This is a genomic window from Haliea salexigens DSM 19537 (assembly GCF_000423125.1).
GTDB classification, from domain to species: domain Bacteria; phylum Pseudomonadota; class Gammaproteobacteria; order Pseudomonadales; family Halieaceae; genus Haliea; species Haliea salexigens.
The window spans coordinates 113,354-169,525 of record NZ_AUHJ01000007.1; the positions used below are offsets into that span (position 1 = coordinate 113,354).

54 protein-coding genes and 1 tRNA gene (2 of these 55 only partly in view) are annotated in these 56,172 nt (G+C 62.9%); 32 read left to right on the forward strand and 23 right to left on the reverse strand.

Annotated elements, in window-relative coordinates; all coding sequences use genetic code 11:
• The 6 genes from fadA to G533_RS23485 all read right to left on the reverse strand — a co-directional run.
• Positions 1–853: the 5' portion of an acetyl-CoA C-acyltransferase FadA gene (gene fadA, locus G533_RS0109725; protein WP_027949789.1), read on the reverse strand. Its footprint begins 323 nt before the window's first position; the window shows 853 of its 1,176 coding nt (coding positions 1–853); it begins with the start codon at positions 851–853; the stop codon falls past the left edge of the window.
• 27 nt (positions 854–880) lie between these two features.
• Complete coding sequence (fadB, locus tag G533_RS0109730; protein ID WP_027949790.1) at positions 881–3,028, reverse strand: fatty acid oxidation complex subunit alpha FadB; 2,148 nt, start codon at positions 3,026–3,028, stop codon at positions 881–883.
• A gap of 190 nt (positions 3,029–3,218) precedes the next feature.
• Positions 3,219–5,120, reverse strand: coding sequence for an SLC13 family permease (locus tag G533_RS0109735; RefSeq protein WP_027949791.1), 1,902 nt, complete (start codon positions 5,118–5,120; stop codon positions 3,219–3,221).
• Between the two features lie 17 nt (positions 5,121–5,137).
• A complete protein-coding gene (locus G533_RS0109740; RefSeq protein WP_027949792.1) occupies positions 5,138–6,085 on the reverse strand; it encodes a haloalkane dehalogenase in 948 nt (315 codons plus the stop codon).
• Positions 6,082–7,059 carry a PA2778 family cysteine peptidase gene (locus G533_RS21420; protein ID WP_051230169.1) on the reverse strand — a complete coding sequence of 326 codons (978 nt, stop codon included), beginning with the start codon at positions 7,057–7,059 and terminating at the stop codon, positions 6,082–6,084. The genes G533_RS0109740 and G533_RS21420 overlap by 4 nt, the downstream gene beginning before the upstream one ends.
• Entirely contained in the window at positions 7,056–7,430 is a 375-nt protein-coding gene (locus G533_RS23485; RefSeq protein ID WP_051230170.1) for a PA2779 family protein, read from the reverse strand. Before G533_RS23485 ends, G533_RS21420 begins: the two co-directional genes overlap by 4 nt.
• A gap of 170 nt (positions 7,431–7,600) precedes the next feature.
• On the opposite strand from G533_RS23485, the gene G533_RS0109755 reads away from it, so the two are divergent.
• Positions 7,601–8,311 (forward strand): NUDIX hydrolase, encoded by a 711-nt coding sequence (locus G533_RS0109755; protein WP_051230171.1) that lies wholly within the window; start codon positions 7,601–7,603, stop codon positions 8,309–8,311.
• Positions 8,312–8,345: 34 nt separating this feature from the next.
• Here G533_RS0109755 and G533_RS0109760 read toward each other — a convergent pair whose 3' ends face one another.
• The 5 genes from G533_RS0109760 to G533_RS0109780 all read right to left on the reverse strand — a co-directional run bounded on the left by G533_RS0109760 (position 8,346) and on the right by G533_RS0109780 (position 15,153).
• Positions 8,346–8,531 carry a hypothetical protein gene (locus G533_RS0109760; RefSeq protein WP_027949794.1) on the reverse strand — a complete coding sequence of 62 codons (186 nt, stop codon included), beginning with the start codon at positions 8,529–8,531 and terminating at the stop codon, positions 8,346–8,348.
• Positions 8,532–8,583: 52 nt separating this feature from the next.
• Positions 8,584–9,831: a ribonucleotide-diphosphate reductase subunit beta gene (locus tag G533_RS0109765; protein ID WP_027949795.1), complete on the reverse strand. Its 1,248-nt coding sequence runs from the start codon at positions 9,829–9,831 to the stop codon at positions 8,584–8,586.
• Between the two features lie 52 nt (positions 9,832–9,883).
• Complete coding sequence (locus G533_RS0109770) at positions 9,884–12,766, reverse strand: ribonucleoside-diphosphate reductase subunit alpha (RefSeq protein WP_027949796.1); 2,883 nt, start codon at positions 12,764–12,766, stop codon at positions 9,884–9,886.
• A gap of 290 nt (positions 12,767–13,056) precedes the next feature.
• Positions 13,057–13,968 carry an ornithine carbamoyltransferase gene (gene argF, locus G533_RS0109775; protein WP_027949797.1) on the reverse strand — a complete coding sequence of 304 codons (912 nt, stop codon included), beginning with the start codon at positions 13,966–13,968 and terminating at the stop codon, positions 13,057–13,059.
• Positions 13,969–13,998: 30 nt separating this feature from the next.
• Positions 13,999–15,153 (reverse strand): aspartate aminotransferase family protein, encoded by a 1,155-nt coding sequence (locus tag G533_RS0109780; protein ID WP_035527529.1) that lies wholly within the window; start codon positions 15,151–15,153, stop codon positions 13,999–14,001.
• Positions 15,154–15,448: 295 nt separating this feature from the next.
• On the opposite strand from G533_RS0109780, the gene grxD reads away from it, so the two are divergent.
• The 13 genes from grxD to G533_RS0109845 all read left to right on the forward strand — a co-directional run bounded on the left by grxD (position 15,449) and on the right by G533_RS0109845 (position 26,568).
• Entirely contained in the window at positions 15,449–15,778 is a 330-nt protein-coding gene (gene grxD, locus G533_RS0109785; RefSeq protein ID WP_027949799.1) for a Grx4 family monothiol glutaredoxin, read from the forward strand.
• Positions 15,779–15,888: 110 nt separating this feature from the next.
• Positions 15,889–17,145: a glutamate-5-semialdehyde dehydrogenase gene (locus G533_RS0109790; RefSeq protein ID WP_027949800.1), complete on the forward strand. Its 1,257-nt coding sequence runs from the start codon at positions 15,889–15,891 to the stop codon at positions 17,143–17,145.
• Positions 17,142–17,819, forward strand: a complete 678-nt coding sequence (nadD, locus tag G533_RS0109795) for a nicotinate-nucleotide adenylyltransferase (protein ID WP_027949801.1) — start codon at positions 17,142–17,144, stop codon at positions 17,817–17,819. Before G533_RS0109790 ends, nadD begins: the two co-directional genes overlap by 4 nt.
• Before the next feature lie 20 nt (positions 17,820–17,839).
• On the forward strand, positions 17,840–18,175 hold the full coding sequence (gene rsfS, locus G533_RS0109800) for a ribosome silencing factor (RefSeq protein ID WP_027949802.1): 336 nt from the start codon (positions 17,840–17,842) through the stop codon (positions 18,173–18,175).
• Positions 18,175–18,645: a 23S rRNA (pseudouridine(1915)-N(3))-methyltransferase RlmH gene (gene rlmH, locus G533_RS0109805; protein ID WP_027949803.1), complete on the forward strand. Its 471-nt coding sequence runs from the start codon at positions 18,175–18,177 to the stop codon at positions 18,643–18,645. Before rsfS ends, rlmH begins: the two co-directional genes overlap by 1 nt.
• A 35-nt stretch (positions 18,646–18,680) precedes the next feature.
• On the forward strand, positions 18,681–20,561 hold the full coding sequence (mrdA, locus tag G533_RS0109810; protein ID WP_027949804.1) for a penicillin-binding protein 2: 1,881 nt from the start codon (positions 18,681–18,683) through the stop codon (positions 20,559–20,561).
• Positions 20,554–21,699: a rod shape-determining protein RodA gene (gene rodA / locus G533_RS0109815; RefSeq protein ID WP_027949805.1), complete on the forward strand. Its 1,146-nt coding sequence runs from the start codon at positions 20,554–20,556 to the stop codon at positions 21,697–21,699. The genes mrdA and rodA overlap by 8 nt, the downstream gene beginning before the upstream one ends.
• Before the next feature lie 26 nt (positions 21,700–21,725).
• Entirely contained in the window at positions 21,726–22,718 is a 993-nt protein-coding gene (gene mltB / locus G533_RS0109820; protein ID WP_027949806.1) for a lytic murein transglycosylase B, read from the forward strand.
• A complete protein-coding gene (locus G533_RS0109825) occupies positions 22,715–23,539 on the forward strand; it encodes a septal ring lytic transglycosylase RlpA family protein (protein WP_027949807.1) in 825 nt (274 codons plus the stop codon). Before mltB ends, G533_RS0109825 begins: the two co-directional genes overlap by 4 nt.
• 72 nt (positions 23,540–23,611) lie before the next feature.
• Complete coding sequence (locus G533_RS0109830; protein ID WP_027949808.1) at positions 23,612–24,775, forward strand: D-alanyl-D-alanine carboxypeptidase family protein; 1,164 nt, start codon at positions 23,612–23,614, stop codon at positions 24,773–24,775.
• Between the two features lie 8 nt (positions 24,776–24,783).
• A complete protein-coding gene (locus G533_RS0109835; protein WP_027949809.1) occupies positions 24,784–25,053 on the forward strand; it encodes a YbeD family protein in 270 nt (89 codons plus the stop codon).
• A 2-nt stretch (positions 25,054–25,055) separates the two neighbouring features.
• Positions 25,056–25,706, forward strand: coding sequence for a lipoyl(octanoyl) transferase LipB (gene lipB, locus G533_RS21430; RefSeq protein WP_051230172.1), 651 nt, complete (start codon positions 25,056–25,058; stop codon positions 25,704–25,706).
• A gap of 61 nt (positions 25,707–25,767) precedes the next feature.
• Positions 25,768–26,568, forward strand: coding sequence for an enoyl-CoA hydratase/isomerase family protein (locus tag G533_RS0109845; RefSeq protein ID WP_027949810.1), 801 nt, complete (start codon positions 25,768–25,770; stop codon positions 26,566–26,568).
• Positions 26,569–26,575: 7 nt separating this feature from the next.
• Here G533_RS0109845 and G533_RS0109850 read toward each other — a convergent pair whose 3' ends face one another.
• The 4 genes from G533_RS0109850 to G533_RS0109865 all read right to left on the reverse strand — a co-directional run bounded on the left by G533_RS0109850 (position 26,576) and on the right by G533_RS0109865 (position 32,658).
• Positions 26,576–27,106: a response regulator transcription factor gene (locus tag G533_RS0109850; RefSeq protein ID WP_035527443.1), complete on the reverse strand. Its 531-nt coding sequence runs from the start codon at positions 27,104–27,106 to the stop codon at positions 26,576–26,578.
• Positions 27,099–28,421, reverse strand: a complete 1,323-nt coding sequence (locus G533_RS21435) for an ATP-binding protein (protein ID WP_051230173.1) — start codon at positions 28,419–28,421, stop codon at positions 27,099–27,101. The genes G533_RS0109850 and G533_RS21435 overlap by 8 nt, the downstream gene beginning before the upstream one ends.
• 92 nt (positions 28,422–28,513) lie before the next feature.
• A complete protein-coding gene (locus G533_RS21440) occupies positions 28,514–31,603 on the reverse strand; it encodes an efflux RND transporter permease subunit (protein WP_084638918.1) in 3,090 nt (1,029 codons plus the stop codon).
• On the reverse strand, positions 31,603–32,658 hold the full coding sequence (locus G533_RS0109865) for an efflux RND transporter periplasmic adaptor subunit (protein ID WP_027949812.1): 1,056 nt from the start codon (positions 32,656–32,658) through the stop codon (positions 31,603–31,605). The genes G533_RS21440 and G533_RS0109865 overlap by 1 nt, the downstream gene beginning before the upstream one ends.
• Before the next feature lie 163 nt (positions 32,659–32,821).
• Between G533_RS0109865 and G533_RS0109870 the strand changes: the two genes are divergently transcribed.
• The gene (locus G533_RS0109870; RefSeq protein ID WP_027949813.1) at positions 32,822–34,399 is read left to right on the forward strand and encodes a peptide chain release factor 3; all 1,578 of its coding nucleotides are present in this window, start codon (positions 32,822–32,824) and stop codon (positions 34,397–34,399) included.
• Between the two features lie 3 nt (positions 34,400–34,402).
• On the opposite strand, the gene G533_RS0109875 is transcribed toward G533_RS0109870, so the two are convergent.
• The 5 genes from G533_RS0109875 to G533_RS0109895 all read right to left on the reverse strand — a co-directional run bounded on the left by G533_RS0109875 (position 34,403) and on the right by G533_RS0109895 (position 39,446).
• Positions 34,403–34,888 carry a glutathione peroxidase gene (locus G533_RS0109875; protein ID WP_027949814.1) on the reverse strand — a complete coding sequence of 162 codons (486 nt, stop codon included), beginning with the start codon at positions 34,886–34,888 and terminating at the stop codon, positions 34,403–34,405.
• Between the two features lie 86 nt (positions 34,889–34,974).
• Positions 34,975–36,156 (reverse strand): acyl-CoA desaturase, encoded by a 1,182-nt coding sequence (locus tag G533_RS0109880; protein WP_027949815.1) that lies wholly within the window; start codon positions 36,154–36,156, stop codon positions 34,975–34,977.
• A gap of 69 nt (positions 36,157–36,225) precedes the next feature.
• The gene (locus G533_RS23490; protein ID WP_051230175.1) at positions 36,226–37,053 is read right to left on the reverse strand and encodes an endonuclease/exonuclease/phosphatase family protein; all 828 of its coding nucleotides are present in this window, start codon (positions 37,051–37,053) and stop codon (positions 36,226–36,228) included.
• Positions 37,054–37,152: 99 nt separating this feature from the next.
• Complete coding sequence (locus G533_RS0109890; protein WP_027949816.1) at positions 37,153–38,496, reverse strand: glutamine synthetase family protein; 1,344 nt, start codon at positions 38,494–38,496, stop codon at positions 37,153–37,155.
• A gap of 101 nt (positions 38,497–38,597) precedes the next feature.
• Positions 38,598–39,446 carry a helix-turn-helix transcriptional regulator gene (locus G533_RS0109895; RefSeq protein WP_027949817.1) on the reverse strand — a complete coding sequence of 283 codons (849 nt, stop codon included), beginning with the start codon at positions 39,444–39,446 and terminating at the stop codon, positions 38,598–38,600.
• A 141-nt stretch (positions 39,447–39,587) separates the two neighbouring features.
• On the opposite strand from G533_RS0109895, the gene G533_RS0109900 reads away from it, so the two are divergent.
• Complete coding sequence (locus G533_RS0109900) at positions 39,588–40,643, forward strand: AraC family transcriptional regulator (RefSeq protein WP_144079843.1); 1,056 nt, start codon at positions 39,588–39,590, stop codon at positions 40,641–40,643.
• A gap of 4 nt (positions 40,644–40,647) precedes the next feature.
• Here the strand turns inward: G533_RS0109900 and G533_RS0109905 are convergent, their stop codons facing one another.
• Positions 40,648–41,265 carry a transglycosylase SLT domain-containing protein gene (locus G533_RS0109905; protein ID WP_051230176.1) on the reverse strand — a complete coding sequence of 206 codons (618 nt, stop codon included), beginning with the start codon at positions 41,263–41,265 and terminating at the stop codon, positions 40,648–40,650.
• Positions 41,265–42,977, reverse strand: coding sequence for a proline--tRNA ligase (locus G533_RS0109910; RefSeq protein ID WP_027949820.1), 1,713 nt, complete (start codon positions 42,975–42,977; stop codon positions 41,265–41,267). The genes G533_RS0109905 and G533_RS0109910 overlap by 1 nt, the downstream gene beginning before the upstream one ends.
• A 308-nt stretch (positions 42,978–43,285) precedes the next feature.
• On the opposite strand from G533_RS0109910, the gene G533_RS0109915 reads away from it, so the two are divergent.
• The 16 genes from G533_RS0109915 (at position 43,286) to G533_RS0109990 (ending at position 55,092) form a co-directional block, all read left to right on the forward strand.
• The gene (locus G533_RS0109915) at positions 43,286–43,720 is read left to right on the forward strand and encodes an HU family DNA-binding protein (protein WP_027949821.1); all 435 of its coding nucleotides are present in this window, start codon (positions 43,286–43,288) and stop codon (positions 43,718–43,720) included.
• A 192-nt stretch (positions 43,721–43,912) separates the two neighbouring features.
• On the forward strand, positions 43,913–44,215 hold the full coding sequence (locus G533_RS0109920; protein ID WP_027949822.1) for an FmdB family zinc ribbon protein: 303 nt from the start codon (positions 43,913–43,915) through the stop codon (positions 44,213–44,215).
• 45 nt (positions 44,216–44,260) lie between these two features.
• Entirely contained in the window at positions 44,261–46,039 is a 1,779-nt protein-coding gene (gene aspS / locus G533_RS0109925; protein WP_027949823.1) for an aspartate--tRNA ligase, read from the forward strand.
• Positions 46,040–46,132: 93 nt separating this feature from the next.
• Positions 46,133–46,651, forward strand: a complete 519-nt coding sequence (ruvC, locus tag G533_RS0109930) for a crossover junction endodeoxyribonuclease RuvC (RefSeq protein WP_027949824.1) — start codon at positions 46,133–46,135, stop codon at positions 46,649–46,651.
• Positions 46,652–46,666: 15 nt separating this feature from the next.
• Positions 46,667–47,281 (forward strand): Holliday junction branch migration protein RuvA, encoded by a 615-nt coding sequence (gene ruvA, locus G533_RS0109935; protein ID WP_027949825.1) that lies wholly within the window; start codon positions 46,667–46,669, stop codon positions 47,279–47,281.
• Positions 47,281–48,339, forward strand: a complete 1,059-nt coding sequence (ruvB, locus tag G533_RS0109940; RefSeq protein WP_027949826.1) for a Holliday junction branch migration DNA helicase RuvB — start codon at positions 47,281–47,283, stop codon at positions 48,337–48,339. The genes ruvA and ruvB overlap by 1 nt, the downstream gene beginning before the upstream one ends.
• A complete protein-coding gene (gene ybgC, locus G533_RS0109945; RefSeq protein WP_027949827.1) occupies positions 48,336–48,749 on the forward strand; it encodes a tol-pal system-associated acyl-CoA thioesterase in 414 nt (137 codons plus the stop codon). Before ruvB ends, ybgC begins: the two co-directional genes overlap by 4 nt.
• Positions 48,750–48,764: 15 nt before the next feature.
• Positions 48,765–49,475 carry a protein TolQ gene (gene tolQ / locus G533_RS0109950; RefSeq protein WP_027949828.1) on the forward strand — a complete coding sequence of 237 codons (711 nt, stop codon included), beginning with the start codon at positions 48,765–48,767 and terminating at the stop codon, positions 49,473–49,475.
• Between the two features lie 38 nt (positions 49,476–49,513).
• A complete protein-coding gene (tolR, locus tag G533_RS0109955) occupies positions 49,514–49,906 on the forward strand; it encodes a protein TolR (RefSeq protein WP_035527546.1) in 393 nt (130 codons plus the stop codon).
• Positions 49,903–50,700 (forward strand): cell envelope integrity protein TolA, encoded by a 798-nt coding sequence (gene tolA, locus G533_RS0109960; protein WP_240472413.1) that lies wholly within the window; start codon positions 49,903–49,905, stop codon positions 50,698–50,700. Before tolR ends, tolA begins: the two co-directional genes overlap by 4 nt.
• Positions 50,700–52,001, forward strand: coding sequence for a Tol-Pal system beta propeller repeat protein TolB (gene tolB / locus G533_RS0109965; RefSeq protein WP_051230177.1), 1,302 nt, complete (start codon positions 50,700–50,702; stop codon positions 51,999–52,001). The genes tolA and tolB overlap by 1 nt, the downstream gene beginning before the upstream one ends.
• A 50-nt stretch (positions 52,002–52,051) precedes the next feature.
• Positions 52,052–52,576 carry a peptidoglycan-associated lipoprotein Pal gene (gene pal, locus G533_RS0109970; protein ID WP_027949832.1) on the forward strand — a complete coding sequence of 175 codons (525 nt, stop codon included), beginning with the start codon at positions 52,052–52,054 and terminating at the stop codon, positions 52,574–52,576.
• A gap of 14 nt (positions 52,577–52,590) precedes the next feature.
• Positions 52,591–53,547 (forward strand): tol-pal system protein YbgF, encoded by a 957-nt coding sequence (ybgF, locus tag G533_RS0109975; RefSeq protein WP_051230178.1) that lies wholly within the window; start codon positions 52,591–52,593, stop codon positions 53,545–53,547.
• A 13-nt stretch (positions 53,548–53,560) separates the two neighbouring features.
• On the forward strand, positions 53,561–54,256 hold the full coding sequence (gene queE, locus G533_RS0109980) for a 7-carboxy-7-deazaguanine synthase QueE (RefSeq protein WP_051230179.1): 696 nt from the start codon (positions 53,561–53,563) through the stop codon (positions 54,254–54,256).
• Positions 54,240–54,941 carry a 7-cyano-7-deazaguanine synthase QueC gene (gene queC / locus G533_RS0109985; protein WP_035527447.1) on the forward strand — a complete coding sequence of 234 codons (702 nt, stop codon included), beginning with the start codon at positions 54,240–54,242 and terminating at the stop codon, positions 54,939–54,941. The genes queE and queC overlap by 17 nt, the downstream gene beginning before the upstream one ends.
• Positions 54,942–55,016: 75 nt before the next feature.
• Positions 55,017–55,092: transfer RNA gene (locus G533_RS0109990), tRNA-Lys, on the forward strand.
• 91 nt (positions 55,093–55,183) lie between these two features.
• Here G533_RS0109990 and G533_RS0109995 read toward each other — a convergent pair.
• Positions 55,184–56,172, reverse strand: the 3' portion of a protein-coding gene (locus G533_RS0109995; RefSeq protein WP_035527450.1) for a tyrosine-type recombinase/integrase. It continues 31 nt past the right edge of the window; 989 of the gene's 1,020 nt are visible here — the last part of the coding sequence; the start codon falls outside the window, past its right edge — the gene reads right to left on this strand; its stop codon occupies positions 55,184–55,186.

Genomic DNA, 56,172 nt, shown 5'->3' on the forward strand with positions numbered 1-56,172 from the left:
CCATGATGGACGGGTCGACCCCGGCCAGCGTCATGGCGCGGATACGCGCCACCGGCTCCAGCCCCAGCGCCTGCGCGCGCTCGGCAGACATCACCAGCATGGCGGAGGCACCGTCGGAGATCTGTGACGAGGTGCCCGCGGTCACCGTGCCGCCCTGCGGGTTGAACGCCGGCGGCAGGCTGGCGAGGCCTTCCAGTGTGGTTTCCGGACGGATGGTTTCGTCTTGCTCAATCAGTGCCAGCGCACCGGCGGCATCGTGGCCCTCCACCGGAATGATTTCCCGGGCGAACTTGCCTTCCACCGTTGCCTTGTGGGCGAGCTGGTGCGAGCGCAGGCCCAGCTTGTCCTGCGCCTCACGGCCGATGCCGTGCATCATGGCGAGGTATTCGGCGGTCATGCCCATCATGCCGGCCGCCTTGGCTACGTTCAGCCCCAGCTTGGGGTTGATATCGACATCGTCCATCATTGGCAGGTGGCCGAGGTGCTCCACACCGCCCACCAGATACACGTCACCAATGCCGGCCATGATGTTGGCCGCCGCGGTGTGCAGGGCCGACATGGAGGAGCCGCAGAGGCGGTTGACGGTCTGCGCCGGGATGGTAAACGGCAGTTGCGCGCGCAGGACAATGTTGCGGGCCAGGTTCATGCCCTGTTCGCCGCGCTGCAGCACGCAGCCCCAGATCAGGTCGTCGATTTCGGCGACATCCAGTTTCGGGTTGCGGGCCAGCAGGCCACGGATCACGGCAACCGACAGGTCGTCCGCGCGCACGTTGCGAAAGCAGCCGTTCTTGGAGCGGCCCATGGCGCTGCGGGCGAAGTCGACGATAACGGCGTCTCTTGGATTCAGACTCACGATAATTCTCCTGTTTTCACCCGGTGCTCAGTAGTAGGTTTTGCCATCGGCGAGCATGGCCTGCATGCCGTCGGTGAGTTCGTAGGACTTGCCCAGGTGGGTAAACTGCTTCGACGCCTCGGCGATGAATGCGAGCCCTACCGTATCCATCCAGCGGAAGATGCCGCCGCGGAAGGGGGGGAAGCCGAGGCCGTAGAGCAGCGCCAGGTCGGCTTCCGCGGGGGTGCCGACGATACCCTCTTCCAGGCAGCGCGCCATTTCCGTAGCCATGGGCAGCATCATGCGTGCGATGATGTCCTCGCGAGAGAACTCTGTGCGTTCCCCTTCGACCGGGGCGATCAGGCGGTAGACCTCTTCGCTGGGGGTTTTCTTCGGCTTGCCGCGCTTGTCGGGCACATAGTCGTAGAAGCCCTTGCCGTTTTTCTGGCCGTAGCGTTTGTTCTCGAACATCACTTCAGTGGCGGTCTTGAAATCCAGTTGCATGCGGTCGGGGAAGCCCTCCGCCATGACTTCCGCGGCGTGTACACCGGTGTCGATTCCCACCACATCCATCAGGTAGGCGGGGCCCATGGGCCAGCCCCAGCGCTCCATGACCTTGTCCACAGCCTGGAAGTCGGCGCCGTCACGCACCAGCTTGGAGAAGCCGTCAAAGTAGGGGAACAGCACGCGGTTGACGAGGAAGCCAGGGCAGTCTTTCACCACGACGGCTTTCTTGCCCATCTTGTTGGCGTAGGCAACAGTGCGGGCGACCGCCCGGTCCGAGGTTTTCTCGCCGCGAATCACCTCGACCAGAGGCATGGCGTGAACCGGGTTGAAAAAGTGCATGCCGCAGAAGTTCTCGGGCCGCTGCAGCGCTTCTGCGAGGCGTGTGATGGAGATGGTCGAGGTGTTGGAGGCGAGGATGGTGTCCTCACCGATCTGCTGTTCGGTTTCCGCCAGCACTGCGTGCTTGACCTTGGCGTTTTCGACCACCGCTTCCACCACGATATCCACCGTATCGAAACCGGTGTAGGTCAGCGTCGGGTCGATGCTGTTGAGCACGTCGCCCATTTGCGTGGCGGTCATCTGACCCCGGTCCACACGCTTGGACAGCAGCTTGTTGGCCTCCGACAGGCCCAGGTCCAGCCCGTCCTGGTTGATGTCCTTCATCAGGATGGGGACGCCGCGGTAGGCCGACTGGTAGGCGATACCGCCGCCCATGATGCCGGCGCCCAGCACAGCTGCACGGCCAATCTTGCGATCAGCCTGCTTTTCCCAGTCACGTGCTTTCTTGCCCAGCAGCTGGTCGGAGAGGAAAACCCCCACCAGCGCGGAAGCGACAGGCGTGACCGCCAGTTCCGCAAAGCCTTCCGCCTCGACCTTGAGGGCATCTACCAGGCCCATGCCGCGGGCTTTTTCGATGACATCGACAGCTTTCACCGGCGCCGGGTAGTTCTTGCCGGCCTGCTGCCCCACCATTGATTTCATGGTGAAGAAGGCCATCATGGCCTCGGTGTCGTTGAGTGGCAGCGGGCTGCTCTTGGCCTTCCGGCGTCCGGCGTAGTCGAGCTTGCCGGCCATGGCGTGTTCCAGCGTGGCCAGGGCCACGGCGCGCAGTTCCTCGGGTGAGGCGACGGCGTCGACGGCGCCGGCTTTCAGGGCTTTGTCCGCGCGCTGTTCGGTGGCGCCGGCAATCCAGGTGGCCGCCTCGTCAACGCCAATGATGCGCGGCAGGCGTACCGTACCGCCCCAGCCGGGCAGAATACCCAGTTTGGTTTCTGGCAGGCCCACTTTGGCGGCCGTACTCATGACCCGGAAGTCGCAGGCCAGGCAGATCTCGAAACCGCCACCGAGGGCGAAGCCGTTGATCGCCACACAACTGGGGAAAGGCAGGTCCTGCAGGCGATTGAGATTGGCATTGTTGGCTGCAGTGAAGCCCTGTATTTCCTCGGGGCCGGCGCCGAAAATGCCGGTAAATTCGGTGATGTCGGCACCCACGATGAACACGGGCTTGCCACTGGTGACCAGCAGGCCGCGCAGCCCACTCTGTGCTTCCAGCGCATTGAGTGCCTCAGTGAGGCTGTTGACGGTGGCCTGGTCAAATTTGTTGACAGACTCGCCCTTCAGGTCGAAATGCAGCTCGGCGATATCGCCATCGAGGCGGGTCACGGTGAGCGCGTCACTCTGGTAGATCATGTCGCTGTCCTGTGTGGGATGAACGGGGCTGGCCTCGGCCGCTTTGGTGCCGGGCCAGAGTCGAAGCGAAGCGCCATTGTAGCGGTGAAAGCCGCGGGCGTGAACTGCAATGTTAGCACTGATAACACATGAATTGCCATGTTCGCCTCGCGGGGCCGCTGCCGGTCGTGATGACGCTGCTCGAGCGCGGTTACAGGGGCCAGATGATCAGCAGCAGGGGCAGGCTGACCGCCACGACCAGGGCCTCCAGCGGCAGGCCCAGGCGCCAGTAGTCGCCGAAATGAAAGCCGCCCGGGCCCAGAATCAGGGTGTTGTTCTGGTGCCCGATAGGGGTGAGGAAGGCGCAGGATGCGCCGATGGCGACAGCCATCAGGAAACTGTCCGGGTCGACGCCCAGCGCTGCCGCAGTGCCCAGGGCGATCGGACACATGACAGCCGCCGTGGCCGCGTTGTTCATCAGGTCGGAAAGGAACATGGTGGTCACTAGGATGATGCCCAGCACCAGCACCGCGTTACCCTGCGCCACCGTAGTGAGCAGGAAGCGTGCAATCAAATCTGCAGTGCCGGTGGTGGCCATGGCGCCCGCGACGGGTATCAGGGCCGCCAACAGGACGATCACCGGCCAGTCGATGGCGGTGTAGACGTTGCGCGGTGGCACCGTGCGCAATGCCATTGAGGCGAGCACCCCAAGAGCGAAGGATACCGCCGCGGGGAGCAGGCCAAAGGCGGCCCCGCCCACCGCGACTGCCATGATTATCGCGGCCATGACGGCCTTGCGCGGGCTGGGAATACGCAGGTCGCGCTCTGCTAGCGGCACGCAGCTGAAGTCACTGGCGAACTCCAGAGTGGCGTTGGTCGGGCCCTGAATCAGCAACAGGTCGCCGGCGCGCAGGGGGAGTGCGCGCAGGCGCGAGCGGGAACGGTGACCCTCGCGGGACACCGCGAGCAGGTTCAGGCCATAGCGTGTGCGCAGCTGTATGTCGCTGGCCGAGCGGCCGGCCAGCGCGGCGCCCGGCAGGACTGCCAGTTCCGTGAGCACAGCCTCTTCGCGTTTTTCCGTCTGCTCGTCCTCCTCTTCATCAGTGTCCCTGGCATCTGCGGCGGTGGTTTGCTCTGTTTCCGCCTCGGGCTGTGCCGCTTCGGCTGGCGGGGTGGTCTGCTCGCTGTCGTCCTCGTTCTTATCTTCGACTGTGGCTTCGGGTTTAACGGATTCCACGAGTTTCAGGTCGAACCGCGACAACACTTCGCCCAGGGTATCGGCACTGGTCTCCAGCACCAGAATGTCATGGCCGCGAATCTGACGTCCGCCATAAGGTGTGCGCAAGCGGACTTCGTTGCGCACCAGGCCCACCACCTGGGCGCCAGCATCGTCGAGCGCGGCCTCTAGTTCACGCAGGCTCATGCCGACGGCCTTGCTGCCCTCCGTTATCCGTGCCTCGGTGAGGTAGGCGCCGGTATCGAAATCTCCGGCGGCCTCCTGTTTGCGCGCAGGCACCAGTCGCCCGCCCAGCAGCACCACAAAGGCCAAGCCACAGAGGGCGACAGCCAGCCCCACCGGCGTGAAGTCAAACATCCCAAAGGCGCTGCCGCCCGCCTCCGCACGAAAGCCCGCAACGATGAGGTTGGGAGGGGTACCGATCATGGTGGTCATGCCACCCAGGATGGTGCCAAATGCCAGGGGCATGAGCGCACGCCCGGGTGGCAGGTTGTGGCGACGTGCGATCTGCAGCGCCACCGGCATCAGCAGCGCCATCGCGCCGACATTATTCATGAAGCCCGAGAGCAGCGCGCCCAGGCCGACCAGCGCCGCGAGGCTCCCCAGCGGTCCGGCGTTGGCGGGCAGAGCGCGCCGCGCCAGCACATCCACTGCGCCGGAGGCCTGCAGGCCGCGGCTCAACACCAGTACGCAGGCGACAGTAATAACCGCGGGATGGCCAAAACCGCTGAATGCCGCATCCGGCGCCACCAGCCCCGCCAGAACACAGGCCAGCAGGGTGCCCAGCGCCACCATGTCATGTCGCCAGCGCCCCCAGAGGAACATCGCCACGGAGGCGACCAGTATCAGCAGGATAAGCCCCTGATCGATGGTCATCGCGCGCGATCCATCATCTAACCGGGCGCGGCTGACGGCAGCGCGTTGACGGTATCGGCGACTACAGCGGCCAGCGCCGCGCCCTGCTCCTCCTGCAGGAAATGCCCAGCGCCGGGAATCACCGGGTGCTCACGGCCTTGTGCGCCGGGGATGCGACGCTGGAACACCGGCGCCCAGGCGACGGTCGCCGGGTCGCTGTCACTGAAGGCCGTAACAAACGGCTTTTGCCAGTGGCTGAGGAAGGCCCAGGTGCGACGATTCTCGGCGGCACCCGCCATTTCGGTGTGGGTGGGGATAAGGCTGGGGAACACCAGCGCACCGGCCTTGTAGCGTGCATCGGGGAAGGGGGCATCGTAGGCTGCCAGCACTGCGGAGCTCAGTGGGGTGCAGGAGACCGCGCCGATAACGCCGGCAACGTCCAGGTCCTCCGCGTCCCGCGTGGCGGCAACCCATTGCTCCACAATGTCCCCTGGCCAGGGATCGACCCCATTGGGCGGTGGCTCGCAACTGGGCAGCAGGGTGTTGGCGGCGACCACCGCGCTGAAGCGCTCGGGCATCTCGGCCAGCAGCGACAGGCCAATGGGACCGCCCCAATCCTGACAGACCAGCACTGCGCTGTTGATGTCCAGCGCGCGCAGCAGCTCACCGACCTGTGCCACATGGCCGGCGTAACTGTAGTCGCTGCGCGCCGTGGGTTTGTCGGAGCGGCCAAAGCCGATCAGGTCTGGCGCTATGCAGCGCATGCCGCGGGCGCTGAGCGCGTGGATCATGTGCCGGTAGAGAAAGCACCAGCTGGGCTCGCCGTGCAGCATGAGCACGATGCGCCCGTCGTGCGGGCCGACATCCAGATAGTGCATGCGCAGTTGCCCGTGCGTTTTGTCAGCGACCATCTGGTAGTTAGGTGTCCAGGGGAAATCCGGCAGGTTGGCGAAATGATGGTCGGGCGTGCGCAGTACGGCTGTCATGGGTAAGGTATGTCCTCTGTCAGTGTCCGGCAGTGAGCCGGATCGTTGGCAGCGAGTGCGCGCTGATGCGCAATGTCCGCTGCGGTACTTGTCACGGCCTCCCTGACGGGGGCGGAAAGCTCTGGTGCCGCGCTGCGAGCGGGCGCGATGATTGCTCCCGCGGCAATCGGACAATCCTCCTGTAGCAGGAGGTCGGCGAAATTGTTGCGTGCGGGCATGTGCGACGTTTTCTGCTGCAGCACCCGTACATAGAGCTGAGCAGCCCCTTCCACGTCTGCGACTGAGCGTCGCGCATTGGCTGTGGCAAAGAGCAGGTCCGGGTTATGCGGCCAGCGCTGCAGAGCAGCTTCCCAGGTAGTCACTGCCAGTGCGGCTGGCAACTTTGCTTCCTGTTGGGCCAGTTCAGGCCCTATGCTGCCAGCGGTGCTGCTCGCCGGTATTTCGCCGAGAGGCGGAATCACCACCCCCCAGAAATCGGCTCGCGCCCAACTGCCGAAAAATCGGCTCCAGCGTTCCTGTCGACGCTGCTCGGTGCCGGAGCGCAGCAAGACGCGCTCATTTTCCGGCTGGTAACCGACAACGACCGCGTAATGCCAGCGCGGCAGGGACGCAAGCCCCAGGTTTTGCAGCACGAGTACGGGGTTGCCCGCCTCAAGCTCACTGAAAAGTGCCTCGGGTCCGCCCTGTAGCGTGAAAGGAACACGACCTGAGCGGCGTGTGGCAGCCAGCAATTCGACCTGCAGGCTGCCCTCCCGGCCAGGCAGATAGGTCTGTGGCGCCAGCGCCTGTGGGCTGATGTCGACACCGCTGTGCACCAGCAACGTGGCAAGCGCCGCAGGCCCGCACTGGTATTCCTCCTGGGGGAAAAAGGGCACTGTGGAAAGTTCGCTGACTGTGGCGTTTTGCGGTGGCTGGTGGGTTGTGGCGCAGGCGCTGAGCAGAACAATCAGCGCCGGCGCCGCAATGCGCCTCAAAACTTGCTGAACACGTTGGTAACGCCTATCAGTTCAAGTACCAGCAGCACCAGAAACAGTGCACCGAGCACACCCAGCGCGCCGCTGCCTGCGGGCAGTGTGTCCAGTTGCTGCGCCAGCTGCTGCAATTCGGCGGTGGACAACGCATTCACTCGTGCGAGTGTGTCCTGGGGGCTTACGCCCATCGCCAGCAAGTGCTGCTGCACCGTCTCACTGGCAAGAGCCGTCGTGACCTGAGCCAGCGGCTCGCTTCGAGTTTGCTCGGCAAAATGGTTTGCGGTGCCGATGACCGCGGCCTGAGCGGTTCCCGCCGTGCTCACGAACAGAAGTGCCGTAATCTGCAGCAGTACAAGCAATCGGGATTTCAACATGACAGGTCCTCGTTGGCTGAATCGGTTCCCGGAGTATAGGCAAAAAGTGCCGGCCGGGTAAGGACGATGTGATGGCTAAGCCGACCGTAGATGCACCCTGGCAGGGCGCTGGTGCGGTTCCTCCCGGCGCGAAGGTTTATACTCTGATCTGGTAGTAGAAGGAATTCAAAGTGACGACAGCTTCCAGACGCGATTTCGCGCCAGACGTAGTGCCCATCAAGGATGCTGCAACCGTGATTCTCGTGCGTGACCGCCTGTCGCAACCACAGGTACTGATGGGCAAACGTGGGTCGCGCGCCGCCTTCATGCCCAGCAAATTTGTATTTCCCGGTGGTGCCGTAGACGCTGGCGACGCCCTCGTGCCTCTGGCGGGGCGGGTGGGGCCGGTATGCGCAAGTCGCCTGGCCGAGGCCGCAGCGCCGGACCGTGTGCACGCCCTGCAGGCCGCCGCGGTGCGCGAGGTGTGGGAGGAGTCGGGGCTGCTGCTGGGGGCACCCGGTGCCTGGCAGGGCGAGGTGCCAGGGGACTGGGCAGACTTCAGTGCTCGGGAGCACTTGCCCTGCACGCGCAATTTTCGCTACGTATTCCGCGCCATCACCCCGCTCGGCGCGCCGCGGCGTTTTGACGCGCGTTTCTTTCTGGTGGACGCCAGTGCGGTGGTGGGTGACCCGGATGACTTTTCCCTCGCCTCTGACGAGTTGTCGCAGTTGCAGTGGATCGATCTTGAGCAGGCCTGCGGGCTGGATTTGCCGTTGATTACCGAAGTGGTGCTGGGTGAGGTGGCGGACATTATCACGCTGGAAGGGCCGCCGGCGTGTGTGCCCTGTTTTCGCAATGATGACGAGCAGCTCGCCATTCTCCGCCGTCGCGCCAGGCCCTGAGGGCGCTCCGGGCGCCTGGCTTCACGCTCCGGGGTCAGTGCAAGACACGGTCTGAGCGCATTTCCGCCTTCAGATCTGCCTGTTTGCCCGTGTCCTGTTGTTCCACGTGGTTGCGTAGCCGCGCCACAATGCGGTTCATCACATCAATGGTCTGGCTGATTTGATCCAGGGCGATGAGGACGTGTTCACTGTCTTCGGTCGGGTCGTCTTGTTTGTCCATGGCAGGTCCTCAAAAACGGGGGCAGCGGCGCGAGCTGGCTGCCCCCCAATGGTCAATCCCAGTTCAGCGCGCCGCCGGTCTGGTATTCGATGACCCGGGTCTCAAAGAAGTTTTTCTCTTTGCGCAGGTCCATGATCTCGCTCATCCACGGGAACGGGTTCTGCACCCCGGGAAACTGCTCTGGCAGGCCGAGCTGCGACAGCCGGCGGTTGGCAATGAAGTGCAGGTACTCTTCCATCATGGCGGCATTCATGCCAAGTACGCCGCGCGGCATGGTGTCGCGTGCGTATTCGATTTCCAGCTGGGTGCCTTCGAGAATCATCTGGATCACTTCCTGCTGGAAGGCCTCGGTCCACAGGTGCGGATTTTCCAGCTTGATCTGGTTGATCACGTCGATACCGAAGTTCAGGTGCATGGACTCGTCGCGCAGGATGTACTGGAACTGCTCCGCAACGCCGGTCATCTTGTTGCGCCGCCCCATGGAAAGGATCTGGGTAAAGCCGCAGTAGAAGAAAATGCCTTCGGTAACGGCGTAGAAACCGATCAGGTTGCGCAGCAGGGTCTGGTCGTTTTCCGTGGTGCCCGTTTTGAAGCTGGGGTCCGACAGGTGGTGGGTATGGCCCAGGCTCCAGGTGGCTTTCTTGGCCACCGAAGGCACCTCGCGGTACATGTTGAAGACCTCGCCCTCGTCCATGCCCAGTGACTCGATGCAGTACTGGTAGGCGTGGGTGTGGATGGCTTCCTCAAACGCCTGGCGCAGCAGGTACTGGCGGCACTCAGGGTTGGTGATCAGGCGGTAGATGCCCAGCACCAGGTTGTTGGCGACCAGGGAGTCTGCGGTGGAGAAGTAGCCCAGGCTGCGCTTGATGATGCGTCGCTCATCCTCGGACAGGCCGTCGCTGCTCTTCCAGGTGGACACGTCGGCCGTCATGTTGATTTCCTGCGGCATCCAGTGGTTGGCGCAGCCGTCGATGTACTTCTGCCAGGCCCAGTCGTATTTGAAAGGCACCAGCTGGTTGAGGTCGGCGCGGCAGTTGATCATCGCTTTCTCGTCTACCGAGACCCGCGCTGCGCCCATTTCCAGTTCTTCCAGCCCGGGTGCTACATCAAGGGCTTCCACGGCACGCGCCGCGGCCGCCACGTTGGCCGCTGCGGTCGGTGCAACGGGCGCGGCGGCCGGTGGCGGAGGAGTCGCGGCGGCCACAGGTGCCTCTTCCTGCGGTGGCGGCGGTGGCGGCGCCTTGGCCGGTGCTGCAGCGGCGTGATTGTCGTCGGTGTGGTAGTCGTCCCAGCTCAACATGTGCTGTTGTCCTTTTGCCTAGTCTGTTGTGTCGGTGGTGATGTGGCCCGCCTTACTGGCAGGCCTCGCAGTCCGGGTCATCCAGCGAGCATGCGGTCGGTACGGCCGCCGGTGCCGCCTGCACGGTCTGGCCGCCTGAGGACACCTTGTTCAGATTGCCGGTGCTGATGGTGGATTTCTCCGTGCCGGTGGCCGCCAGCGAGCGCAGGTAGTACGTGGTTTTCAGGCCGCTGTACCACGCCATGCGATAGGTGACGTCCAGCTTCTTGCCACTGGCGTTGTTGATGTACAGGTTCAGCGACTGGGCCTGGTCGATCCATTTCTGGCGGCGGCTGGCAGCGTCCACCAGCCAGCGGGGCTCCACCTCGAATGCCGTGGCGTAAATGGCCTTGAGGTCAGCCGGCACGCGGTCGATGGACTGTACGCTGCCGTCGTAGTACTTGAGGTCGTTGACCATCACCCCATCCCACAGCCCGCGCGCTTTCAGGTCGTTCACCAGGTAGGGGTTGACCACGGTGAACTCGCCGGAGAGGTTCGATTTCACGTACAGGTTCTGGTACGTAGGCTCAATGGACTGGGATACCCCGGTGATGTTGGCAATGGTTGCCGTGGGCGCAATGGCCATCACGTTGGAGTTGCGCATGCCGCGCTCCCGCACCGCAGCCCGCAGGCTGTCCCAGTCGAGTGAGGTGCTGCGGTCGACCTGGATATAGTCGGCGCCGCGCTGCTCGATGAGAATACCCAGCGAGTCGATGGGGAAGATGCCCCGGCTCCACAGTGAGCCCTCGTAGCTGGAGTAAGCCCCGCGCTCGGCCGCCAGTTCACTGGAGGCCTCGATGGCGTAGTAGCTGATGGCCTCCATGGAGCTATCGGCGAAGGTGACCGCCTGCTCTGAGCCGTAGGCGATGTGCTGACGGTAGAGGGCATCCTGAAAGCCCATCAGGCCGAGGCCGACGGGGCGGTGGCGCAGGTTGGAGCGCTCCGCCTGCGGCACCGAGTAGTAATTGATGTCGATGACGTTATCCAGCATGCGCACAGCCGTGCGCACGGTCTTGCGCAGCTTGTCGAGATCGAGGCCATTCTCACCCACGTGCTGGGGCAGGTTGATGGAACCGAGGTTGCAGACGGCGATTTCGTCCTTGCTGGTGTTGAGGGTGATCTCGGTACACAGGTTGGATGAGTGCACAACGCCGACGTGCTGTTGCGGTGACCGCAGGTTGCAGGGGTCCTTGAACGTCATCCAGGGGTGGCCGGTTTCAAACAGCATCGCCAGCATCTTGCGCCACAGATTTTGTGCGCGCACGGTTTTGTGCAGCTTGAGTTTGCCGGCGCGCGCTTGCTCTTCGTACCAGGTGTAGCGTTCCTCGAAGGCGCGACCGTACAGGTCGTGCAGGTCGGGCACGTCGTTGGGGGAGAACAGGGTCCACTCAGCGTCGTCGAATACGCGCTTCATGAACAGGTCGGGAATCCAGTTGGCGGAGTTCATGTCGTGGGTGCGGCGGCGGTCATCGCCGGTGTTCTTGCGCAGCTCCACGAATTCCTCGATGTCCATGTGCCAGGTTTCCAGGTAGGCACACACCGCGCCCTTGCGCTTGCCGCCCTGGTTGACCGCCACGGCGGTGTCGTTCACAACCTTGAGGAAGGGCACCACACCCTGGCTCTTGCCGTTGGTGCCCTTGATGTAGGAGCCCAGTGCGCGTACCGGGGTCCAGTCGTTGCCGAGGCCACCAGCAAACTTGGACAGCATGGCGTTGTCCTGGATGGCGCCGAAAATGCCGTGCAGGTCATCGGGCACGGTGGTGAGGTAGCAGGACGACAGCTGCGGTCGCAGGGTGCCGGCATTGAACAGCGTGGGGGTGGAGCTCATGTAGTCGAAAGACGATAGCAACTGGTAGAACTCGATCGCCCGCGCCTCGCGGTCCGCTTCCTCGCTGGCCAGGCCCATGGCCACGCGCATGAAGAATACCTGGGGCAGCTCGATACGCACATCGTTGCTGTGAATGAAGTAGCGGTCGTAGAGGGTTTGCAGGCCCAGGTAGGTGAACTGCAGGTCGCGCTCGGGCAGCAGGGCTTGACCGAGCCGTTCGAGGTCGAACTGCGCGAGCTTCGGGTCCAGCAGCTCCAGTTCGACGCCGCGCTGGATGTAGGCGGGGAGCGCCGTGGCATAGAGCTGGCTCATTTCGCTCTGCGTGGCTGCCTGGGCCACGCCGAGGAAGCCCAGCGCTTCGGCGCGCAGGTTGTCGCAGAGCAGGCGGGCGGCCACATAGGTGTAGTTGGGTTCTTTCTCGATCATGGTGCGCGCGGTAATCACCAGCGAGGTGGCCAGCTCCGCGGCGGTCACGCCGTCGTACAGGTTGCGCAGGGCCTCGTCGATGATCTGCGTGCTGCTGACATCGGTGAGGTTGCTGCAGGCTTCCGTCACCACGGTGTGCAGGCGCTCCAGGTCCAGCGGTGCACGGCTGCCATCGGCCTGTATCACCGTGATGTTGCCGGCGGCTTCCTGCGCGGCGGGAGACAGGGCCTTGCGTGCGGCGCGCTTACGCGCCTGCTCCTCGCGATAGATGACATAGTCGCGTGCGATCTTGTGTTCGCCGGCGCGCATCAGGGCCAGTTCCACCTGATCCTGAATGTCCTCGATATGTACGGTGCCACCGGATGGCATGCGGCGGCGGAAGGTGGCGGCCACTTGGTCGGTCAGCTTGGCCACGGTTTCGTGAATGCGGCTCGATGCCGCAGCGGTGCCACCTTCAACGGCGAGAAAGGCCTTGGTTATAGCGACCGATATCTTGCTTTCTTCGAAGGTTACAACCATGCCGTTGCGCTTGATGACGCGCAGCTGCCCGGGAGCGGTCGCGGCGATGCTGCCGGGCACCGCGTTGGTGTCGCCACTGGACGGTGTGGCGGGGCTGCTGCTGGGGGTGGTTTCGGTGTGCATAGAGTCTCCGTGCGGCGCGAGGCTGGCGGCCTTTTTTGTTGTCGAGGCCCCACATCTTGGGGTTTTCGAGGGGGTGAAGCACAAGATAATGCGACCAGAGGGGCATTGCAAGGCCGCAAGGCTGGGTTTATCTTGTGGATAACGTGTGGGCGAAAGCGTAGGTCTGCGCCCACTTACCCCACAGGCCGCTATGAGCTTGAAGTTGGCCCGACACGGTGGGCTGAGGCGCGAAATCTGGCTGCCAATGAATAATTTTTTATAAGAATCCGGGGGGTTAGGCGCCCCGGTTATTAGCTTTCCTGCAGCAGAAATTCCAGCAGCGCTTTCTGGGCGTGTAGCCGGTTTTCAGCCTCGTCCCAGATCACCGTATCCGGCGCGTCCATAAGGCCGGCACTGATCTCCTCGCCCCGGTGCGCGGGCAGGCAGTGCAGGTAAAGCGCATCGCTGGCTGCGTGTGCCATCAGCGCCTCGTTGACCTGGAAGGGTGCAAACTGGCGGGCACGGGTCTGCTGTTCCTTTTCCTGCCCCATGGAGGCCCAGACATCGGTGACCACCAGGTCCGCATCGCGCACGGCAGTCACCGGGTCGTGGCTCAGTTCCACGCGGTCGCGATTGGTGTGCAGCAGGTCGGCGCGTGGCTCAAAGCCCGGCGGACAGGCGATGCGCAGCCTGAAGTCGAACTGCCGTGCCGCGTTGATGTAGGACTGGCACATGTTGTTGCCATCGCCCACCCAGGCCGCCGTCTTGCCGGCCATGGGTCCGCGGTGTTCCTTCCAGGTTTGCATGTCTGCGAGCAGCTGGCAGGGATGGAAGTCATCCGTCAATGCGTTGATTACCGGCACCGAGGAGTAGGCGGCAAAGCGCTCTACAATATCGTGGCCGAAGGTGCGGATCATCACCACATCGACCATGGAGGAAATGACCCGTGCACTGTCCTCGACCGGCTCGCCGCGCCCCAATTGGGTGTCCTGCGGCGACAGGAACATGGCGTGACCACCGAGCTGTGTCATGCCGGCCTCAAAGGAGACGCGCGTGCGCGTGGAGGACTTGGCAAAAATCATCCCCAGCACCTTGCCCGGAAACTGACGCTGATCTTCACCGGCGCGGTGCGCTTTTTTCATGGTGCTGGCGCGGTCTATCAGTGCCTGCAACTCGTCGGGGCTGAAGTCGAGCAGAGTGAGGAAGTGCCGGGGTGACGCCATGGGATTATCCTGCAAAAGCGGTGCCGGGCTTCACTCGAAGCCCCGGATCAGTTTGATGAGGCCTGTGGCCAGTTCGTCGAGGTGGTCGTCGCTACAGATGAGCGGGGGCAGCAGGCGGATGGTGTTGCCCGCGGTCACGTTGATCAGCAGCCCGGCGGCCAGCGCGCGGCCAACCAGCTCGCCGCAATCGCGGTTCAATTGCACGCCGATCATCAGGCCGCGCCCGCGCAGCTCGACCAGGCTTTCGCAGCCCTGCAGCCCGTCTGTCAGCTGCTGCCGCAGGCGCGCGCCGGCAGCGGTAGCGCGCTCGGCGAGCCCCTCGTTGACCACCGTGTTGACCACAGCCAGCCCGGCAGCGCAGGCCAGCGGGTTGCCGCCGTAGGTGGAGCCGTGGTGGCCGGCCTTGAATACCGTGGCCGCCGGCCCGTGCGCCAGACAGGCGCCGATCGGTACCCCGTTGCCCAGGCCTTTTGCAGTGGTGATCACATCCGGAACCACGCCCATGCCCTGGCAGGCAAAGTAGTGGCCGGCGCGGCCGTTCCCGCACTGCACTTCATCGAGCATCAGCAGCCAGCCGCGGTCGTCACACAGCGCCCGCAGGCCCTGCATGAAAGCGTCGTCGGCGACGCGAATGCCGCCCTCACCCTGAATGGGTTCCACCAGTACGGCCACCACATCCGGGTTGTTGGCGGCAATCTGCTGCACGGCGGCGAGGTTGTTGAGCGGCGCCCGGGTGAAACCTGAGACCAGGGGTTCAAAGCCGGCCTGGATTTTGCGGTTGCCGGTGGCGCTGAGGGTTGCCAGCGTGCGCCCGTGGAAGGCGTTTTCGAACACAATCACGGCAGGCTTGTCCACGCCGCGCTGGTGACCATACAGGCGGGCCAGCTTGATGGCAGCTTCGTTGGCCTCTGCGCCGGAGTTGCAGAAGAAGGCGGTTTCCATGCCGGATACCGCGGTCAAGGCATCCGCCAGCGCTTCCTGCCCGGCAATGTGGTACAGGTTCGAGGTGTGTAGCAGACGAGCGGCCTGTTGCTGAATAGCCTCGGTGACTGCTGGGTGGGCGTGGCCCAGGTTGGTGACACTGATGCCCGACAGTGCATCCAGATAGCGTCGGCCGTCGGTGTCCACCAGATAGACACCTTCTCCGTGACTGAACGTCACGGGCAGCCTTGCATAGGTTTGCATCAACGCGGACACCGGTTCTTCTCCCAATGGCAGGGCCCAGGCAGGGCCCCAGAAACGCAAAAAGGCAGCGCTAGCTGCCTGTCAGACAGGAGATATTAGCGGCATTTCGCGAGCTTGGCAATTTTCTTGCCGGGGCTTGCGCGCAGCTGCTGGCGCCCGCCCTGCAGCACAACCCGGTGGTTTAGCCGCAGGGGGTAACACGCCGCACGCTGCCTGCGTTTTTGTGCCAGATCGGGTAAACTTCCGCCTTCCGTTCCGGTCCAACGATCAACCTCAACAACAGGCTTCAAACACCATGGATATTCTCGACACTATCAAGGAACAGATTCAGAGCAACAGCATCCTGCTGTACATGAAAGGCTCCCCCAATCAGCCCCAATGCGGCTTTTCTGCGCAAACGGTGCAGGCCCTTATGGCCTGTGGTGAGCGTTTCGCCTATGTGGACGTGTTGTCCAACCCCGATGTGCGTGCCAACCTGCCCAAATACGCCAACTGGCCAACCTTCCCCCAGTTGTGGATCAGCGGTGAGCTGATTGGCGGTTGTGACATCGTGACCGAAATGCACGCCAGTGGTGAATTGCAGACGCTGGTCAAGGAAGCGGCGGCAGCCCAGAGCGCCAGCTGATTCTCTGGCCCGGGTGTTCCGGGTCCCAGCTCCTTTTCCCTTCGGCAGATTGGCGCACCCGCGGCGGGCTTCAGGTATAATCGGGCGCGATCGCGGGTACGGGAACAGGAATGAGCATCGAGCACTACATGCAGGAATTGGGCGCGGCCGCACGGGCCGCGTCGCGGCAGTTGGCTGCATCAAGTACCGCACAGCGCAATGCGGCGCTGCTGGCAACCTGCGATGCGCTGGACGGCGCGCGTGCCTCGCTGGCGCAAGCCAATGCGGAGGACCTTGCCCGCGGTCGTGAACGCGGCCTTGCTGCGGCGCTTCTCGATCGGCTGGAACTCACGCCAGCGCGCATTGACGGCATGTTGCAGGGGTTGCGGCAGGTCGCGGCGCTCGCCGACCCGGTCGGCAGCATCAGTGACGTCAACCGGATGCCCAGCGGCATCCAGGTGGGCCACATGCGGGTACCGCTGGGCGTTATCGGCATCATCTACGAGTCGCGCCCCAACGTCACTGTGGAGGCGGCCAGCCTGTGCCTCAAGTCCGGCAACGCGACCATTTTGCGCGGCGGCTCCGAGTCGCTGGCCTCCAACCGTGCCATTGCGGCCTGCATTGCCACGGGGCTTGAACAGGCAGGCCTGCCGGCCGCGGCGGTGCAGGTGGTGGACACCGCCGACCGCGCCGCGGTCGGTGCCCTGATCAGTATGCCCGAACACGTGGACGTGATTATTCCGCGTGGCGGTAAAAGCCTGATCGAGCGCATCAGCCGCGAGGCCCGTGTGCCCGTGATCAAGCATCTCGATGGTGTTTGCCACGTCTACGTTGATGCCGGTGCGGAGCATGCCATGGCGCTGGCGATCGCGGTGAACGCCAAGACTCACCGCTACGGCACCTGCAATACCATGGAAACCCTGCTCGTCGACGCCAGTGAGGCGGCCGCCTTGCTGCCGCAACTGGCCGCGGCATTTGCGGCCAAAGGGGTGGAATTGCGTGGCTGTGAACGCAGCTGTGCGCTGTTGCCGGGCACGCGGGAGGCCACCGAACAGGACTGGTATGAAGAGTATCTGGCCCCCGTGCTCGCCCTGCGCATTGTCGAGGGCCTGGACGAGGCCATTGCACATATCAATCACTACGGTTCACAGCACACCGACAGCATTGTCACACGCGATCACGGTCGCGCCATGCGGTTCCTGCGCGAGGTGGATTCCAGCTCGGTGATGATCAACGCCTCCACGCGTTTCGCGGACGGGTTTGAATACGGCCTGGGCGCGGAAATCGGCATTTCCACTGATAAACTGCATGCTCGCGGGCCGGTGGGGCTGGAGGGGCTGACCTCACGCAAGTACGTGGTATTCGGTGAGGGGCAGGTTCGCAGTTGACGCCGTGCGAGGCCAGTGGTGCCCCGGTTGCCGTCCTCGGCGGAACCTTCAACCCCATTCACAACGGCCATCTGCGCTCCGCGCTGGAGCTGGTTGAGCACCTGGGGCTCGCCCACCTGCATCTTATGCCCTGCGCCACACCGCCGCACCGCGCAGCACCGCAGTGCCCGGCAGCCCAGCGTGCCGACATGGTGGAGCTGGCGATTGGCGGCGAGCCGCGGTTGCGTTGTGACCGTCGCGAGCTCCAGCGCAACGGTACGTCGTGGACCATCGACAGCCTGCAGGAACTGCGCGCGGAGTACGGCCCGCAGCGCAGCCTGAGCCTGGTGATGGGGTGCGATGCGGTGCAGGGACTGGATCGCTGGCACCGTTGGCAGGCTCTGCTGGAGTTTGCGCATATCGTGGTGATCGCGCGCCCCGGTTGGCACTTGCCGGCGCAGGGGGAGGTGGCGAATTGGCTCGCCGCACACGGTGTTGCCGAGCCTTCAGCCCTGCAACAGCGGCCTGCAGGGGGTGTGCTGGTGCTGCAATTGCGGCCCCTGGCGATTTCCTCCACCGAGATTCGCGCCCTGTGTGCCAGCGGGCGCTCCCCCCGTTATCTGCTCCCCGAGCCGGTACTGGACTATATTGAAAGGCATCAGCTCTACGCTGCTGCCGCTGATATTCATTTTTGAACTGGAGAGACAAACCCCGGATGCAAGCCGAAAACCTGAAAGACCTCGTTACCAACGCCCTCGACGAGCTGAAAGGCGTCAATATCGCCACGCTTGACGTGCGCGAGCTGACCGACGTCATGGATTACCTGGTCATTGCCAGTGGCACCTCCAATCGGCATGTCAAATCGCTCGCCGATAACGTCTGCATGGAGGCCAAGAAAGAGGGAGTCCGGCCGCTGGGGGTAGAGGGAGAAAACCCGGGAGAGTGGGTGCTCGTGGACTTCGGTGATGTGGTGGTGCACGTCATGTTGCCGGCAACACGCGACTTCTACGATCTCGAGCGACTCTGGGTGGATACCCGGCCGAGTAGCTGATGCGACTGACGGTCATTACCGTGGGTGGGAAGATGCCTGCCTGGGTCAATGAAGGTGTGGCGGAGTACGGCCGCCGGCTGCCGCGCGAGATTCGACTGGAGTGGTGCGAATTGCCCCTGGCCCGTCGCGGTCGCGACACCAGCCCCGAGCAGCTGCGCCAGCGCGAAGGTGAACTGATTCTCAAGGCGCTGCCCGCGGGCGATACGGTCATCGCCCTCGATGTGCGCGGCACCGCCTGGAGCACCGAGCGTCTGGCGCGCGAGCTCACCGACTGGCAGATGGACGGCACGAATGTCAGCCTGCTGATCGGCGGCCCGGACGGCCTCTCCGAAGACTGCCTGCAACGTGCCCGACAGCGCTGGTCGCTGAGCGCGCTCACCCTGCCGCATCCACTGGTGCGGGTGCTGCTCGCAGAACAAGTGTACCGGGCTTGGACAATCACTGCCGGCCACCCGTATCATCGCGCCTGACGCGTTAGCCAGCCACCTCGCGGGCCCTGCATTCCATGCCACAACACATCCCACTTAAGGACCCCGGCGGCGAAGCCCGCATTTTCATCGCCCGCACGCTGTTTTCGGTGCTGCTGGTGCTGGCCCTGCTGGGTGTCATCCTGGCGCGCTACCACGACCTGCAAATCAACGACCACGAAATCTATCGCACCCAGTCCGACCGCAATCGTGTGCAGCTGCAACCGTTGCCACCCAAGCGCGGGCTGATTTACGACCGTAACGGCGTACTGCTGGCGGACAACCGGCCCAGCCACATCCTGTCTATCGTTCGCGAGCGGGTGGAGGACATGGACGCCACGCTGGCGGACTTGCAGCAGCTGCTGCCCATATCGGAATCCGACCTGGAAAACTTCCGGCAGAAATTGCAGCGTCGCCGTCCTTACGAGGCGGTACCCCTGCGTTTTCGCCTGACCGAGGAAGAGCGCGCGTTGCTGGCGGTGAACCGCCACCGCATGCCCGGCGTCACAGTGGATGCACAACTGGTGCGGCACTACCCCCATGGCGCGCTGTTTTCCCACGCGGTGGGCTATGTGGGCCGGATAAACGAGCGGGAGGCACAGAGCCTGGACGAGCGCGACTACCGCGGCACCTTCCATGTCGGCAAGGTGGGGGTGGAAAAATTCTACGAAGATCTGCTGCACGGGGAAGTGGGTTACCAGAACGTGGAGACCAACGCGCACGGGCGGGTACTGCGGGTGCTGGAGCGGTTTGACCCGGTGCCGGGCGCGGACATCACCCTGCATCTGGATTTTCAGCTGCAGCAGACTGCGCTGGCGGCGCTGGGCGAGCAGCGGGGCGCCGTAGTGGCCATTGATCCCCTGGATGGCGGCGTGCTGGCGCTGGTCTCCACCCCCGGTTTCGACACCAACCTGTTCGTCAATGGCATCAGCTCCGCGGACTACAAGGCGCTGCGTGACTCCCCCGATGTGCCGCTGTTCAACCGCGCCATACAGGGCCAGTATCCTCCGGGCTCCACCGTGAAGCCGATGATGGCCATGGCCGGACTGCAGGCCGGGCTGGTGACACCGGAGAGCACGGTTGCCGACCCGGGCTGGTACAGCCTGCCGGGCGACTCCCGCCGCTACCGGGACTGGATCCTGAAGATACGCGGTACCGGTCACGCGCCGCGGGTGGACATGCACATGGCGGTCGCGGAATCCTGCGACGTGTACTTCTACGACCTGGCCCGGCGCCTGACTATCGATCGCATGCACGACTACCTGTCCGGTTACGGGCTGGGCAAGCGCACCGGCGTGGATACCACCAACGAGCGGCCCGGTGTGCTGCCGTCCACGCGCTGGAAGCGCGACACCATGAACCAGCCCTGGTACCCGGGGGAGACTCTCAGTGCGGGGATTGGCCAGGGCTATATGCTGGCGACGCCCATGCAGCTGGCGGCGGCGACCACCGTGCTCGCCACCCGGGGCCAAGCGCGCACCCCGCGGCTGCTGCGCAGCGTGGCGGGGCAGACGCAGCCCATCGACGCGCGTGAGACGATCACTGCGCCCCCGGATTATTGGGACGCGGTGCATGAGTCGATGCGTGCGGTCGTACACAGCGCCCGGGGCACGGCGCGCAAGATCGGCGAGGACATTCGCTACCAGATGGCGAGCAAAACCGGTACGTCCCAGGTGATCGGCATCGCGCAGAACGCCATTTATGTCGAGGCGGAGGTGGCGGAACGACACCGCAATCACGGGCTGTTCATTGCCTTCGCACCCTATGAGTCGCCCACCATTGCCGTTGCCGTGATCGTGGAAAATGGGGGCGGGGCCTCGGCTGCATCACCCATCGCGCGGGCTGTGCTTGACGCCTGGCTGGTGGATGAGGCGGCGCTGGACAGTGAGGCAACTGCGGGAGCGCTCGCCGATGGGTGATTATGTTCGTCAGTTGCAATTTCCCGGCGACAGCTCGGACCTCTCGCGTCGCGCCCCCCTGGCGCTGCGCCTGCACCTCGATGTGCCGCTGTTGCTGCTGCTGGTAGTGTTGACGCTGTTTGGCCTGGTGGTGCTCTACAGCGCCTCGGGGCAGAAAATGGCGGCGGTAGTGCGCCAGGGGCAGTACTTCCTGCTCGCCTACGGCGTCATGTTCCTGGCGGCACAGATCGACCTGAAGCGCTACCAGCGCTGGTCGCCGTGGTTCTACCTGCTCGGCGTGTTGCTGCTGGTGGGCGTGATTTTCTTCGGCGTTGGCGCCAAAGGGGCCCAGCGCTGGCTCTCGCTGGGCGGTTTCCGCTTTCAACCTTCGGAAATTCTCAAGCTGGTGATGCCACTGACCGTCGCCTGGTATCTGTCTTCACGCACAGTGCCGCCGCGCTTCAAGTACGTGCTGGCCTGTCTACTGCTGGTGGCCATCCCCTCTGTGCTGATCCTGCTGCAGCCCGACCTCGGTACCGCGCTGTTGATTGCTGCCAGCGGCCTGTTCGTGCTGTTCATGGCCGGCATTGGCTGGAGCTACATTGTGGGGGCTTTCCTGCTCGCCTGCGCTTCCGCGTGGCCAGTATGGATGTACGTGCTCAAGGATTACCAGAAACAGCGCATCCTCACGCTGCTCAACCCGGAGAGCGACAAACTGGGTGCCGGCTGGAATATCATCCAGTCGAAAACCGCGATCGGCTCCGGCGGCTGGGAGGGCAAGGGTTGGCTGAACGGCACCCAATCACAGCTCGATTTCCTGCCGGAAAGCCACACCGATTTCATTATTGCCGTGCTGGCGGAAGAGTTCGGTTTGCGCGGGGTACTGTTCCTCATGGCGCTTTACCTGCTCATTGTACTGCGTGGCTTCTGGATCGCGGTGTATGCCAACAGCAATTTCGGTCGCATGGTCGCAGGCAGCATCACACTGACGTTTTTCGTTTACATCTTTGTTAACATGGGCATGGTTGCGGGCCTCCTGCCGGTGGTGGGGGTGCCGCTACCGCTGGTCAGTGCAGGCGGGACTTCCGTAGTGACGCTGATGGCCGGCTTCGGCCTGTTGATGGCTATCGCCACAGGCGATTCAGGCCGCCCCCGTTAAGGTAGTTGATTGGTGAGATTCTGCGCATGACGAAGACGATGGCCTGCCGCCTGGTGGCTCTGTGGTGTTGTTGGCCGGTGTTATCGGTTGGCGCCAGTACAGATTATGGCGATCTCGCTGCGGCGCGGGCACTGGTCGACGAGCTGGCGGAGGAGCGCGGGTTCAGCCGCGAACAGCTGCTGCAGGTCGTGGCGAGCGCCGAGCGCCAGGAGCGTATTCTCGAGGTCATGGCCCGTCCCGCGGAACGGGTCAAGCCCTGGTATGAGTATCGGCAGATTTTCCTCACCGAACAGCGGGTTAGCGAGGGGCTGGCGTTTTACCGTGCGCACGAAGACACGTTCCGCCGCGTGCAGGCGGAACTCGGGGTGCCGCCGGAGATTGTGCTGGCCATTCTCGGCGTGGAGACCTCCTACGGGCGCATCACCGGAAGCTATCGCGTGCTGGACGCGCTGGCCACACTGGCCTTCGATTATCCGCGTCGGTCCGCCTATTTCAGTCGGGAATTGAAGAATTATCTGATCCTCACGCAAGAACAGCAGATGGACCCGCTCGCCCTTCAAGGTTCCTATGCCGGCGCCATGGGGTATGGCCAGTTCATGCCGAGTAGCTACCGCAGTTACGCCGTCGATTTCGATGCGGACGGTCACATTGATATCTGGAACAATCCGGTGGATGGTATTGGCAGTGTGGCCAACTATCTGCGTCGCCATGGCTGGCGCAGTGGCGAAGGCGTGGTGGTGCCCGCGGCGGCGTCGGGCGAGGTGCCTGAGGCGTGGTTCGGCCTCGGCCTGGTACCCAAGCGCCGTGTGGATGAGCTGGATGCCGGGGGCCTGCACGCGCGGGCACCGCTGGACGCCGAAACACAGGTAACGCCTGTACGGCTGGAGTTGGAGGAAGGGTATGAATACTGGCTGGGCCTGCACAATTTTTACGTCATCACGCGCTACAACCACAGCGCCCTGTACGCAATGAGCGTCTACCAGCTTAGCCAGCGTCTGGCCGCGGGGCTGGCATTGTGAGCCGGTCGAACCTGCTGCTGGTCGGGCTGCTGGCGCTGATACTGGCCGGTTGTGCCTCGCGTGGGCCGGGTGTTGTGACGGTGCCCGGCGAGTCGCCTACTGCGCCGGGTGCCCAGATCAAGGACGGTGCGCCTCCGCGCACTATTCACCCCGACGATGTCCTGGACGCTGTGCCACGGCCAGACCCGATACTTATCGTCGGCAACTTCAGTCCGTATACCGTCAACGGCGAAACCTACGAAGTGCTCTCCAGCTTTACGAACTACAGCGAGCGTGGCATTGCATCCTGGTACGGCACCAAGTTCGATGGCCAGAAAACCTCAAACGGCGAGATTTTTGACCTGTATGCGGCGTCCGCTGCGCACAAGACCCTGCCGATACCCTGCTATGCCCGCGTCACCAACCTGGCCAACGGGCGCAGCATGATCGTGCGGGTGAATGATCGCGGCCCTTTCCACAGTGACAGGCTGATTGACCTTTCCTACGGCGCCGCGGTCAAACTCGGTTTTATGGAAGTGGGCACGGCGCCCGTTGAAGTGGAAGTGATCAATCTGGCCGGTATCGACGACCGTCGCAGCAACCCGGCAGGGCACTATCGGTTTGTGCAACTCGGTGCCTTTGGTTCCGAGTCTGCGGCGCAGCGGCTGCGTATCGAGTTGGCGGCATTGGTTACCTCGCCCATTGCGGTCAGCCCGGTGGAATCCGGCGCCGGTCGCCTGTACCGGGTGCGTATTGGCCCCGTTGCGGCAAACGAGGATATCCTGCAGCTGCAGCAACGTCTTGAAGCCAGTGGTTACAGTGGCACCCAGCTGCTGCCCTGACGCGGCGGGTTCGACCCGCTTCCCGGCGCTCGCTGCGCCATTCATGTCCCAACATTTCAGGCCCTGTTAGTTATGAAGCGTTTTCTGTTTTCCCTGCTGGTCGTTCTTGTCACCGGTTCCGCCTCCGCAGCTATTGTGCCAGCGCCGCCGCAAGTGGCTGCCGAGGCGTATCTGCTGATCGACGCCGATACCGGCACCGTGCTGGCGGAGGGGAATGCCGATGACCCGCGCCCACCTGCCAGCCTGGTCAAGATGATGACCGCGTACGTGCTTGCCGGTGAAATCGAATCCGGTCGGGTGTCCGCAGACGATATGGTGACGGTAAGCCGCAACGCCTGGTCGCAGAACCCGGTGTTCAACGGTTCCTCCCTGATGTGGATTGAACCCGGCAAGGACGTCTCAATCAGCGACCTCGAACACGGCATCATCATCTCCTCAGGCAACGACGCCACGGTCGCGGTGGCCGAGCACCTTGCCGGTAGCGAAGATGCCTTTGCCGATATGATGAACAGTTACGCCAAGGCCCTGGGCATGACCAGTTCTCATTTTGCCAACTCCCACGGCCTGCCCGCCGACGGCCAGGTGGTGACTGCCCGCGACCTCGCCAAACTGTCCGCGGCGATGATTAATGATTTCCCCGAGCACTACTCCCTCTACAAGAAGCGCGAGTTCACCTACAACAATATTCGCCAGTACAATCGCAATTCGCTACTGGGTGAGGATGCCTCCGTTGATGGTATAAAAACTGGTTATACCAAGGAGGCGGGGTACGGCCTGGTCGCCTCCGCTGAACGCGATGGTATGCGCCTGATTTCCGTTGTGCTGGGAACCCGTAGCCCCACAGCGCGCAAAAACGAAACGCGCGGACTCCTCAACTACGGCTTCAGGTTCTACGAGACGGTGGCGTTGTTCAGCGCTGAACAGGAACTGGAACAGCCGCGCGTCTGGAAAGGGCTGCAGGACAGCGTGGCCGTTGGTGTCATGGAAGAGGCGCTGGTAACGCTGCCGCGCGGCCAGCGTGAAGCGATGGAAACGCAGGTCGAACTCAACGCCACCCTCATGGCGCCCATTGCCCGCGGTGACCAGGTGGGCACGGTGCGCCTGACCCAGGCGGGTGAGACGGTGTTCGAGGCGCCGGTCGTCGCCCTGGCCTCCGTTGAGCAGGCCGGCTTCTTCGCCAGGATATGGGACAGCATCCGCCTCTGGTTCAGCCAGTTGTTCAGCGTGGAGGGGTAACAGCCGCCATGACAGAGCAAGAACCGCCGCGTATCGAGTTTCCCTGCGAGTACCCGATCAAGGTACTGGGACGCAGTTCCGACGGCTTTTTCAGCCTGATTGTGGAGGTGTTTGAGCGCCATGCTCCGGGTTTCGACCAGGAAACCATCACCGTAAAGGGCAGCGCCAAGGGAACCTTCACGTCGCTGACCATCACCATCACTGCCACCGGCCCGGATCAGCTGGAGGCACTGCACCAGGACCTGATGGCAACGGGCCAGGTGCAAATGGTGATCTGACCATGGACGTTGTCTGTCGCCGGCTGCCGGGGCGCGCCGATTACCTCGCCACCCTGCAGGCGATGAAAACCTTCACGGACAATCGGGATGCGGATACCCCCGACGAGCTGTGGTTGCTGCAACACCCTCGTGTGTTCACCCAGGGCCAGGCAGGCAAGGCTGAGCATGTGTTGGCCCCCGGCGACATACCGGTGATTCAGGTGGATCGGGGTGGCCAGGTGACCTATCACGGCCCGGGTCAGTGGGTACTCTATCTGCTGGTGGATTTGCGGCGCCGCGGCCTGGGTGTGCGGCAACTGGTCACCCTGATTGAGAACAGCATCGTGCAGGTCCTCGCAGATTACGGCATTCACGCCGCCCCCCGCGCCGATGCACCTGGCGTTTACGTAGACGGTGACAAAATTGCTTCGCTGGGCTTGCGTGTGCGCCGGGGCTGCAGTTACCACGGCCTGGCACTCAACGTGGACCTCGACCTGGAACCGTTTTTGCGTATCAATCCCTGTGGTCATGAGGGGCTGCGGGTTACTTCCATGGCGCAGTGTTTGCCCGACCAGTCTGCGCTGGATATGGGTAAGGTGGGCGATGCTTTGTTCGCCGCGCTGCGCGGACAGCTTGCAGCCGCTACCACTGTTCCCCAAGCCCGCGGCACATAAGCCCCATCGTACGCTTCCATCACGCGGTAGAATAACCGCAAGCATTCGAAGGAAGCCTGCCATGAATACAGTCAATCCCCTGTTGATCGAGCGTCACGGCCCTGTTGAGTGGCTGACCCTGAACCGGCCTGAGCGCAGTAATGCGCTCAACGCCGCACTGGTCGATGCGCTGCTGGATTATTTTACCCAACTGCGCGAGCGTGAAGAGGTTCGTGTGGTGGTACTGCGGGCCGCGGGGCGTAACTTTTGTGCCGGTCTTGACCTGACAGAGCCGGAGTTCAACCCGCAACCGCGTTCGCCGCAGGGTATCTGGAAGGTACAGCGCCGTATTGCAGCCATTTATCAGGCGATGCGCGCCTGTCCGCAACCGATTGTGGCTCTGATACAGGGTGCCGCCTGTGGTGGTGGCTTCAGCCTTGCGCTCGCCTCTGACGTGCGCATTGCCGCGGAATCGGCGCGCATGAATGCGGCCTACCTGTCCATTGGCCTGACGGGTTGCGATATGGGCAGCAGTTATTTTCTGCCGCGTCTGGTGGGTACTGCGTTGGCCTCAGAGCTGTTGCTGACAGCGCGCTTTATCCATGCACCGCGGGCACTGGCAACCGGCCTTGTATCGTCCGTGGTAGCCGCAGAGGAGCTGGCTGCGGAAGCCCAGGGCTTGGTCGACGACATGCTGGCGGCGACGCCGATGGGGCTGCGCCTGACCAAAGAGGCGTTGAACTATGCAATCGATGCCCCCAGCCTGCAGAGCGCCATGGCCATGGAGGATCGCCACCAGACCCTGCTCGGCCTGAGTGATGACGCGGCGGAGGCGGGGCTCGCCTTTGTCGAGAAGCGCCCCCCGGTGTTTCGCGACCGCTAGTTGCCCTTCAGCGCCGAACTGGGCGTTTCTGCAGTTTGCGCTGGAGTGTACGTCGGTGCATGCCCAGCGCGCGGGCGGTGGCGGAAATGTTGCCATCGTTGGCATTCAGTACGCGCTGCAGATGTTCCCATTCCAATCGGTCCAGGGAGGGAGGCTGTGCGGCGTGTTCCGGTGCAGGCTGTTCGCCACAAAAGGCCAGCAGGATCTCGTCCACGGTTGCCGGCTTGCATAGATACTGGGTTGCGCCCAGCTTGATGGCTTCGACGGCGGTGGCGATACTGGAGTAGCCGGTGAGCACCACCAGGCTCGCAGTGGGCGCCTTGCTGAGCAGGTCCGGCAGCGCGGCGAGGCCTGAACGGCCGGGCATGTTGAGATCGAGCAATATATGGCTGGGGTCAAATTCCCGGCAGCAGCGCAGGGCCTCCTCGGCGCTGGCGCAGGCTCGGCAGCTAAACCCCCGGCGTTCCAGACCGCGTGCCAGCACGGCGCTGAAGGTGGGGTCGTCATCTACCAGCAACATCCGCGCAGGGCTATTCATCAGCGGCCTCCGCCGGAATGGTGAGCGTTGCCAGGCAGCCACCGTCTGCGGGGTTTTCCAGCCGAATGTGCCCACCGTGGCGCTCCGCGGTGGCGCGCGCCAGAATCAGGCCAATGCCCAGGCCGCCGTGTGCTCTTGCGCCGGTGTCTTCCCGCGGCCCCATGGGCGATGCGGGTGTGGCTGTCGCATTCATGCGCGTCAGCACCTCCTCTGGTGCGCCCGGGCCATCGTCACGCACCGCGATACTCACGCTGTTGGTGTTCCACCTCACCGTTACCGCAACGTGCTCAGCGCCGGTATCGGCGGCATTGTTGAGCAGGTTCTCCAGTGCCTGTGGCAGTGTCTGGTCGTAGGAGACCTGCGCTGCGGGTGGTTCGCCCGATACGTGCAACTGACAGGATACGCGCGGGCGCCGGGCCGCCCAATGCTCCACGCAGCTTCGTACCAGCCGGTCGGCGGGGCGGCGCTGGCGGGTGCCGGCGGCAGAGAGTTCTGCCGTGTTGCTGAGCTCGGCAAGAATCTTGCGGCACTGCAGCAGCTGCTGCTGCAACAGCGCAACGTCGTCGCGTGCCTGATCGCCCAGGGACGTGTCCTGTTGCAGTTCTTCTGCGAGCAACGTCATGGTGCCAAGTGGTGTACCCAATTCGTGTGCGGTGCCGGCGGCGAGGCTGGCAACCGCCAGAATCTGGTCGTGACGCAGCCGGTCTTCGCGCCGTCGCATTTCCGTGGCTTCCTGTTCCCTGAGCACCGCCGCCATGCGCACCACAAAGTAGGTGATCAGGCCGGCGCTGAAAAGGAAGTTGAACCACATGCCCAGGCTGTGCACGCTGCCCTGCTGGTGGCCCATGGCGGCGTGGGGCGAAAACAGCGGGAACGACACCCGAAAGTACAGCAGCAGGCTGTAGGCGGCCACGGAAGCCGCAGCCACCAGCCAGGTATAGCGCCAGGGAAGTACCGCTGCAGCGACTACCAGCGGCACAATGTAGTAGGAGATGAACGGGTTGTCGGCACCGCCGCTGTAGTACATCAGCGCGCTCCAACCCACGACATCCACCATCAACTGGGCAAAGAAGGTGCGGTTGCCGATGTCACTGGCCGTCGTGCTCCACCAGAGGCTGGCGATGGTAATGACCGCGAGTAGCACAAGGCTGGCGGTCATCCCCCACAGGCTTTGCGTGGTTCGACTCGCCAGCAACACGTAGGCCAGAACGCCCGCCTGGCCGAGCAGCGCAATGGCGCGGATGGCGAGCAGGCTGCGCAGGTTGGCCAGCGAGGGGCTGTAGGCGGATTGGCGTGGATGACGGACTGTGCTCACAGGTGGAGTATACCGCCGTCACCTGGCCACAGGGAGCGGCAAAGCGTCGCAGACCCGGAGCAGGCAGACGCGTTGACCGTCATGCAAGTGGCTCAGGCGGACGGCTTGTGTTCCTCCGGCGGCAAGCCCGTGCTCGCCACCGAGCGTGCCGCCAGCAAGCGGTACGCGGCAGGCACGACGTAGAGCGACAGCAGTGAGCCCAGCAGCATGCCACCGATAACCGCGAGGCCCAGGGGCACCCGGCTTTGCGAGCCCGCGCCGAGTGCCAGGGCAATGGGCAGGGTGCCGAGTACCGTGGACAGCGTGGTCATCAGAATGGGACGGAAGCGGGCCGCAGCTGCCTCTTCCACGGCATCGCTGATGCTCAACCCCGCCGCGCGCCGCTGGTTGGCGAACTCCACAATGAGAATACCGTTCTTGGTCACGAGGCCAATGAGCATGATCAGCCCGATTTCCGAAAAGATATTCAGCGTCTGGTTGAAGTACCACAACGTGATGAGGCCGCCGGTGATTGCCATGGGTACGGTGAGCATGATGGCGAGCGGATCGCGGAAGCTTTCGAACTGGGCCGCCAGTACCAGGTAGATCAGCAGCAGGGCGAGTACAAATACGAAAATCAGGCTGCTGCCGGTTTCGGCGAATTCACGCGACTGGCCGGCGAGTTCCGTGGTGTAGCTTTCGTCCAGCACTTCGCTGGCCATCTCTCGCATGGCTCGAATGCCGTCCTCCAGCGCAACGCCCTCGGCGAGGTTGGCGGAAAAGGTGGCGGCGGTGAAACGGTTGAACCGGTACAGCACCGGGGCGGAGCTCTGTTCGCGGACCGTCACCAGGTTGGGCAAGGGTACCAGCGTGCCGTCGGCGGCGCGCACGGAAAGCCGGGACAGGTCCGCCGGCTCGTTGCGCCCCCCGCGCACCATCTGGCCGATAATTTCATACTGTTCGCCGTCCTTGAGGAAATAGCCGAAGCGCTGGCCGCTGAACGAGGCCTGGACGATGTCGGCGATCTCCCGGGTATTGACGCCGATGGCTTCAGCCCGGTCGCGGTCGATTTCAAGCACCAGTTCCGGTTGGTTGAACTTGAGGTTAACGTCCACGTAGCTGAATGCGGGGTGCTGCTGGGCGCGCTCCAGGAAGCGCGGTATGACCTCGCGCACCTTCTCGATATCGGTGTTCTGTACCACGAACTGCACGGGTAGGCCGCGCCCGCCTACATTGATGGTGTCGAACTGGCGTACGAATGCCTGCAGCTGGGGGAACTCTGCGAGTGCTGCCGTTAGGCTGGTCGCTACCTGCGCCTGGGTCTGCTCACGCTCTTCCGGGGCCTTTAGTACTACCCGGGAGAAGCCGGTGTTGACCGTAGTCGAGGAGCCAAAGCCAGGCGAGGTGACGGTCAGGCGTGCGCGCAGGGCATCGCCGCCGGCTTCGGCGATCAGTGCATCCAGCTCACGCATCGCATCCGACATGTAGTCAAAGCCCGCGCCTTCCGGGCCGCGGGCAGAGACGAAAAGCTGGCTTCTGTCTTCCAGTGGTGCCAGCTCCTGGGGCATGCTGCGAAACAGGATTACGATCAATGTCAGGCAGGTCAGCAGGATGAGTGCGGCCCAGCTGCGATGGCGCAGGAAGGCTCGCAGAGAAGCCCGGTAACCGTCGGCGAGGCGCTCGAAGAAGGGTTCCGTTGCGCGATACAGTGCCGGGTGCTGCGCCCGGTTCTTGAGAAAGCGCGCACAGAGCATGGGGGCCAGTGTCAGGGCAACGAACGAGGAGATGATCACTGCGGCGGCGAGGGTGACGCCGAATTCACGAAACAGTACGCCGGTGAGGCCGCCGAGGAAGATCAACGGCGCGAACACGGCCACCAGCGCCAGCGTGGTGGCGATCACAGCGAAAAAGATTTCCTTGACGCCCTCTGCCCCCGCGATAGCTGGCTTCTGGCCCTGTTCGATGCGCTTGTAGATGTTCTCTACCACCACAATTGCATCGTCCACCACCAGGCCAATTGCCAGCACCATACCCAACAACGTCAGCACGTTGATGGAAAAGCCTGCCAGATAGAGCACAAAGAAGGTGCCGATCAAGGCAATGGGAATGGTCAGCAGGGGGATGATGGTGGTGCGCCACTCCCGCAGGAAGGCGAAGATCGTGGCGCACACCAGCAACAATGCAATGCCCAGGGTCTGCATGACTTCGAGAATGCTGGCGCGAATGAACGTGGTGGTATCGAAGCCGACAGCGACATCGACGTCGTCCGGCAAATCGCGTTCGATGATCGCCAGTCGCCGGTAGAACTCATCGGCAATCGCGATTTCGTTGGCGCCGCTTTGTGGACGCAGCACCACCCCGACGTTGGTGATGCCATCGCGGCGCAGCACGGTGCGTTCATTCAAGGGACCGATTTCGGCTCGCCCGACGTCGCTCAATCGCACGAGGCGGTCGCCTTCCTTGCGAATAACCCGGTTGTTGAAATCTTCCGGGTCATCGCCGAGTCGACTGAGGGTACGAATGTTGATGTCTATCGTGTCCCCTTCGAGTGTGCCTGTCGGCAGCTCGACGTTCGCCGCCTGCAGCGCATTGCGCACGTCGATGGCGGTCAGCCCGTGGGCGACCAGGGCATCCGGGTCCAGCCACAGTCGCATGGCGTATTCCTTGTACCCCCAGATGTCCACCTGGCCCACGCCGGAGATGGTTTCGAAGCGGGACTTGAACAGGTTGTCCGCCAGTGCGCTGAGTTCCATCAGGTTGCGTTGCTGACTGCGTACACTGAGGAATATGATCGGGTCGCCGTCGGCATCGGCCTTGTAGATGGTGGGGGCCTCTGCCGCATTGGGCAGCCTGCGCATGGCGGAGCCAACCCGGTCGCGAATGTCATTGGCCGCTGTGTCCAGGTCGTCGCCCAGCGAGAATTCCGTGGTGACGGTGCTCAGGCCCTCACGGCTTATGGAGGTCATGGTGCGAATGCCGGCGACCGTGTTGAGCTCTTCTTCCAGCGCCTCGGTGATCTGGCTTTCCACCACGCTGGCGTTGGCGCCCGGGTAGGCGGTCTGCACAGAGATGATGGGCCGCTGGGCCATGGGGAATTCGCGCACGCCCAGTTCGCGCAGGCCAATCAGGCCGAAAACGATGATGACAATGGACATCACCACCGCCAGGACCGGACGGCGGATGCTGACTTCGTGCAGCGCCATCAGCTCAGGTCCAGCGCAGGCTGCACCGCCACCGGTTGCCCGTTGCGTATGGACTGGATGCCCGAGGTGATGATCTCCACGCCCGGCTCAAGGCCGCTCAGGATTTCAACGCGCCGTGCATCACGAAAACCGGTTTCCACTTCATGGCTGACGGCAATACCGTCCTCCACGGTGAATACGGTGACTGCTTCGAGGTTTTGCAGCACCGCAACGCTGGGTACGACCAGCGCAGCTTCGTTGCGCGTGACCAGCTCTACCCGCGCGTAGTTACCGGGCAAGAGTACACTGTCAGGGTTTTCGACATCGGCGCGCACGGTGAGTGTGCGCGTCTCCGGATCCACGCGCGGGTCGATGGCGCGCACTACGGCGGGAAAGGTATCGGCATGCCCGCTGACGGTGAGCGACAGTGTCGTTCCGGGCACCACCTGCTGTCGGTAGCGTTCGGGCACGCTGAAGTCCACATGCAGGTCGGAAACGGTTTGCAGGGTGGTGATCAGGGTGTCCGCTTCAATCAGATCGCCGGTGCTCACGTGCCGCAGCCCCAGGGTGCCCGCGAAGGGGGCCTCAATGCGGCTTTTTGCCAGTCGGGCCCGGAGGCGAGAGACCTCGGCCCGCAGCACTTCGCGGCGGCTGATGGCGTCATCCCGGTCGCTGGCCGTTACTGCACCTGTACCAAACAGGTTTTGCAGGCGGTCCGCCTGGGTGCTGGCGAGGGTGAGCTGTTCCTCCAGCGAACGCAGTTCTGCACCCAGCTCGGCGGATTCGATCAGGATGATGGGGTCACCCGCCTGCACGTTCTGACCATCCCGGAACAGAATTTTCTCGACCTTGCCGCGCAGCTCGCTGCGAAGATTGATGGCCTGCTCCGCGGCCAGAGTGCCGTTGAAGAAAAGGCGGCTCTCAAACGCCTGGGGCTCCAGGCGTTGTGTGCGCACTGCGGTCGCGGCGCGGTTTGGCGGCGCGCTGGCCGCCGGGCCCGAGGCCGGCTGCAGACGGGGCCAGAGCACGGCGCCAACGGCCCCAAGCGCCAGCACGACGATGATAAAACGTTTCATGAGAATTCCTGTCTGCCGGGCGCAAAAACCGCTGCATAAGCGGCGCCATTATAGCGTAAAAGTGACGCGGCTATTGACTCCATGCGCAGCGCAAGGTTCCCGCAGGCACTGCCTGTTGCCATCAAAGCGCGTATAATCCGCGCTTTTTCCAGCAGGTTCCAGCATGGCAGATTTGACAAAGGCAATTGCCAACCGACGCACTTTCGCCATCATCTCCCACCCGGATGCGGGCAAGACCACGATTACGGAGAAGCTGTTGCTGTTGGGCAACGCCATTCAGGTCGCCGGGAGCGTGAAAGGCAAGCGTGGCCCGCACGCCACCTCGGACTGGATGACACTGGAGCAGGAGCGCGGTATTTCCGTGACCTCGTCGGTGATGCAGTTCCCCTATCACGGGCGCACCGTGAATCTGCTGGATACGCCGGGCCACGAGGACTTCTCTGAGGATACCTACCGTACCCTCACCGCCGTGGATTCGGCGTTGATGGTGATCGATGGCGCGAAAGGTGTGGAGGACCGCACCATCAAGTTGATGAGTGTTTGCCGCCTGCGCGACACGCCAATCTTCAGCTTCGTGAACAAGATGGACCGCGATATCCGCGACCCGATCGAGTTGCTGGACGAGATCGAATCGGTGCTCGGTATTGCGGGAGCGCCGATCAACTGGCCGCTGGGTATGGGACGTGAATTCAAAGGGGTGTACAACCTCTACACGGATGTCATTCATGTGTTCACGCCGGGCCAGGGAAGCGTGCTGCCGGATGATCAGCGCATCGAGGGGCTGGACAGTGCGGAAGGGCGGGCGCTGCTGGGAGATGAGTGGGAGCAGGTCGTCGAGGAAATCGAGCTGGTGCGCGGTGCCAGCCATCCGTTCGAGCGGGAGGCCTTCCTTGCGGGCAAGTTGAGCCCGGTGTTCTTCGGCACGGCGCTGGGCAATTTTGGCGTGCGCGAAATGCTCGACGATTTTGTCGAGTGGGCGCCGGCGCCTCTGGGGCGCGAGGCTGCGCAGCGTGCGGTGAGCGCCGCGGAGCCGACCTTCTCCGGCTTCGTGTTCAAGATCCAGGCGAATATGGACCCCCGTCATCGCGACCGGATCGCTTTTTTGCGGGTCTGCTCGGGGCGCTATGAAAAAGGCATGAAGATGCGTCATTCCCGCATTGGCAAGGACGTGCGCGTGGTGGATGCGGTGACGTTCAAGGCCGGCGAGCGCGTGTTGGTGGAAGAGGCCTTCGCCGGTGACATTATCGGCCTGCACAACCACGGCACGATCCAGATCGGGGATACCTTTACCGAGGGTGAAGAGCTGCAGTTTTCCGGCATTCCGCACTTTGCGCCCGAATTGTTCCGCCGTATCCGCCTGCGTGACCCGATGAAGTCCAAACAGCTGCAGAAGGGTTTGCAGCAGCTCTCCGAAGAGGGGTCGACACAGGTGTTCGCGCCGTTGAATTCATCGGACCTGATAGTGGGGGCGGTTGGTCAACTGCAGTTTGATGTGGTGGTGTATCGTCTCGCCGATGAATACAAGGTAGAGGCGGGCTATGAGCCGGTCAATGTCTACACTGCGCGCTGGGTGCACAGCGATGACCCGCGCAAGCTGGAGGAATTCCGCAAGAAGGCCGCGGATCAGTTGTCCATCGATGGCGGCGGACACCTCACCTACCTGGCGCCGACGCGGGTCAACCTGTCGCTGATGGAAGAGCGTTGGCCGGATATCGAGTTCCTGGCAACGCGAGAGCACTGACCCTCAGGGCAGCAGGGTTTCGATGTCGCGGGCGATGTCCTCCGGGCGGGTGGTGGGTGCATAGCGCTTGACCACCTTGCCCTCGGTGTCGATGAGGAATTTGGTGAAGTTCCACTTGATGCCCTGGGAGCCGAGTGCGCCGGGTGCCTGTTTTTTCAGGTGCTGGAACAGCGGGTCGGCTGTGGCGCCATTGACATCGACCTTGGCGAACATGGGGAAGCTGACACCATAGTTGACCTGGCAGAATTCCATGATTTCGTCGTTGCTGCCCGGGTCCTGTTTGCCGAACTGGTTACAGGGAAAGCCGAGAACGGTGAAGCCGCGTTCGCGATAGGTTTCAAAAAGCTTCTCCAGCCCCGCGAACTGAGGCGTGAAACCGCACTTGGACGCGGTGTTGACCACCAGCACTACCTTGCCGCGGTAGTCTTCCAGGGTGGCAGCCTTGCCACTGGGCATTGCGCAGGTGAAGTCATAAAGTGATTCGGTCATCGGGCGTCTCCTTGTCAGGGCGGGATGCAGCAGTGTAGCGCAGTCCCGCCGGTAGGGGCTTGTTACGCACCGCAGGGCGAGGGAGATCAGACGCCCGCTGGAGAAGGCATCTGCAACTGCTGCAACAGCATGCCCAGCCGCTTGCGCTGGTTCTTCAGGGCATACTCCAGCTCTCGCAGCCGGGAGCGCAGCGTGGCGTGTTCCCACTTGTCCAGCATCTGCAGGCGGCGCGCCTCCAGTGCGTCGCCGATGCCGGCGACCTTGCGCTCATAGCGCTCGGATTGCAGCGCCCGCCATTGGTTCACCGATTCGGTAAACAGCTGATATTCGCGCTCCAGCAGTTCGCGCAGTGTTTCGTCGCCCGCTTTTGCTTCCAGTTCCCGGCGCGCACGAGCAAACTGGGTGTCAAGCAGGGCGCGCTGGATGCGGAAGTCCGGTACCTTCACCAGGTTGTTGGCCAGGCCGAGGGTGGCACATAGCCGAATCATCCATTTGGTCGGATCCCACTGCCACCAGCGAATGCCGTTGCGGTAGTCGTTCTGAAAAATATGGTGGTAGTTGTGGTAGCCCTCACCGTAGGTGAGGAAAGCGAGGAAGCCGTTGTCCCGTGCACTGTTGGACTCGGTGTAAGGGCGGCTGCCCCAGAAATGCGCCAGCGAGTTAATGAAGAATGTGACATGGTGGTTGACTACCAGGCGCAACAGCCCGACCAGCAGGAGCGTGCCGATAACATCGCCCAGCGCCAGCCCGAGCAGCAGGGGCAGGCCCAGGTTCATGAAGGTGGTCACGGCCACATAGTGGCGGTGCTGCCACATGACGATGGGGTCACGCTCGAGGTCCCGAGCGTTGCTGAAGTCGTTCTCGCCGCTGGGGTAGTTGCGCAGCATCCAGCCCATATGGCTGAACCACAGGCCACGTCCCGCGGAGTAGGGGTCCTGCTCGTTGTCATCCACATGCCGGTGGTGCCGACGGTGGTCGGACGCCCAGATCAGGATGCTGTTCTGCAGCGCGCCCGCACCCCACAGGGCAAAAAACCAGCGCAGCGCAGGATGGGCTTCATACGCTTTGTGCGCCCACAGGCGGTGGTAACCACCGGTGATTGACAGGCCGTTCAGGTACAGGAATACCAGCGCCCAGACCCACTGGGCTGCGGAAAACCCCTGGTAAAAGCCCCACAGGGGAACCAGGATCAAGGCCAGTAGCGGGAAGCCAACGAAGATCACCGTGTTGACGGGAATCAAGGCGGGTTTAACAGCTTTCTCGGGCATGGAGTGCAGTGCTCAGGCAGATGAAAACAGGGAAAGGCATACTAGCTTGTCACGGTGAAAAAGTCTTGCTCATGGAAGCCGCAGTCTTACCAATAGCGGGTTGTGGTCTGAGCTGTCCACCGGTATCGCCACGGCGGATGCGGTTTGCAGGCCACGGACCAGAATATGATCCAGCACGTTGCCGAACACGGTGGTGCGCAGGTCCGGCATGAACGTGACCGGGCTCAGGTCGTGCTCCGCCATGAAGTCATCGAGCGCCGCGAGTCGGTTGCTGTTCCAGGTGTTGAGATCGCCCGCGATCAGCACGGGGCCCTTATGTCGGTTGATCAGTATGGATAGCGCGTGTAGCTGTTCTCGGTAGCGCTGCAGGCCAAAGCTGAAATTCACCGAGTGAATATTAATGGCCAGCAGCCGCTCATCCCGGCCCACCAGCGGATACTCTGTTACCGAAGTTGCCTTCGGTGTTTGCAACAGGGGCTCCACTGAGGAAAAGTCGCATTCAAGGCTCGGCGGGTAGCGGCTCAGCGTGAGTACGCCGGTCACATCGCTGGCGTTGCGGTAGCCGGGCGCGAAAGCCAGGAACTTGGCTTCGGGCACTCTGCCTGGGATAGCCGCTGATACCGACGCCTCCTGCAGAAAGGCGAGTTCTGCACCGGTGGCAAACAGCTGCAAATCTTCCGCCCAGCCGGGGTTGCCGGCTTTCTGTATGTTCCAGCTCACGATTTGTATGTCCGGGCCAAGCGGTACAGCCGCCTGCCGCTGCTGCGCACCCATCCCGGCCAGACAATCCGCCATGCCAACGGGTTCCGCAACGACAAGGCCGGCGTGACACAGCAGCCCGGCGGCCAGCAAGCGGGTTGCGGCACGACACAGTTGGCGGGCAAAAACGGTAATCATGGCATCAGTATACTGCGTTGCGGGAGGTAACGACTGGCAGGTGACGTCAGTAGGCGTCATAACGCTTTGGACCGCGGGCACCAGTGGAGGTTCCCCGGCTCAGGTGCGCTCTAGATAGGACTGGTATTCCAGCAGCGAAACACGGCGGCGGAATTCGGCTACTTCCTGTTCCTTGGTGAGGGTGAAAATGCGTTGCATTTCGCCACCGAGCGACGAGCGGATGAAGTCGGAGTTGCGGAACTGGTCCAGTGCCTCGTGCATATAACCCGGCAGCGAGCCATTCTTCTGTGCGTAGCCATCACCGCGGGTGGGGCTGCCCGGCGAGGCCTGCGTTTCGATGCCCTCCAGCATGGAAGCCAGAATGACAGCGAGCAGCAGGTAAGGGTTGGCGTCGGCGCCCGGCACCCGGTGTTCAAGGCGTCTTGCCGCGTGGGAGCCCGCGGGTACCCGCACGGCAACCGTGCGATTCTCATAACCCCAGCTGGGGTAGGTGGGTGCGTGGGTGCCCGGCTGGAAGCGACGGTAGCCGTTGTAGCCGGGTGAGAAAATGATCATCGAGTCACTCATGTGCTGCAGGCAGCCGGCAATCGCCTGGTGCAGCAGCGTCGAGCCCCTTTCCGTGCCGTCGTCAAAGACGTTTCTGCCCTGCGCGTCGAGCATGCTCACGTGGACGTGCATGCCGTTGCCCGCTTCGTCCTCGAAGGGCTTGGGCATGAAGCTGGCGACCAGTCCATGCTGGTGCGCAACACCCTTGATCAGGCGCTTCATCATCAGGATCTGTTTGGCGGCGAGTACCGGGCTGGGCACATGTTGCATATTGATTTCATACTGGGATGGCGCGGACTCCTTGACCACGCCGTCAAAGGGCAGGTCCTGCAGTTCGCAGGCGACGCGCAGGTCTTCCATCATCTGCTGGTGCTGATTCAGTACATCCAGCCCGTACATGTTGCCACCGACGGGCGAGCCACCGGCGGGTGACGGGCAAGTGTGCAGAGGTACCACGTTGTCCCAGCGCACCAGGCTGAATTCCAGTTCGGCGGCCACTACGGGCGTCCAGCCGGCTTCCTGGAAGCGCGATACCACCTGTTTGAGCACATGGCGCGGGTCGCCGAGGTAGGGCATGCCGTCGGCATCGAACATGGACAGCATGATTTGCCCGTGCTGTCCGCCGGGTGACCAGGGTGTCGGCAGCAGCGACCCCTCAACGGGGCGGCAGATGCCGTCGGCATCGCCGGAGGCAAACACCAGTTCCTCGACATCACGGCCCCAGATGTCGAGGCTCAGCGCGGTTTTGGGGAGTTTGAGCTCGCCGTCGAAGATTTTGCCGAGTTTATGCCTTGGTAGCCACTTGCCGCGCATGATGCCGTTACAGTCGGGCAACAGCGCTTCGACGGTGGTAATCTCCGGGTGGGCCCGCAGGAACCAGTCGGCTTCAAGGGACATTCGGACACCGCGACTCAATCGTGTAAAGCGGCACTATCGGCAAAGTCGCTCCGGGCTTCAATGCCCCACCCGGGGCAGGTCACGTACTTGCGTCCGCCCAATCATTGCGAGGGCGCCATGTAGATGCGCAAGGGATCGTCACCCGCGGCCTGGCCGAGGCAAGTGAGTGAATTGATAAACAGCGAAAACAGGTCGGTTTGCGAACTGACATCCAGCTTGCGGTAGATGCTTTTGCGGTGCCGGCGCACCGTCTCCAGCGCAATGCCCAGGCGGTCTGCGGAGGTATCCGTGCCGTAGCCGCGCAGCATCAGTTCGAGTACATCCTTTTCCCGCGGTGACAGCAGTGAGGCGCCGAAGGTGCGGAAGGCGAGGTCCACCTGGTGGTCGATGCCTGGCTGGATAAGGTGGGTGACCGCGAAATCGTCGTGTTCACTGTGGGACTTGATCAGCTCCGAAATCGGCTCTGCCAGCAGGTAGAGGGTTTCGTAGTCCTGTTCAGTGAATGCGCCGTGACGCGGCAGGCGCATCATGCACACGTTGATCACGTTGCTGCCGCGCAGACGCGAGAGGTAAATAGCCTCGTCCACGGTGCCCGTGTCGGCGTAGTAGTCGCGATAATACTGTGTTTCCCGCAATTTGCCCGCCGTGATGCGCGACAAGCGGTAGAACTTTGAGCGCGGCTGATTCATGGAGGTCTGGTAGAAGGGGTCCTCCCGGTAGGGCCCGTCGAGATACGTGTCTACCTGCGAGGCCAGTGCGTTGTCGGGTATCTCGTGGTAGAGCACCTGCGGCGGCAGGTCCTTGTGATAGAGCCAGACTTGCGGGTAGTCGAAGCTAACCTGACCCTGGATGGCGGCGATGAGTGCGGGGAAAAATGCATCGGTACCGAGTGCGGAAATCGCCTGCGAAAGATCGCGGTTCCACTTGCTCAATTGTGCTATGTCGGTCATCGCAGTGGGTTTGCCTGAGGCTGCGTATAGGAGCGCATAGTGGGCAGGCACGCGAAGCTTGTCAAATACCGCGGCGGCGCGCTTGGGTTTCACGGCGACCGCACCCTATACTTCGGGTTCCAGAATTGTGCGGAGTGTCGTGTGAGCAATCGCCCTGCGTCGGTCACGCCGAAGTTCCCGTCCGAAGTGGTACCCGCCCCAATGGTCATGAGCCTGTTCAGGACCATGCAACAGGCGGGCGTAGCGCAGGGGCGCCTGCTCATTGAAGCCGGGGTTCCCGTGGACCCGCTGAGGGCCGCGTCTCCGGCCGGCTGTATGACACCGCGGCAGTACAGCAGGCTGTGCACGGTGGTTTCGCGACAACTGGCGGACGAAACCTTCGGCGCCATGCCGGACGCCGTGACGCCGCCCGGTACGCTGCGCATGCTGGCCCTGGGCATGCTTGGCGGTGGTGCGCTGGGCACGGCCATGCAACGGGCCATTGAATTCAATGCCAGCTGTCGTGCGCGGGGCCGGCTGCCGCAGGAGAACCGCCTGTGGGTGCAGGACAGCGGCCGCCATGCCACGCTAGCGTATCTGGGCACGGGTGTACCGGCGCGCCATCAGCACCGTGTGTTGGCGGGGCTGGCCATCTGGCTGCGATTCTGTGGCTGGATGATCGGGCAGGAGATTGATGTCGTCAGCGCCAGTTGTGCCGGTCCGGCGCCGGCGCGTGACGACGCGCTGCGTCATTTCTTTCCCGGTCCGGTGCGGTTCGATGCCTCGTCCAATACTGTGACATTCAGCGTCAGGCACCTGGAGGCTCCGATCGTTCGTGACGAGTGTCAGCTCGCAGAATTCATGGCGCTGGCACCCTACCTGCTGTTGTACGCGCCCGAGGCCTGCCACGACAGCGTAGCCCGCCGTATCCGGGTGCTCATAGACAACGCCCCGGACGCCGCGCTGCCCAGCTTCACGGCGTTGACAGTGCACCTGAACATGTCGGCCCGTACCTTGCGCCGGCGCCTGGAGAGCGAGGGCACCTCGTACCAGAGAATAAAAGATACAGCCCGGCGTGACCGCGCCATCCGCCTGTTGCGCCAGTCGCATCTTTCCATATTTGACGTGGCCGAAGCGCTGGGATTCAGCGACCCCAGCGCATTTCACCGCTCATTCAAGAAGTGGACCGGACGACCACCGGGTGAGTTTCGCTGTTAGCGGCTTACCAGGGCAGAGGGGCTGTGCGCCAGCGCCGGGACCAGGCTTCGTACACTTTGTTGCTGTAGCGACGGCTGCCCAGGCTGCCGTTGTAGGCCGCCAGTGCGCGGTGCAGGTCACCCTTTTCCCGTTTCAGATAAAATTGCAGGATACGGCTACCGTACTCGAAGTTGGTGCGGTTCAGGGTGAGGTTGTCCTCCGCGCGGCCGATCTCGTTTTTCCAGAACGGCATCACCTGCATCATCCCCTGGGCACCTACCCGCGAAATGGCGAAGCGATCGAAGTGGCTTTCCACTTCGATAACCGCAAGCACCAGTTCGGGGGGCAGTGAGGCCCGCGTTGCCGCCGAGTGCACTTGGCGCAGAATAAGAAGGCGCTCTTCGGGGTCATTGATAAAGCGGGCCAGCCGCGCCGACATGTCGACCAGCCAGACCTCGGCATCGTAACGATCCTGAAAGCTGTGGGTACTGTTGATGGTCTCGTTGAGGAAGATGCGCAGGGCCTCGCGCTCTGCCGGGTCTTCCGGTTGCCCCTGGGCGTTGTGGCCAAGGGCGAGCGCAAGGATGAGGGCGAAAACCGCCGTCGCCAGCCCGCGAGCCCCGCCGGCGCACCGGCTCCGCATCAGCTGCGCAGGCGCTCGAGCACGCGCGGCAGCGCGTCGGCCAGCGGCAGCAGGGTGGCTTCCTCGTCGCGGCGACCCTTGTACTCCAGCTGCCCCTCGGCGAGGGTCCGGTCACCGATGACCAGGCGATGGGGGATACCGATCAGTTCCATGTCGGCGAACTTGACCCCCGGCCGTTCGTTGCGATCATCGAGCAGGACATCGACGCCCGCTGCGCGAAACTGCGTGTAGAGCGCTTCTGCGCATTCGGCCACCGCGGCGGACTTTTGCATGTTGAGGGGCACCAGAACCAGCTGGAAAGGGGCCATGGCGGCGGGCCAGATGATGCCGCGTTCGTCGTGGTTCTGTTCGATGGCCGCGGCGACTATGCGGCTCACGCCAATGCCGTAGCAGCCCATGCTCATGGTGGCGCTCTTGCCCTGCTCGTCCAGCACGGTAGCGTGCATGGCTTCGCTGTATTTGCGCCCCAGCTGAAAGATGTGACCGACTTCAATGCCGCGACGTATCAGCAAATGGCCCTTGCCGTCGGGGCTGGGGTCGCCCTCCACCACTTCGCGCAAGTCCTCAACCCGGCCCAGCGGGCAGTCCCGTTCCCAGTTCACGCCAGTCAGGTGCACGTCGTCGCGATTTGCGCCACAGCTGAAATCAGCGAGCTGCGCAGCGCTTTGGTCAACGATGGTCGGCAGTGACAGGCCAACCGGGCCGAGGGAGCCGAAGCCGGCGCCACAGGCAGCGCGCACCGCCTCCTCACTTGCCAGGGTTAGCGGGTTGCCCACGTCTGCGAGTTTTTCCGCCTTCACGCTGTTCAATGTGTGGTCGCCGCGCAGCACCAGGGCGACCAGCGAGCCGGGCTCGGTGCCCTGCACCACGAGTGTCTTGACGGTCGCCGTCGCCGGCACCCCAAGCAGGGCAGTGAGGTCTTCAATACTGCGCACGCCGGGTGTGGGGACCTCGCTCAGGGTGGCGCCGGGCGGATTCCGTTCACCACTGGGTGGCAGCGCTGTGGCCATCTCGATATTCGCCGCGTAGTCACTGCCATCACTGAAAGCGATGGCATCTTCGCCGGCGTTGGCCAGCACATGAAACTCGTGGGAGCCGCTGCCGCCAATGCTGCCGTTGTCGGCAATTACCGGCCGGAACTCAAGCCCCAGGCGGCTGAAGATGTTGCTGTAGGCCTGGTACATGGTCTGGTAGGTGGTTTCCAGCGAGGCCTGGTCGATGTGGAACGAATAGGCGTCCTTCATCAGGAATTCGCGCCCGCGCATGATGCCAAACCGCGGGCGGATCTCATCGCGCACCTTGGTCTGAATCTGGTACAGGTTCAGTGGCAGCTGTTTATAGCTTTTGACTTCGTTGCGGATCAGGTCCGTGATCACTTCTTCATGCGTTGGCCCGAGGCAGAAGTCGCGCTGGTGGCGGTCCTGTATACGCAACAGCTCCGGCCCGTACTGCTCCCAGCGGCCGGACTCCTGCCACAGCTCTGCTGGCTGCACCACCGGCATGCTCACCTCCAGCGCTCCGCTGGCATCCATTTCCTCGCGTACCACCTGCTCTACCTTGCGCAATACGCGCAGTCCCAGCGGTAGCCAGGTGTACAGCCCGGCAGCGAGTTTCCGTACGAGGCCCGCGCGCAGCATCAACTGGTGGCTGATGACCTCCGCATCGGCGGGCGTCTCTTTCTGGGTGCTGATCAGGTATTGGCTGGTGCGCATGCAAGGGTTCCAGGGCAGGGTTTACGAGCGGCTCAGTTTACGTCTGAAGGGCGCTGCGGTACAGCGCTCCCGGGGAGGTGCTTGCCGCGTCCGGGCGCCACTTTGCGCCCCCGGTGCGCCAAAACGGAGCAAAACGCAGTTAAAACAGCGTTTTTTTCGCTCTCGTGTCGCGAAAACCCTTGTATTGCAGCGTTTCATGGTTAATATCTTGCAGTAAGCCTGTTGGCAGCGGTGTTGTCGCGCGAGTGGCAGCAGTCAGTGTGGCTTGTACGCGGGTCCCTACTTAACAAAACGAAGGTTTAAAGACTATGGCGACGAAAAAAGCAGCAGCGAAAAAAGCACCTGCCAAGAAAGCGGCGGCCAAGAAAGTAGCCAGCAAGGCGGCACCGGCGAAGAAAGCCGCTGCACCTGCGAAGAAGGCTGCACCGCTGATCAAGGAAAAACTCACCAAAACCCAGATTGTGGCCTCCATCGCTGAGAGCACCACCCTGAGCAAGAAACAGGTGGGCGACGTGCTGGGCGAGCTGGAATCACTGATGGAGCGTAGCCTCAAGAAGCGCGCGGTAGGTGAATTCACCCTGCCGGGCCTGATGAAAATCACCACCGTGAAGAAGCCCGCCAGAAAGGCGCGCAAAGGCATCAACCCCTTCACGGGCGAGGAAACCACCTTCGCAGCCAAGCCGGCCAGCGTTGCGGTTAAAGTGCGCCCCCTGAAGAAAATGAAGGACTTCGCTGACAGCTGAGTACGGCCTGACTGCCCCGCCCCTGCACCGGGGGCGGGTCTCCGCTACTTCCGCCTCTGCACGCTCCGGTGCAGGGGCTCGTTTCCCTCCTTGTTTTACTCCGGCTTTTGCGGTATTGGCCTGCGCCCTGCCTTGGGGTAAAATCCGCGCCTCCATTTTTTGCGCCCTCTTTCCTACTGGTGAGTACACAAAATGCCAATATATGAGTACCAGTGTCAGGCCTGCGGCCATCTGCACGAGGCCCTGCGAAAAATCAGTGATGCGCCGCTGGTGGATTGCCCCGCCTGTGGCAAGGCGGAACTGCGTAAAAAAGTCTCTGCAGCCGGATTCCGCCTGAAAGGCGGCGGTTGGTATGAAACTGACTTCAAGACCGGCGGCAAGAAGAATCTGGTTGCCGGCGGCGACGACAAGAGCTCGGCGCCTGCCTCAACTGCCGCATCAGCGGACAGCGGCAGTGCCAGCGCGAAGGCCAGCGAGGCCAAGCCGGCCAGTTAGCTTCTCGGCCCCCGGGCCTCATTTGACACACACGGAAACGGAATTATGCGCAGTCACTATTGCGGCGCCCTGGGCACGGCCGACATTGATCAAACAGTTACGCTCTGCGGTTGGGTGGACAGGCGCCGCGACCACGGTGGCGTGATTTTTCTCGATATGCGCGATCGCGGCGGTATTGTGCAGGTGGTGTTCGACCCCGACACCGAAGAGCATTTTCGTGCGGCAGACCGTGTGCGCAGCGAGTATGTACTCTGCGTGAAAGGGCGCGTGCGTGCCCGGGCCGAGGCCACCGTGAACCCGGCTATGGCTACGGGTGCGATTGAGGTGTTGGGCAAGGAGCTGGAAATCCTCAACGCCGCAGCCACGCCACCATTCCAGCTGGATGAGCACACCCAGGTGGGAGAGGACGTTCGCCTGCAGTATCGCTATATGGACCTGCGTCGGCCCGAAATGCAGAACCGCCTGATCCTGCGCGCCAAAATTACCACGGCGGTGCGCAACTTTCTGGACGGCGAAGGCTTTCTGGACATTGAAACCCCGATCCTTACGCGCGCAACGCCGGAGGGTGCCCGCGACTACCTGGTTCCCAGCCGCACGCACCCCGGCCAGTTCTTTGCGCTGCCGCAGTCACCGCAGCTGTTCAAGCAATTGCTGATGGTCTCGGGATTTGATCGCTACTATCAGGTGGCCAAGTGTTTCCGCGACGAAGACCTGCGCGCCGACCGCCAGCCGGAATTTACCCAGATCGACATCGAAACTTCGTTCATGGACGAGGACGGTATCATGGCGATCACCGAGCGCATGGTGCGGCAGTTGTTTACATCGGTGCTGGCAGTAGATCTGGGGGAATTTCCGCGCATGTCCTGGGCCGAGGCGATGGAGCGTTTCGGTTCCGACAAGCCGGACCTGCGTATCGACCTGGAACTGGTGAGCATTGATGACCTCATGCAACAGGTCGATTTCAAGGTGTTCCGTGGCCCCGCCGATGACCCGGCGGGGCGCGTCGCCGCGCTGCGGGTGCCGGGTGGTGCGAGTATCAGTCGTAAAGAGATCGACGACTACACGCGTTTCGTGGGCATTTACGGTGCGCGCGGTCTCGCCTGGATCAAGGTCAACGACCTCGCCGCCGGTGTGGAAGGTTTGCAGTCGCCGATCCTGAAGTTCATGCCAGAGGCGGTGGTGGCAGAGCTCATGCAGCGCCTGCAGGCGGAAAATGGCGACATCATCTTCTTTGGCGCCGACAAGGCCTCGGTGGTGAATGAGTCCATCGGTGCCCTGCGCCTGAAAGTGGCTCAGGATCAGGGCCTGGTGAGCGAAGGCTGGGCGCCACTCTGGGTGGTCGATTTCCCCATGTTCGAAGAGAATGGTGCCGGCGCGCTCACGCCGCTGCATCACCCGTTCACCGCGCCCTCCTGTTCGCCGGAAGCACTGGCGGCCGACCCGGCAGCAGCGCTTTCCCGCGCCTATGACATGGTGCTCAACGGCACCGAGCTTGGCGGTGGCAGTGTGCGTATTCACCAACGCGACATGCAGCAGGCCGTGTTCCGCATTCTCGGTATCAGTGACGAGGAAGCGGAAGAGAAGTTCGGCTTCCTGTTGCAGGCGCTGCAATACGGCGCCCCTCCGCATGGCGGGTTGGCGTTCGGCCTCGACCGGCTGGTTATGTTGATGACCGGCGCGCAGTCCATTCGCGATGTCATTGCGTTCCCGAAAACCCAGACCGCGCACTGCGCACTCACAGATGCCCCCGGCGATGTCAACGAGGCGCAACTGAAAGAGCTCAATATCCGCCTGCGGCAGGCGCGCGTGGCGGGCACTGACTGAGTGCCGGGGCACCTTGTGCGCTGGTTGGAACCGGGTTCATAATACTGTAAATTTATACAGACTCTGGTTTCAACGCAGCGCTCGGAGCACACTATGGCGGTCATCCTCGGGATTGACCCCGGGTCCCGCAAGACGGGCTTTGGTATCATCAATCACGTTTCCGGGCGCAGTGAATACATCACCAGCGGCGTGATTCGCCTGCCGGCGGGTGAGCTGGCCGAGCGCCTGCGCATTATCTACCACAGTGTTACTGAGCTGGTGCAGCTGCACTGTCCTGCACAGCTCGCCATCGAGCAGGTGTTCATGGCCAAAAGCGCCGGCTCGGCGCTGAAGCTCGGGCAGGCGCGCGGCGCGGCGATTGTCGCCTGTGTTGCCCATGATCTCGCGGTCGCCGAGTACTCAGCGCGACAGATCAAGCAGGCGGTGGTGGGCACCGGCGCGGCCGATAAAGCCCAGGTGCAGCACATGGTGAAAGTCTTGTTGAAGCTTCCCGCCAACCCCCAGGAAGATGCCGCCGATGCCCTGGCGGCCGCTCTGTGTCACGCGCACAGTCAACAAAGTATGATACACATTGCCGGCGCCACCGCGGTGCGCCGGCGCCGCATGCGCTAGGAGGCAACCGCAGGAATGATTGGCAGGATTCGTGGCACTCTGGTCTACAAGCAGCCCCCGGACATTCTGGTGGACGTAGGTGGTGTCGGCTACGACATCCAGGTGCCGATGAGCACCCTGTTCCAGTTACCCGAGGTCGGCGCTGACGTGACCCTGCTGACACATTTTGTGGTGCGGGAAGACGCACAGCTTCTGTATGGTTTTATCGATGAGCGCGACCGCGCGCTGTTCCGGCAACTGGTCAAAGTGAGCGGCGTCGGTCCCAAGCTGGCACTGACGATTCTCTCCGGTATGGATGCGGTCGCCTTTGCCCGCTGCGTCGAGCGCGATGATCTGTCGGCGCTGGTCGCGCTGCCCGGTGTAGGCAAGAAAACCGCCGAACGCCTGCTGGTTGAAATGCGCGACAAGCTCAAGCCCTGGCTGGGCCAATGGGCGGGAGCGGATGCCGGGCAGCCCGCGGCCGCCTGGTCGCCTGCCAGCAGCCGCGTGGCAGATGCCGAGGGCGCCTTGATTGCGCTTGGCTACAAGCCAGCTGAGGCCGCGCGCATGGTCGCCGCGGTGGATGACGACGAGGCGGCAGACAGTGAGGTGCTTATCCGTCGCGCCCTGAAAGCCGTGGTGCAGCGCTGATGATCGAGACCGACCGTTTGCTGGCTCCGCAGGTGACAGGGGACCGTGAGGAAGCTCTGGACCGCGCCATCCGCCCGAAAACGCTGGCGGAGTACGTTGGTCAGCCCGCCGTGCGCGACCAGATGGCTATTTTTCTGCAGGCGGCGCGCGGGCGCGGCGAGCCGCTGGATCACACACTGGTCTTCGGCCCGCCCGGGCTGGGTAAAACCACGTTGGCCAGTATCATCGCCAATGAAATGGGTGTGTCACTGAAGACGACCTCGGGGCCGGTGCTGGAAAAGGCAGGGGACATCGCGGCGTTGATGACCAACCTGGAGCCGGGCGATGTCTTGTTCATCGACGAGATTCACCGGCTCAGCCCCGTGGTCGAGGAAATCCTCTACCCCGCGATGGAGGACTACCAGCTCGACATCATGATCGGGGAGGGCCCCGCGGCGCGTTCCATCAAGCTCGACCTGCCGCCGTTCACGCTGGTGGGTGCCACCACGCGGGCGGGGTTGTTGACCTCACCCCTGCGGGATCGTTTCGGCATTGTGCAGCGCCTGGAGTTCTATCAGGTCGAGGACCTCGCACAGATTGTGGCGCGGTCTGCGGCCATCCTGGGTATCGGCATGGACAGTCACGGTGCGCTGGAGATTGCGCGCCGGGCGCGGGGTACGCCACGTATAGCCAACCGGCTGTTGCGCCGGGTGCGCGACTACGCCGAAGTGAAGGCCGACGGCCACATCACCGCCGAGGTGGCGGATCACGCCCTGGACATGTTGAGCGTCGATCACCGCGGTTTCGATCACCAGGATCGCCGCCTGTTGCTGGCCATGATTGAGAAATTCGACGGTGGTCCGGTGGGGGTCGACAGCCTGGCAGCCGCCATTTCCGAGGAGCGGGGCACCATCGAGGATGTACTTGAGCCCTACCTGATCCAGCAGGGCTACATGGTGCGCACGCCGCGTGGGCGCATGGTCACGCGCAGTGCCTACCTGCACTTTGGCCTGCCGGCCGCCAGCCACCCGGATTCGGCACAATTACCATTGGCGCCCGAACAGGACAACAGCGCGTGAGCACAGCGGAATTTTCGATTAAGCTGCGCGTCTACATAGAAGACACCGACGCCGGTGGCATTGTCTACTATGTCAATTACCTGAAATTCATGGAGCGCGCCCGGACAGAGTTCATGCGCAGTCTCGGCTTTGGCAAGGATTACATTTTCAATCACGACCTGATGTTCGTGGTGCACGAGGTGAGCGTTCGCTACCACCGGCCGGCACGCCTGGACGATGAACTGCAGGTCAAGGTGCAGCTGCAGGCGGTGCGTGGCGCCACCATGATCCTGCAGCAGGATGTGTGTCGCGACGGTGAACTGCTGGCGTCCGCCGGAGTCACGCTTGCCTGTGTCGGCCGCAGTTCACTGCAGCCGCAGCGTTTGCCACGCACCATGCTGGATACCCTGCGCCAGGCGCAGGTTCACTGAGGGGGAGCCCGACACTTGGAAGCGCAATTAAGTATTGTCCACCTGATTATGGAAGCCGGTGTCACCGTGAAACTGGTGATGCTGACGCTCCTGCTGGCGTCCATGGCCTCCTGGTACATGATCGTTCAGCGCTTTATCTATTTCCGCAATAGCCGCGAGGACATGTACGACTTCGAAGAGCGCTTCTGGTCGGGCATAGATCTCTCCCAGCTTTACCGGGAAGGCAACGAGCGCGCCGACAGCGGCACGCTCATTGTCGGCATGGAGAGCATCTTCCGCGCCGGGTTCAAGGAGTTCTCACGGCTGGCCAAGCAGTCCGAAATGGACTCAGAGGCGGTTATCGAGGGCTCCCGCCGCGCCATGCGCGTAGCCATGCTGCGTGAGGAAGAGCGGTTGGAGAAACACCTGTCGTTCCTGGCTTCCGTGGGCTCCACCAGTCCTTACATCGGTCTGTTCGGCACGGTGTGGGGGATCATGAATTCATTCCGCGGCCTGGCCAACGCCACCCAGGCAACCCTGGCCACGGTTGCCCCCGGGATCTCGGAGGCACTGATCGCAACGGCCATGGGTTTGTTTGCCGCCATCCCCGCCGTGCTGGCGTATAACCGGTTTTCCAACCGCATGGACAATTTCCTGAATCGCTACGACACGTTTGTGGATGAGTTTTCCAGCATCCTCTACCGGCAGGCCTATGCGCTGCGCTCGCGCGACCGGAAAGCCGGATAACCGCCGCCGTGTCCAGATCGCGCGACAAGCACCGTGCCATGGCCGACATCAATGTCGTGCCCTATATCGACGTCATGCTGGTGTTGCTCATCATATTCATGGTCACGGCGCCCATGCTGATGCAGGGGGTTCAGGTCGACTTGCCCACTGCCGACGCCGACCCGGTGGAAAACCAGGATAGTGAGCCGTTGATCATCTCGGTCGATAGTACAGGGCAGTTGTTCCTGAACCTGGGTGAGGAAGAAAGCCAGGCGCTATCGCTGGCCACGATTACCCTGCGGGTGGGTGCGGTCATGCGCCGCAGCCCGGAGAAACCGGTGCTGGTATGGGGGGATCGCGCTGTGCCCTACGGTGAGGTGGTGACTCTGATGGCGGCCCTGCAGGAAGCCGGTGCACCCAGCGTTGGACTGGTGACAGAGCCACCGCAGTGAACTCGTTGTACGCCAAGCCGGCCACGCCGCGCATCATCCTGCGCCCTGCGTTGGCTACCCTGGCGTTACACGCGCTGGTCATCTTTCTGTTGGCGGCAAACTGGACCTTCTCCGACGAGCGCCTGGTCAAGCCCAAGCCGGCACCGAAAGTCATTAACGCCACGCTGGTAACGCTCGCCGAGGCGCAGCCGAAGCCCGCGCCGAAACCGGAACCCAAGCCCGTCGCCAAGCCGCCGCCGAAGCCGGAACCCAAGCCAGAACCCAAGCCGGTGGTAAAGCCCAAGCCAAAACCCGAACCGAAGCCCGCCCCCAAGCCGGCGCCGAAGCCGGAACCAAAGCCCACGCCGAAGCCGGCAGAGAAACCCAAGCCCAAGCCAGAACCCAAGCCCGAACCCAAGGGGCCCACGGCGCAGGAGCTGGCCGAACAGGCGCGGCAGGAAGCGGCCCAACGTGAGGCGGCGGCCCAGGCGGCGCGCGCAGCGGCGGCTGCGGCGGAACTGGCAGCGAGTTATGCCTCGCTGATTCGCCAGACCGTCGAGCAGCGCTGGAGCCGCCCGCCTACTGCGCGCAACGGTATGGAGGTTTTGTTGTCCATACAGTTGATACCCACGGGCGAAGTGGTCAGTGTGAGTGTGTTGCGCAGCAGTGGTGACACCGCCTTTGATCGCTCGGCGATTGCCGCGGTCGAGCGTGCCGGCAATTTTCCGGAGCTGAAGAACCTGCCACCCCGGGAATTTGAACAGAACTTCAGGCGCTTTCGCCTGCTTTTCCGACCAGAGGATCTACGTTACTGATGAAACACCTGACAGCAGTGCTGGTAGCGACCGTGGTCGCGCTGGCAACCATAAGCGCCCGGGCTGAATTGGTCATCGAGATCACCCAGGGCATGGACAACCCCACTGCGATCGCCGTGGTGCCCTTTGCCTGGCAGGGCGGCGGATCCGCCCCCGAGGATGTGGCGCAGGTGATCGACAACGACCTGGCGCGCAGTGGTCAGTTCGACCCGGTCGGGCGCGGCGACATGCTGGCGCGTCCCTCAACACAGCAGGAAGTGTTCTACCGCGACTGGCGGGCGATCAACACCGAATATGTCCTCATCGGCCGAGCCTCGGTGACCGGCCAGGTGCAGATGCGTATCGAGTACGAGCTCTTCGATGTCAATCGCCAGGCCCGGGTGCTTAGTGGCTATGAGGAGGGGCATGTCAATGAAGCGCGCATGCTGGCTCACCGCGTTGCCGATGAAGTCTATGAAACGCTCACCGGTATTCCCGGCGCCTTTGCCACGCGGTTGTTGTATGTGTCCGTCACCCGCAATCCCGGTGGCAAGGACTTCTACCGCCTGACCCTGTCCGATTCCGACGGCGCGCGCCCCATCGTGTTGCTGGAGTCGCGCGAGCCGATCATGGCGCCGTCCTGGTCACCGGACGGCAAACACATCGCTTACGTATCGTTCGAGACCAGCCGCCCTGCTATTTATCGTCAGGAGCTGGCCAGCGGTGCGCGGGTGCAGCTCACCAACTTCCGTGGCCTGAACGGCGCACCGGCCTGGTCGCCGGACGGTAATTCCATGGCCATGGTGCTGTCGAAAGACGGTAACCCGGATATCTACCTGATGGATTTGCGCACCCGCGAACTCACGCAGTTGACCCGGCACTACGCCATCGACACCGAGCCCACCTGGATGCCGGATGGCCGCTCCATCCTGTTTACCTCGGACCGCGGTGGACGCCCGCAGATCTACCGCTACGACCTGCGCACCGGGGCGACGGAACGCCTGACCTATGAAGGCAGCTACAATGCCCGGGCGCGCGTGGCCCAGGACGGGCGCAACCTGGTTATGGTGCATCAGGCGGGGGGGCAGTTTCATATCGCCCTCCAGGACCTCGTCACCAACCGCCTGCAGATCCTTACCAGCACTGATCTGGATGAAAGTCCCAGTATCGCGCCCAATGGCTCTATGGTATTGTATGGCACCAAGTCCGGGGATCGTGGCATTCTGGCTGCAGTATCCGTGGACGGAGGCGTGAAATTCCGTTTACCGGCGCGCGAAGGCGATGTCCGTGAACCGGCATGGTCACCATATATGAGCCGCTAACGCGGCTTTAGTAGCCAATGTCATTCATCTATTCGAAGGAAAGCAAAGCAATGAAACAACTGACTGTTGCCGGTAAGGTGCTGACCCTGCTCTTCGCGGCAGTGTTTCTGGTCGCCTGTTCTAGCAAGGACACCAAGGACGATTCCGCTGCGGCCGATGCCGCTGCTGCAGAGGCTGCGGCACGTTCCGCGGCCGAGCGCGCAGCGCTGGAAGACGCGGCGATGGCCGAGCAGCGCCTGCAGGACGCCGTGACCGCAGTAGGGAATGTGTTCTATTTCGATTACGACAGCTCCACCCTGAAGCCCCAGGCGCAGGCAGCGCTTGACGCGCACATCGAGCTGCTGCGCACCAACGACCGCAGTGTGCGCCTGGAAGGGCACACCGACGAGCGCGGTACCCGCGAGTACAACATGGCTCTGGGTGAGCGTCGTGCCAACACGGTGCGCGACTACATGGTCGTCAACGGCATCGCCAGCTTCCGTATCGAAACGGTCAGCTACGGCGAAGAACAGCCCATCGCTTACGGTTCCGGCGAGGCCAACTGGTCCCAGAACCGTCGCGTTGAGCTGAAGTAAGGCGCGGGTAGCGCATGCGGTTGTTCGGCAAAGCGTTCACTCGAACGCTACTGGCAAACGGGCTGGCCCTTGTGGTCGGCCCGTTCTGCGTTCTGGCACAAGCCCAGGACTACATAGACGTGGAAGCGGAGCGCGCCGCGGCCGAGGGTCGTGCGGCAAGTTCCGCGCCTGCGTCCCGTTCGGCGGGGCAGGGTGCCCAGCCGGCACAAGCCTATCCGGTTACCAGCTATGGCATCGGCACGGCGACCAGCCCGGAACAGACCGCGTCCACAATGGCTCCGGCCGCGCCGGCGCCTGTTGCCGCTGCTGGCGGCAATGCCGGGCAGTTAATGCTGCAGGTACAGCAGTTGCAGCAGGAGGTCATGCGCCTCAACGGGGTTGTCGAAGAGCAGGCTCACGAACTGCGCACTCTAAAGAGCCAGAGCCTGGAACGCTATCTCGATATTGACCGTCGTCTTAGCCTGTTGGCCGGTGGTTCGGTCGATGGTGCAGAACTGCCAACAGCCGGCCCCGCTGCGGTGGATTCGGCTGCGGCACCAGCCTCTCGTCCCGAGGCCGCTGGCGCTGCTGGCACAACGGAGCAGCCCGGCGAGGCGGCGGCCTACCAGGCGGCCTATGCGCTGGTGCGCGGGCAGAAGTTTGATGAGGCCGTCAGTGCCTTCCAGCAGTTCCTGCGCGATTACCCCGCAGGCCGCTTCACCCCCAATGCACACTACTGGCTGGGTGAGCTGTACCTGGTTACGACCCCACCCGATGTAGAGTCCGCGCGGCAGTCCTTTATGTTGCTGCTTGATTTGTATCCTGCCGACTCCAAGGTTCCCGATGCCCTGTTCAAGCTGGGCAAGATCCACTTCACCAAGGGGAATCGGGATCGCGCCCGCGAGTTTTTTGATCGCGTCATCAATGAGTATGGTGCCTCCAATAGTGCGGCGGTGAAACTTGCCCAGGACTTCATCAACGAGAACTACTGACCCCGGTCAGCCCATGACAAGTACCTTATCGACCAGCGCCGGCTTGGCTCCTGATGCCGCCGGCGATCCCACGCTGCGGATCACCGAGATCTTCTACTCACTACAGGGCGAAGCGCGTACCGTGGGCCTGCCTACCGTGTTCGTGCGGCTCACCGGGTGCCCGCTGCGTTGCGTTTACTGCGATACCGCCTATGCCTTCAATGGCGGCGAGCTGCGCGCGCTGTCCGGGGTGTTGGCCGAAGTGGCTGCATACAGGCCGCGTTATGTGACGGTGACCGGTGGCGAACCCCTGGCCCAGAAAAACTGTCTGCCGCTGCTGTCCGCGCTGTGCGATGTCGGTTACGAGGTTTCGCTGGAGACTTCCGGCGCGTTGCCGGTGGGTGAGGTTGATCCCCGCGTGGTGAAAGTGCTCGACCTGAAAACACCCGCCTCCCAAGAGGCCCATCGCAATGACTACAGCAACGTCCAGCAACTCACACCTCACGATCAGGTGAAGTTCGTGATTTGCGACCGCGCGGACTACGAGTGGGCGCGCTTCAAGCTGGATGAGTACAACCTGGCGCAGCGCGTGTCGGACGTGCTGTTTTCCCCCAGTCATGGCCAACTGCACGGGCGCGAGCTTGCGGCATGGATTCTCGCCGATAACCTGCCCGTGCGCCTGCAGCTGCAGCTGCACAAACTGTTGTGGAACGATGAGCCCGGTCACTGAGCGCCCGGGCACGGGGCAGCGAGCGGTCATCCTGGTCTCCGGCGGCCTGGATTCCACGACAGTGCTCGCCATGGCGTTGCGGCAGGGCTATAAATGCTACACGTTGAGTTTTGACTACGGGCAGCGCCATCGCGCCGAATTGGTCGCAGCGCAGCGTGTGTCATCGGCGCACCCCGATGTGCAGCACAAGGTGGTCACCCTCAACCTCGATAGTATTGGCGGTTCTGCGCTGACCGATCCGGACATCGCCGTGCCCGAGGAGGCGACAACAGGAATACCGGTGACCTATGTGCCGGCACGTAACACCGTGTTCCTGTCCATTGCGCTGGGCTGGGCCGAGGTGCTGGATGCCCAGGCTATTTTCATTGGTGTGAACGCCGTGGATTACTCCGGCTACCCCGACTGCCGCCCGGCCTACATTACCGCCTTTGAGGAAATGGCCAATCTCGCCACCCGTGCCGGCGTGGAAGGGCGGCGACTTGCCCTGCACACGCCGTTGATGCATCTGTCCAAGGCCGAAATCATTGCTGCAGGTATCGGCCTGGGCGTCGATTACGCGCTCACCGTCTCCTGCTATCAGGCGACCGACGAAGGCCTGGCCTGCGGCCGCTGCGATGCCTGCCGGCTGCGGCGCGACGGTTTCCTGCAGGCTGGCGTTGCCGACCCGACGCGTTACCGGCCATAGCGGGATTATTGCGGGCGTTAGCGTAAAAAGCACTTGAGTTTTGTTGTCAAATCCGTACTATACGCACCTCCCTCGGGGCCGTTAGCTCAGTTGGTAGAGCAGTTGGCTTTTAACCAATTGGTCGCTGGTTCGAATCCAGCACGGCCCACCATTTACGCGGCTTTCGGGGCATTGCCCCGGTGCCACTGTCCCATACACCGCAACTGTCCCATAGAATTGCACGGTAAAATTTGTGACGGCGGTCAAATCTCCACCACATCCGCTTTTCTCCGATACGTTTTCTGGGTCATTGATGCAGTGGTGTGACGCAGCAGTGCCTGGGCCTGATCCAAAGTCAGATCAGATGCCCGCTTTGCCCGCAGATCGTGCAGGGTAAACCGTTCATTACCCGCATCGGCCCAGCGCCGCATGTACCGCTGCCAGATGGAATCAAAGCCAGATGCCGAGCCATCCGCTCGGATGTAGGGTTGCCCATCTCTAGTATGGAACAGGTGCAATGCGCTGACCCTCTCCCGGTGCTTCAGGATGCTGTCCACAATCACTCGCAGTTCATCGGTCCAGCCGACCACAAAGCTGTCACCGTCGCGCTTGACGTTGTGGAACAATATCCCTCGGTCCGTCAGATCCGACCGCTTCAGGTTCAGCAGTTCTGCCTTACGCCGCCCGGTCCATACCGCCAGCGACACGAACAACTGCCACTTGGCCGGGAGTGTGGCGGCGAACCCCACCAGTTCGTCATCCGACACATACCGCTTCCTGGCCTTCAGGCTGTACTTGACCACCTTCTTCCCCGCCATCGGGTGATCGCCCCTGGCACCCCATTCAATCGCTTTGGTGAACAGGTGGCTCAGCACCTCAAGATCAAGGTTCGCTTTCTTGTGCGACTCATCCTTACCCATGCGATCCCGGTACTGGTAGATGTGCTGCGGCTTGATTGCGTCCACCGGGTTGTCTGCGAATACCCTGCGAATGCGCTTCAAACTGTACTGGTTTGACTTCTGTGTGGCCGGGGCCTTCAGGGGCATGACCTCGATGGCGTATCGGTCGCACAGTTGAGCCATTGTGTGAACGGACCCCAGAAACTCCTGGCGCATGGCATAGACGCGGTGGGCTTCGTGCAGCGTAGCACCCAGCCTAAATTCTGTTCTACCGTCCCAGCGGTGTTCTTCGCCCTTGGGGACGCGATAGTGGTACGCACCATGCTTGTGCCGCCAGTTCTTTGGCAGGCCGC

Bases quoted from the DNA above. Each gene is read 5' to 3' on its own strand.
- fadB (WP_027949790.1), bottom strand. From the start codon at position 3,028: ATGATCTACCAGAGTGACGCGCTCACCGTGACCCGCCTCGATGGCGAT.
- G533_RS0109735 (WP_027949791.1), bottom strand. From the start codon at position 5,120: ATGACCATCGATCAGGGGCTTATCCTGCTGATACTGGTCGCCTCCGTG.
- G533_RS0109740 (WP_027949792.1), bottom strand. From the start codon at position 6,085: ATGACAGCCGTACTGCGCACGCCCGACCATCATTTCGCCAACCTGCCG.
- G533_RS23485 (WP_051230170.1), bottom strand. From the start codon at position 7,430: ATGTTGAAATCCCGATTGCTTGTACTGCTGCAGATTACGGCACTTCTG.
- G533_RS0109760 (WP_027949794.1), bottom strand. From the start codon at position 8,531: ATGGACAAACAAGACGACCCGACCGAAGACAGTGAACACGTCCTCATC.
- G533_RS0109765 (WP_027949795.1), bottom strand. From the start codon at position 9,831: ATGTTGAGCTGGGACGACTACCACACCGACGACAATCACGCCGCTGCA.
- G533_RS0109770 (WP_027949796.1), bottom strand. From the start codon at position 12,766: ATGCACACCGAAACCACCCCCAGCAGCAGCCCCGCCACACCGTCCAGT.
- argF (WP_027949797.1), bottom strand. From the start codon at position 13,968: ATGGCGTCACCCCGGCACTTCCTCACTCTGCTCGACTTCAGCCCCGAC.
- G533_RS0109780 (WP_035527529.1), bottom strand. From the start codon at position 15,153: ATGCAAACCTATGCAAGGCTGCCCGTGACGTTCAGTCACGGAGAAGGT.
- grxD (WP_027949799.1), top strand. From the start codon at position 15,449: ATGGATATTCTCGACACTATCAAGGAACAGATTCAGAGCAACAGCATC.
- G533_RS0109790 (WP_027949800.1), top strand. From the start codon at position 15,889: ATGAGCATCGAGCACTACATGCAGGAATTGGGCGCGGCCGCACGGGCC.
- rsfS (WP_027949802.1), top strand. From the start codon at position 17,840: ATGCAAGCCGAAAACCTGAAAGACCTCGTTACCAACGCCCTCGACGAG.
- rlmH (WP_027949803.1), top strand. From the start codon at position 18,175: ATGCGACTGACGGTCATTACCGTGGGTGGGAAGATGCCTGCCTGGGTC.
- mrdA (WP_027949804.1), top strand. From the start codon at position 18,681: ATGCCACAACACATCCCACTTAAGGACCCCGGCGGCGAAGCCCGCATT.
- rodA (WP_027949805.1), top strand. From the start codon at position 20,554: ATGGGTGATTATGTTCGTCAGTTGCAATTTCCCGGCGACAGCTCGGAC.
- mltB (WP_027949806.1), top strand. From the start codon at position 21,726: ATGACGAAGACGATGGCCTGCCGCCTGGTGGCTCTGTGGTGTTGTTGG.
- G533_RS0109830 (WP_027949808.1), top strand. From the start codon at position 23,612: ATGAAGCGTTTTCTGTTTTCCCTGCTGGTCGTTCTTGTCACCGGTTCC.
- G533_RS0109835 (WP_027949809.1), top strand. From the start codon at position 24,784: ATGACAGAGCAAGAACCGCCGCGTATCGAGTTTCCCTGCGAGTACCCG.
- lipB (WP_051230172.1), top strand. From the start codon at position 25,056: ATGGACGTTGTCTGTCGCCGGCTGCCGGGGCGCGCCGATTACCTCGCC.
- G533_RS0109845 (WP_027949810.1), top strand. From the start codon at position 25,768: ATGAATACAGTCAATCCCCTGTTGATCGAGCGTCACGGCCCTGTTGAG.
- G533_RS0109850 (WP_035527443.1), bottom strand. From the start codon at position 27,106: ATGAATAGCCCTGCGCGGATGTTGCTGGTAGATGACGACCCCACCTTC.
- G533_RS21440 (WP_084638918.1), bottom strand. From the start codon at position 31,603: ATGGCGCTGCACGAAGTCAGCATCCGCCGTCCGGTCCTGGCGGTGGTG.
- G533_RS0109865 (WP_027949812.1), bottom strand. From the start codon at position 32,658: ATGAAACGTTTTATCATCGTCGTGCTGGCGCTTGGGGCCGTTGGCGCC.
- G533_RS0109870 (WP_027949813.1), top strand. From the start codon at position 32,822: ATGGCAGATTTGACAAAGGCAATTGCCAACCGACGCACTTTCGCCATC.
- G533_RS0109875 (WP_027949814.1), bottom strand. From the start codon at position 34,888: ATGACCGAATCACTTTATGACTTCACCTGCGCAATGCCCAGTGGCAAG.
- G533_RS0109880 (WP_027949815.1), bottom strand. From the start codon at position 36,156: ATGCCCGAGAAAGCTGTTAAACCCGCCTTGATTCCCGTCAACACGGTG.
- G533_RS23490 (WP_051230175.1), bottom strand. From the start codon at position 37,053: ATGATTACCGTTTTTGCCCGCCAACTGTGTCGTGCCGCAACCCGCTTG.
- G533_RS0109890 (WP_027949816.1), bottom strand. From the start codon at position 38,496: ATGTCCCTTGAAGCCGACTGGTTCCTGCGGGCCCACCCGGAGATTACC.
- G533_RS0109895 (WP_027949817.1), bottom strand. From the start codon at position 39,446: ATGACCGACATAGCACAATTGAGCAAGTGGAACCGCGATCTTTCGCAG.
- G533_RS0109905 (WP_051230176.1), bottom strand. From the start codon at position 41,265: ATGCGGAGCCGGTGCGCCGGCGGGGCTCGCGGGCTGGCGACGGCGGTT.
- G533_RS0109910 (WP_027949820.1), bottom strand. From the start codon at position 42,977: ATGCGCACCAGCCAATACCTGATCAGCACCCAGAAAGAGACGCCCGCC.
- G533_RS0109915 (WP_027949821.1), top strand. From the start codon at position 43,286: ATGGCGACGAAAAAAGCAGCAGCGAAAAAAGCACCTGCCAAGAAAGCG.
- G533_RS0109920 (WP_027949822.1), top strand. From the start codon at position 43,913: ATGCCAATATATGAGTACCAGTGTCAGGCCTGCGGCCATCTGCACGAG.
- aspS (WP_027949823.1), top strand. From the start codon at position 44,261: ATGCGCAGTCACTATTGCGGCGCCCTGGGCACGGCCGACATTGATCAA.
- ruvC (WP_027949824.1), top strand. From the start codon at position 46,133: ATGGCGGTCATCCTCGGGATTGACCCCGGGTCCCGCAAGACGGGCTTT.
- ruvA (WP_027949825.1), top strand. From the start codon at position 46,667: ATGATTGGCAGGATTCGTGGCACTCTGGTCTACAAGCAGCCCCCGGAC.
- ruvB (WP_027949826.1), top strand. From the start codon at position 47,281: ATGATCGAGACCGACCGTTTGCTGGCTCCGCAGGTGACAGGGGACCGT.
- tolR (WP_035527546.1), top strand. From the start codon at position 49,514: ATGGCCGACATCAATGTCGTGCCCTATATCGACGTCATGCTGGTGTTG.
- tolB (WP_051230177.1), top strand. From the start codon at position 50,700: ATGAAACACCTGACAGCAGTGCTGGTAGCGACCGTGGTCGCGCTGGCA.
- pal (WP_027949832.1), top strand. From the start codon at position 52,052: ATGAAACAACTGACTGTTGCCGGTAAGGTGCTGACCCTGCTCTTCGCG.
- ybgF (WP_051230178.1), top strand. From the start codon at position 52,591: ATGCGGTTGTTCGGCAAAGCGTTCACTCGAACGCTACTGGCAAACGGG.
- queE (WP_051230179.1), top strand. From the start codon at position 53,561: ATGACAAGTACCTTATCGACCAGCGCCGGCTTGGCTCCTGATGCCGCC.
- queC (WP_035527447.1), top strand. From the start codon at position 54,240: ATGAGCCCGGTCACTGAGCGCCCGGGCACGGGGCAGCGAGCGGTCATC.